Source organism: Pseudomonas sp. R1-6 (assembly GCF_051132115.1).
Taxonomy (GTDB): domain Bacteria; phylum Pseudomonadota; class Gammaproteobacteria; order Pseudomonadales; family Pseudomonadaceae; genus Aquipseudomonas.
In genome coordinates this window covers 2,637,960-2,695,630 of record NZ_CP071662.1, presented here as the reverse complement: position 1 = coordinate 2,695,630, position 57,671 = coordinate 2,637,960, and the positions used below count along the sequence as shown (strand labels likewise).

44 protein-coding genes (1 of these 44 only partly in view) are annotated in these 57,671 nt (G+C 60.3%); 16 read left to right on the top strand and 28 right to left on the bottom strand.

Annotated elements, in window-relative coordinates; translation table 11 throughout:
- Positions 1-100: 100 nt before the first annotated feature.
- Positions 101-1,444 carry a cation:proton antiporter gene (locus J3P81_RS12255; protein WP_434564015.1) on the top strand — a complete coding sequence of 448 codons (1,344 nt, stop codon included), beginning with the start codon at positions 101-103 and terminating at the stop codon, positions 1,442-1,444.
- Here the strand turns inward: J3P81_RS12255 and J3P81_RS12250 are convergent.
- Positions 1,441-1,977, bottom strand: a complete 537-nt coding sequence (locus J3P81_RS12250; protein ID WP_420764000.1) for a hypothetical protein — start codon at positions 1,975-1,977, stop codon at positions 1,441-1,443. The genes J3P81_RS12255 and J3P81_RS12250 overlap by 4 nt on opposite strands.
- 141 nt (positions 1,978-2,118) lie before the next feature.
- On the opposite strand from J3P81_RS12250, the gene J3P81_RS12245 reads away from it, so the two are divergent.
- Positions 2,119-2,349 (top strand): hypothetical protein, encoded by a 231-nt coding sequence (locus J3P81_RS12245; protein WP_434564014.1) that lies wholly within the window; start codon positions 2,119-2,121, stop codon positions 2,347-2,349.
- A 69-nt stretch (positions 2,350-2,418) separates the two neighbouring features.
- Here J3P81_RS12245 and J3P81_RS12240 read toward each other — a convergent pair whose 3' ends face one another.
- The 3 genes from J3P81_RS12240 to J3P81_RS12230 all read right to left on the bottom strand — a co-directional run bounded on the left by J3P81_RS12240 (position 2,419) and on the right by J3P81_RS12230 (position 8,453).
- Positions 2,419-4,353: a PAS domain S-box protein gene (locus J3P81_RS12240; protein ID WP_434564013.1), complete on the bottom strand. Its 1,935-nt coding sequence runs from the start codon at positions 4,351-4,353 to the stop codon at positions 2,419-2,421.
- A gap of 114 nt (positions 4,354-4,467) precedes the next feature.
- Entirely contained in the window at positions 4,468-6,804 is a 2,337-nt protein-coding gene (locus J3P81_RS12235) for an ATP-dependent DNA helicase (RefSeq protein ID WP_434564012.1), read from the bottom strand.
- Positions 6,801-8,453 carry a VRR-NUC domain-containing protein gene (locus J3P81_RS12230; protein ID WP_434564011.1) on the bottom strand — a complete coding sequence of 551 codons (1,653 nt, stop codon included), beginning with the start codon at positions 8,451-8,453 and terminating at the stop codon, positions 6,801-6,803. Before J3P81_RS12230 ends, J3P81_RS12235 begins: the two co-directional genes overlap by 4 nt.
- A 220-nt stretch (positions 8,454-8,673) precedes the next feature.
- Between J3P81_RS12230 and J3P81_RS12225 the strand changes: the two genes are divergently transcribed.
- Positions 8,674-8,898, top strand: a complete 225-nt coding sequence (locus J3P81_RS12225) for a YgdI/YgdR family lipoprotein (RefSeq protein ID WP_434564010.1) — start codon at positions 8,674-8,676, stop codon at positions 8,896-8,898.
- A gap of 96 nt (positions 8,899-8,994) precedes the next feature.
- Here the strand turns inward: J3P81_RS12225 and J3P81_RS12220 are convergent, their stop codons facing one another.
- Entirely contained in the window at positions 8,995-9,897 is a 903-nt protein-coding gene (locus J3P81_RS12220) for a LysR family transcriptional regulator (RefSeq protein ID WP_434564009.1), read from the bottom strand.
- A gap of 123 nt (positions 9,898-10,020) precedes the next feature.
- Here J3P81_RS12220 and J3P81_RS12215 point away from each other — a divergent pair, with 123 nt between their 5' ends.
- On the top strand, positions 10,021-11,484 hold the full coding sequence (locus J3P81_RS12215; RefSeq protein ID WP_434564008.1) for an MFS transporter: 1,464 nt from the start codon (positions 10,021-10,023) through the stop codon (positions 11,482-11,484).
- Positions 11,485-11,676: 192 nt separating this feature from the next.
- A complete protein-coding gene (locus J3P81_RS12210; RefSeq protein WP_003201764.1) occupies positions 11,677-11,955 on the top strand; it encodes a DUF1652 domain-containing protein in 279 nt (92 codons plus the stop codon).
- Between the two features lie 60 nt (positions 11,956-12,015).
- Here the strand turns inward: J3P81_RS12210 and J3P81_RS12205 are convergent, their stop codons facing one another.
- From J3P81_RS12205 to J3P81_RS12185, 5 genes are all read right to left on the bottom strand, one after another.
- Entirely contained in the window at positions 12,016-14,484 is a 2,469-nt protein-coding gene (locus tag J3P81_RS12205; protein ID WP_434564007.1) for a UvrD-helicase domain-containing protein, read from the bottom strand.
- Positions 14,485-14,703: 219 nt separating this feature from the next.
- Positions 14,704-16,350: a phosphoglucomutase (alpha-D-glucose-1,6-bisphosphate-dependent) gene (gene pgm / locus J3P81_RS12200; RefSeq protein ID WP_434564006.1), complete on the bottom strand. Its 1,647-nt coding sequence runs from the start codon at positions 16,348-16,350 to the stop codon at positions 14,704-14,706.
- A gap of 90 nt (positions 16,351-16,440) precedes the next feature.
- Positions 16,441-17,838 carry an aminotransferase class I/II-fold pyridoxal phosphate-dependent enzyme gene (locus J3P81_RS12195; RefSeq protein WP_434564005.1) on the bottom strand — a complete coding sequence of 466 codons (1,398 nt, stop codon included), beginning with the start codon at positions 17,836-17,838 and terminating at the stop codon, positions 16,441-16,443.
- A gap of 75 nt (positions 17,839-17,913) precedes the next feature.
- Positions 17,914-19,401 carry a hypothetical protein gene (locus J3P81_RS12190; RefSeq protein WP_420764011.1) on the bottom strand — a complete coding sequence of 496 codons (1,488 nt, stop codon included), beginning with the start codon at positions 19,399-19,401 and terminating at the stop codon, positions 17,914-17,916.
- A 670-nt stretch (positions 19,402-20,071) separates the two neighbouring features.
- Positions 20,072-21,097, bottom strand: coding sequence for a zinc-dependent alcohol dehydrogenase family protein (locus tag J3P81_RS12185; protein WP_420764012.1), 1,026 nt, complete (start codon positions 21,095-21,097; stop codon positions 20,072-20,074).
- A gap of 258 nt (positions 21,098-21,355) precedes the next feature.
- Here J3P81_RS12185 and J3P81_RS12180 point away from each other — a divergent pair, with 258 nt between their 5' ends.
- Entirely contained in the window at positions 21,356-22,270 is a 915-nt protein-coding gene (locus tag J3P81_RS12180) for a LysR family transcriptional regulator (protein ID WP_434564004.1), read from the top strand.
- Positions 22,271-22,542: 272 nt separating this feature from the next.
- Here J3P81_RS12180 and J3P81_RS12175 read toward each other — a convergent pair whose 3' ends face one another.
- The 5 genes from J3P81_RS12175 to J3P81_RS12155 form a co-directional block, all read right to left on the bottom strand.
- Entirely contained in the window at positions 22,543-24,150 is a 1,608-nt protein-coding gene (locus tag J3P81_RS12175; protein ID WP_434564003.1) for a GMC family oxidoreductase, read from the bottom strand.
- A gap of 68 nt (positions 24,151-24,218) precedes the next feature.
- Positions 24,219-25,436: a mandelate racemase/muconate lactonizing enzyme family protein gene (locus J3P81_RS12170; protein ID WP_434564002.1), complete on the bottom strand. Its 1,218-nt coding sequence runs from the start codon at positions 25,434-25,436 to the stop codon at positions 24,219-24,221.
- A 1-nt stretch (position 25,437) separates the two neighbouring features.
- Positions 25,438-26,757: an MFS transporter gene (locus tag J3P81_RS12165; RefSeq protein WP_434564001.1), complete on the bottom strand. Its 1,320-nt coding sequence runs from the start codon at positions 26,755-26,757 to the stop codon at positions 25,438-25,440.
- Positions 26,758-26,905: 148 nt separating this feature from the next.
- Positions 26,906-28,330, bottom strand: a complete 1,425-nt coding sequence (gene aldA, locus J3P81_RS12160; protein ID WP_434564000.1) for an aldehyde dehydrogenase — start codon at positions 28,328-28,330, stop codon at positions 26,906-26,908.
- Between the two features lie 144 nt (positions 28,331-28,474).
- Positions 28,475-29,407, bottom strand: coding sequence for a LysR substrate-binding domain-containing protein (locus J3P81_RS12155; RefSeq protein ID WP_434563999.1), 933 nt, complete (start codon positions 29,405-29,407; stop codon positions 28,475-28,477).
- 344 nt (positions 29,408-29,751) lie between these two features.
- Here J3P81_RS12155 and J3P81_RS12150 point away from each other — a divergent pair, with 344 nt between their 5' ends.
- Positions 29,752-30,987 (top strand): MFS transporter, encoded by a 1,236-nt coding sequence (locus J3P81_RS12150; RefSeq protein ID WP_434563998.1) that lies wholly within the window; start codon positions 29,752-29,754, stop codon positions 30,985-30,987.
- On the opposite strand, the gene J3P81_RS12145 is transcribed toward J3P81_RS12150, so the two are convergent.
- A complete protein-coding gene (locus J3P81_RS12145; RefSeq protein ID WP_034135588.1) occupies positions 30,925-31,839 on the bottom strand; it encodes a LysR family transcriptional regulator in 915 nt (304 codons plus the stop codon). The genes J3P81_RS12150 and J3P81_RS12145 overlap by 63 nt on opposite strands.
- 116 nt (positions 31,840-31,955) lie before the next feature.
- Here J3P81_RS12145 and J3P81_RS12140 point away from each other — a divergent pair, with 116 nt between their 5' ends.
- From J3P81_RS12140 to J3P81_RS12105, 8 genes are all read left to right on the top strand, one after another.
- The gene (locus J3P81_RS12140; protein ID WP_122804138.1) at positions 31,956-32,837 is read left to right on the top strand and encodes a HalD/BesD family halogenase; all 882 of its coding nucleotides are present in this window, start codon (positions 31,956-31,958) and stop codon (positions 32,835-32,837) included.
- Positions 32,838-32,893: 56 nt separating this feature from the next.
- Complete coding sequence (locus J3P81_RS12135) at positions 32,894-34,123, top strand: M24 family metallopeptidase (RefSeq protein WP_434563997.1); 1,230 nt, start codon at positions 32,894-32,896, stop codon at positions 34,121-34,123.
- Between the two features lie 458 nt (positions 34,124-34,581).
- Positions 34,582-36,216, top strand: a complete 1,635-nt coding sequence (locus J3P81_RS12130) for an ABC transporter substrate-binding protein (protein WP_434563996.1) — start codon at positions 34,582-34,584, stop codon at positions 36,214-36,216.
- A 75-nt stretch (positions 36,217-36,291) separates the two neighbouring features.
- Positions 36,292-37,245 carry an ABC transporter permease gene (locus J3P81_RS12125; RefSeq protein ID WP_434563995.1) on the top strand — a complete coding sequence of 318 codons (954 nt, stop codon included), beginning with the start codon at positions 36,292-36,294 and terminating at the stop codon, positions 37,243-37,245.
- Positions 37,242-38,078 carry an ABC transporter permease gene (locus J3P81_RS12120; RefSeq protein WP_017845684.1) on the top strand — a complete coding sequence of 279 codons (837 nt, stop codon included), beginning with the start codon at positions 37,242-37,244 and terminating at the stop codon, positions 38,076-38,078. Before J3P81_RS12125 ends, J3P81_RS12120 begins: the two co-directional genes overlap by 4 nt.
- 2 nt (positions 38,079-38,080) lie before the next feature.
- Positions 38,081-39,727 (top strand): dipeptide ABC transporter ATP-binding protein, encoded by a 1,647-nt coding sequence (locus J3P81_RS12115; RefSeq protein WP_434563994.1) that lies wholly within the window; start codon positions 38,081-38,083, stop codon positions 39,725-39,727.
- Between the two features lie 161 nt (positions 39,728-39,888).
- Positions 39,889-40,995 carry a hypothetical protein gene (locus J3P81_RS12110; RefSeq protein ID WP_224793967.1) on the top strand — a complete coding sequence of 369 codons (1,107 nt, stop codon included), beginning with the start codon at positions 39,889-39,891 and terminating at the stop codon, positions 40,993-40,995.
- A 226-nt stretch (positions 40,996-41,221) separates the two neighbouring features.
- Entirely contained in the window at positions 41,222-42,097 is an 876-nt protein-coding gene (locus J3P81_RS12105; protein WP_434563993.1) for a LysR substrate-binding domain-containing protein, read from the top strand.
- A gap of 62 nt (positions 42,098-42,159) precedes the next feature.
- Here the strand turns inward: J3P81_RS12105 and J3P81_RS12100 are convergent, their stop codons facing one another.
- The 6 genes from J3P81_RS12100 to J3P81_RS12075 all read right to left on the bottom strand — a co-directional run bounded on the left by J3P81_RS12100 (position 42,160) and on the right by J3P81_RS12075 (position 48,509).
- Complete coding sequence (locus J3P81_RS12100; RefSeq protein ID WP_434563992.1) at positions 42,160-43,524, bottom strand: MFS transporter; 1,365 nt, start codon at positions 43,522-43,524, stop codon at positions 42,160-42,162.
- A gap of 99 nt (positions 43,525-43,623) precedes the next feature.
- Positions 43,624-45,057: an NAD-dependent succinate-semialdehyde dehydrogenase gene (locus J3P81_RS12095; RefSeq protein ID WP_434563991.1), complete on the bottom strand. Its 1,434-nt coding sequence runs from the start codon at positions 45,055-45,057 to the stop codon at positions 43,624-43,626.
- Entirely contained in the window at positions 45,054-46,088 is a 1,035-nt protein-coding gene (locus J3P81_RS12090) for an aldo/keto reductase (RefSeq protein WP_034135577.1), read from the bottom strand. Before J3P81_RS12090 ends, J3P81_RS12095 begins: the two co-directional genes overlap by 4 nt.
- A gap of 10 nt (positions 46,089-46,098) precedes the next feature.
- Positions 46,099-46,611, bottom strand: coding sequence for a formaldehyde-activating enzyme (fae, locus tag J3P81_RS12085; RefSeq protein ID WP_434563990.1), 513 nt, complete (start codon positions 46,609-46,611; stop codon positions 46,099-46,101).
- Positions 46,612-47,164: 553 nt separating this feature from the next.
- Entirely contained in the window at positions 47,165-47,671 is a 507-nt protein-coding gene (locus tag J3P81_RS12080; protein WP_434563989.1) for a nuclear transport factor 2 family protein, read from the bottom strand.
- Positions 47,672-47,750: 79 nt separating this feature from the next.
- Complete coding sequence (locus tag J3P81_RS12075) at positions 47,751-48,509, bottom strand: SDR family oxidoreductase (protein WP_434563988.1); 759 nt, start codon at positions 48,507-48,509, stop codon at positions 47,751-47,753.
- A gap of 221 nt (positions 48,510-48,730) precedes the next feature.
- On the opposite strand from J3P81_RS12075, the gene J3P81_RS12070 reads away from it, so the two are divergent.
- A complete protein-coding gene (locus J3P81_RS12070; protein ID WP_434563986.1) occupies positions 48,731-50,188 on the top strand; it encodes an MFS transporter in 1,458 nt (485 codons plus the stop codon).
- Between the two features lies 1 nt (position 50,189).
- Here J3P81_RS12070 and J3P81_RS12065 read toward each other — a convergent pair whose 3' ends face one another.
- From J3P81_RS12065 to acuI, 6 genes are all read right to left on the bottom strand, one after another.
- Positions 50,190-51,050 (bottom strand): LysR family transcriptional regulator, encoded by an 861-nt coding sequence (locus J3P81_RS12065; protein WP_434563984.1) that lies wholly within the window; start codon positions 51,048-51,050, stop codon positions 50,190-50,192.
- A gap of 128 nt (positions 51,051-51,178) precedes the next feature.
- Positions 51,179-52,189, bottom strand: coding sequence for a cytochrome d ubiquinol oxidase subunit II (cydB, locus tag J3P81_RS12060; RefSeq protein WP_434563982.1), 1,011 nt, complete (start codon positions 52,187-52,189; stop codon positions 51,179-51,181).
- Entirely contained in the window at positions 52,189-53,562 is a 1,374-nt protein-coding gene (locus J3P81_RS12055; protein WP_434563980.1) for a cytochrome ubiquinol oxidase subunit I, read from the bottom strand. The genes cydB and J3P81_RS12055 overlap by 1 nt, the downstream gene beginning before the upstream one ends.
- A 13-nt stretch (positions 53,563-53,575) precedes the next feature.
- Positions 53,576-54,058 carry a DUF1641 domain-containing protein gene (locus J3P81_RS12050; RefSeq protein WP_434563978.1) on the bottom strand — a complete coding sequence of 161 codons (483 nt, stop codon included), beginning with the start codon at positions 54,056-54,058 and terminating at the stop codon, positions 53,576-53,578.
- Positions 54,058-57,033: a formate dehydrogenase subunit alpha gene (gene fdhF, locus J3P81_RS12045; protein ID WP_434563976.1), complete on the bottom strand. Its 2,976-nt coding sequence runs from the start codon at positions 57,031-57,033 to the stop codon at positions 54,058-54,060. Before fdhF ends, J3P81_RS12050 begins: the two co-directional genes overlap by 1 nt.
- Positions 57,034-57,236: 203 nt before the next feature.
- A protein-coding gene (gene acuI, locus J3P81_RS12040; RefSeq protein WP_434563974.1) for an acrylyl-CoA reductase (NADPH) crosses the window boundary here: on the bottom strand, positions 57,237-57,671 show its 3' portion. The gene runs 552 nt beyond the window's last position; the window shows 435 of its 987 coding nt (coding positions 553-987); its start codon lies off the right edge, out of view; the stop codon is at positions 57,237-57,239.

The window sequence follows — 57,671 nt, the reverse complement described above, 5'->3', positions numbered from 1 at the left end:
GCCCGGATAAACGGAATCGCCCTGATATGCGGCGGAACCCTCGCTTCGCTATCGCCCTCGAACGTTGGACAGGCGCCTTTTCATTACCCAAGGAGCAATCATGATCTTTACCGTGTGGGTAGCCGTACTCGGCGCTGTCTTGCTGACCTTGGCCCTGACCTCCTCCTACCTGCGCTGGATGCCCGTCACCACCTCCGCCGTGTGCCTGGCGCTGGGCGTCGCCATCGGGCCGGCTGGGCTGGGGCTGCTAAGGCTCGATGTCAATGACTCGTCCGGGTGGATGGAGCACCTGACCGAAGTCGCCGTCGTGTTTTCGCTGTTCGTCAGCGGTCTCAAGCTGCGCCTGCCCCTCAAGAACCGCAGCTGGCGCGTGGCTTACGGACTCGCCGGGCCGGTGATGATCCTGACGATCGTCGGGCTTTGCCTGGCGCTGCATTACCTGCTTGGCCTCGGTTGGGGCATGTCGATGCTGATCGGCGCGATACTGGCGCCGACCGACCCGGTGCTCGCGGCCCTGGTGCAGGTCAACGATGCCCGCGACGACGACCGGGTGCGGTTCGGGCTGTCCGGTGAAGCCGGGCTGAACGATGGCACGGCGTTTCCCTTCGTCATCCTTGGCTTGCTCATGCTGAGCGAGGAAGGCAGCGGATTCCTCGGCGAATGGGCGTTGCGGGACGTCCTGTGGGCGGTGCCGGCGGGTTTGCTGGTGGGCTACTGGCTGGGGCGCGGCATCGGCGGGCTGACGTTGTCGATGCGTATCAAGAATGCCGACAGCACCTTGTCACCCAACGACTATCTGGCCCTGGCCCTGATCGCCCTCGCCTACGTGGCGGCAGAAGCGATCCACGGCTACGGTTTCCTGTCGGTGTTCGCCGCTGGCCTGGGGCTGCGCCAGGCCGAGGTCGAGTCCACCGACGAACACTCGCCACCGGCAGAACACCTGGTACAGCCGGTGGTGGGCCACGAAACGGTCGAGCCTCAGCAGGCGGTGGTCGGCGACACCCAGGCCTTGGACGACGGCCAAGTGGCGGCCGGCGTGATGATGAGCGACATGCTGGCGTTCGGCAGCCTGGTGGAGCGCTCCATGGAGGTTTTCCTGGTGACACTGCTGGGCGTCGTCCTTGCCACTCATTGGGATTGGCGGGCCCTCGCCGTCGGCGCCCTGTTATTCGCGGTCATTCGCCCGTTGAGTGTGTGGGTGATGCCCTGGGGGCGGTTGCTGGACCATCCGCAACGGCTGTTGATCGGCTGGTTCGGTATCCGCGGGATCGGCAGCCTGTTTTATCTGTTCTACGCCTTGAATCACGACGTGCAATCGGAAGTGGCGCAGCAGTGCATCAACCTCACGCTGTCGGTGGTGGCGCTGAGCATCCTTGTCCACGGTGTCACCACCCAACCCGCCCTGGCGTGGTATGAGCGCCGCAAAGGCGGTCGCGCGGGCTAGCCGCCCGGATCGGTCACTTGGATAAACACCGAGTAAATGCCCAACAGCACCCAGAACGCTGCGAATATCCACGGCGTGCGCACCGAAAACAGCAGCGATTTACGGTAGCCCTTATGGGTCGACTCTCGCTCGCTGAACAGCGGCGATTCGTCGTAGGCCAGCCCCATCAGCGGCTCGCTGCGCAGCAATTCGCTTTGTTTGAAATGCCAGTGGTCGATGATGTCGTAGGCGGCCCGAATGCCCGGCCATGCATTGAGGGAACTCAAGACGCCGAGCAACGCCAAAAATGGCGGCACGATCAGTGTGAAGAGCTTGCCCCACTCCGGGTTCAGATTGGCCATGCAGGATGCAAACGCGATCACCAGGAATGACTGGGCGGTCAGGTAGGCGTCGGTGCGATTGGCCAGAATGCTGGTTTCGTACTGGATTTCCCGACGATAAAAGTCCAGCCGCTCCTTGGGCGAGCCGAACATTTTGGCGTTGTGTTCGGTCAGTTCTTCTTCAGGGGTCAGGCGGGTGAGGATTCTGGGCATTGCTCAGGTTTTCCCTCGGTTTGATTGGGGTACATCTAGAAGGATGAGGGCCGGGCAAGTTCAAGCCGATGGACCAAAGGTCAACGAAACGCTGCTGCACCGCCGGGGTCTTTAAAGGATTGAAGGCAAGAGGAAAAAGGCGTGGATTATCTTGGATGGGTGCAATGGCCAGCAATGGCGATCACGGTATTGGCGGCATGGTTGATCGGATCGCGCCAGCCCCGTCGGCGAGTGGCGGGCTTTAGTTGTTTTATTCTCAGCAATATCCTGTGGGTCATTTGGGGCTTGCACACGGATGCCTACGCGCTGATCGTCTTGCAGTTCTGCCTGTGCGCGATGAACCTGCGGGGCTTCAAGAAAAATACCCAATGACACACCATCTGATCGTGGCGAGGGGTTTGATCCCCTCGCCACAGCGGTCGCACATGACGACTTGGCGGTTTAACCCATCGTCTGCCCGATGATCTGCACCAGGTCGATCTGCTTGAATGGCTTGGTCAAACGCGGCAATTGCGTTGCAAACCCTTCCAGGCGCTCGGCGTAACCAGTGGCGAGGATAACCGGCAGGGTCGGTTGGCGCTCGCGCAGCAATCTGGCCAGCTGCGCGCCATCCATCTGGGGCATGGCCATGTCAGTGATCACCAGGTCGATACCTTCATTGCGCTCGAACAGCTCCAGCGCTTGGGCGCCAGACAACGCGCAGAGGACCCGATGCCCCAAGTCTTCGATCAGCAAACGGGTGCTGGTCAGCACCAGGCTGTCATCGTCCACCACGAGCACCGTCAGTTTCTGGACGTGTTGCGTTGGTATCTCGGTGGCGGGTGGCTTGTCCCTGACCGAATCGTCGGCCACTGGCAACCACAGCTCGGCACTGGTGCCGACGCCTTTCTCGCTCTTTAGAATCAGCCGGCCGCCCAGCTGCTCGGCCAGGCCATGCACCATGGACAGACCCAGGCCAGTGCCTTTGCCGACGCCCTTGGTGGTGAAAAAAGGATCCACCGCCGAAGCCAGCGTCTCCTCGTCCATGCCCTCGCCTTCATCGCTGATGGTCAGGCAGATGTAGCGTCCGGTCGCCAGCGGCTTGCTTGCCGTCGGAGCATCGCTCCCCTGTCGCTCCTGTGCCTGGATCAAGATCCGGCCGCCCTGGGGCATCGCGTCCCGGGCATTCGTCGCCAGGTTTAGGATCGCCAGTTCCAGTTGGTTGACGTCGGCCAGCACCGGCGACAACGCCTCGTCAAACTGGGTCTGGATGTGTATCGAAGGGCCCATGGAGCTTTGCAGCAAACCGCTGATGCCGTCCACCAGCGCCGACAATTCGACCGGTTCGGCGCTGAGTTTCTGCCGCCGGGCAAACGCGAGCATGCGCTGGGTCAGCGATACGCCGCGCAGCGCGCCCTGGGTGGCGTTGTCCAGCAGTTGGGTCAGCTTCGGCTCGCTGGGCATACGCTTGCGCACGATCTCCAGGTTGCCAAGGATCACCGTCAGCAGATTGTTGAAATCATGGGCGATGCCGCCGGTGAGCTGGCCGATGGCTTGCAATTTCTGGGATTGGAACAACGCCTCGCGAGCCTGTTCAAGGGCCTGCTGCGCTTGGGTGGCATCGGTGATGTCCCGGGTGATCTTGGCAAACCCCAGCAACGTACCGGTATCGCTGCGAATCGCATCGATAACCACGTGGGCCATGAATCGCGTGCCATCCCTGCGCACGCGCCAGCCCTTCTTTTCGAAACGCCCCTCCGTGGCGGCGATGCTCAGAGCGCGCTGCGGCTCCCCGGCTTCGCGGTCTTCAGGGGTGTAGAACATGGAAAAATGCTGGCCGATGGCTTGAGCCGGCAGATAGCCCTTGATGCGCTGGGCACCCTGGTTCCAGTTGGTGACTTGTCCATCCGGATCGAGCATGTAGATGGCATAGTCGGTGACGCTTTGCACCAGCAGGCGAAATTGCTGTTCGCTTTGCTTGAGGGTTTCCTCGGCCATCTTGCGATCGGTCAGGTCACGGGTGATCTTGGCGAAACCGAGCAACTCGCCGCTCTGGGCGTCGATGATCGGGTCGATCACCACGTGGGACCAGAACAGCGTGCCATCCTTTCGCACTCGCCAGCCTTCGCCTTCGAAGCGTCCTTCGCGCACGGCGGTGTCCAGCGCCCGCTGCGGCAGGCCGGCGGCGCGGTCCTGGTCGGTGTAGAAACGGGAAAAATGCTGGCCCAGGATTTCCGATTCTTCATAACCTTTGAAGCGCCGGGCACCGGAGTTCCAACTGATGATAATGCCCGACGGATCGGTCATATAGATGGCATAGTCCACCACCGCATCGATCAACAGTCTAAAGCGCTGATCTTCATCGATACGGGCGGTCTTTGGGTTCTTCTCAAGCATGTGGCCGAGGCATCCAAGGGAATTTGGGTGGAGTATGGAACAACTGACGCGCCGGGAAAAACCTGATTTTCGTGGGGCTATAGGCTGTTGGGCTTGTGACAGCGGTGCATCCGCCTAAGAAGAGGCAGGATATGCAGGCGCCATCGCGATCAAGCTCGCTCCCGCAGGTGCCTTGGGATGCTCAGGATTGATTGACCACCACCGTGGCAGCAACTGCTGCACCTTGGCCTCGCCGAAGCGATCGTCGATCAGCATCACCACTCCGCGATCCTGCTGGGTACGGATGACGCGCCCAGCCGCTTGCACGACCTTCTGCAGGCCGGGGTACAAATAAGTGTAGTCGTATCCATCGCCGAAGATCGCCGCCATTCGCTGCTTGATCTGTTCATTGACCGGGTTGAACTGCGCCAGTCCCAAGGTGGCGACGAAGGCGCCGATCAGGCGCGAGCCCGGCAGGTCGATGCCTTCCCCGAACGCCCCGCCCAGCACGGCGAAGCCGATGCCCTGGCCCTGCTCCGTGAATCGCTCGATAAACGCCTGTCGTGGGGCCTCGCCCATGCCGCGCGATTGCGCCCAGGTCTCGACGTGCGGATATCGCTCGGCGAACAGCCCGGCCACCTGCTGTAAATAATCGAAACTGCTGAAGAACGCCAGGTAGTTGCCAGGGCGCTCATCGAACTGGCGGCCCATCAACTCGACGATCGGCTCAAGGGAAGCCTGGCGACGGGCGAACCGGGTGGAAATGCGACTGACCACCTGTACGTCCAATTGTTGGGCCTGGAACGGTGACTCAACATCGATCGATACCGTGTCCGCCGGCGTACCCAGCAAGTCAGCGTAGTAGCGCCGTGGACTCAGGGTCGCGGAGAACAGCACGCTGCTGCGTGACGCCGTGAACCGGGGCCGCAGGAAACCGGCCGGGACCACGTTGCGCAGGCACAGCGTGGACAGGCTGCGCTGGCGACCGGTTTCGCGCTTATGGATATCGAACAGGAAGTGCTCGTCGAACGACTCCGCCACGCGCCCGAACTGCAAGATGTCGAAATAGAAGGCCTGCAGGCCGCTGTCCAGGCCTTGGGGGTGGTCGTTGAGGTAATCGCCCATGGCCGTGGCGCAGGACCCCAGCGCAAGGAGCAGCTTTTCCGGGGGGCGGCCATAAGCCTGGTAAGCCGCTACCTGTGGTGCGTGCAAGGCATTCCACTGGCGATTGAGCTTTTGCAGGGGTTTCTTCAGGGGCTCGGGCGCGGTTTTGAGCACCGCCGACAAGGTGGCCTGATCCAGGGTCGCGCTGTACATCTGCCGCCCTCGCTCCACCAGGTTGTGGGCTTCGTCCACCAGGGTCGCGACCGCCCAGCCATTGGCCTGGGCAAGGCCGAAAAGCAAGGCGCTGAAATCGAAATAATAGTTGTAATCTGCCACCACCACGTCGGCCCAGCGGGCCATTTCCTGGCTCAGGTAATACGGGCAGACCTCGTGGTGCAGGGCGATGTCACGCAACGCGGCTTGATCGAGGAGCGTTACCTGGCTCGCCGCTGCCCGGGCCTGGGGCAGGCGGTCATAGAATCCACGGGCCAGCGGGCAGGATTCGCCATGGCAGGCTTTATCCGGATGTTCACAAGCCTTGTCCCGGGCGATCATTTCCAGCACCCGCAGCGGCATCGCCGTCGTGCTGATGGTGAGCAGCCGGGCGGCGTCCAATGCCAGTTTGCGTCCTGGGGTTTTCGCCGTGAGAAAAAACACCTTGTCCAGGCGCTGCGGCGCCAAGGCCTTGAGCATGGGGAACAAGGTGCCAACCGTCTTGCCGATGCCAGTGGGCGCCTGGGCCATCAGGCAACGACCGGTGCTGACGGCCTTGAAAACCGACTCGGCCAGGTGGCGCTGCCCCGGCCTGAAGGTCGCGTGGGGGAAAAGCAGGGCCTGTGCGCCCTGGTTGCGTGCCTGGCGATGGCGCATTTCCTGCTCTGCCCAGGCCAGGAACCGTGCGCATTGCTGCTCGAAAAACGTCTGGAGTTGCGACGCTTCGAAACGCTGGTCCAGGCAGGTTTCCTTCTCGCTGACGATATCGAAATACACCAAGGCAACGTCAATGCGCGGCAGCTCCAATTTCTGGCACATCAGCCAGGCGTAGATCTTCGCCTGGGCCCAGTGCAGCTGCCGATGGTTGTCCGGTTGCTTGCTGAGGTCGCCGCGGTAGGTCTTCACTTCTTCGAGGCGGTTGGTCGCAGGATCGTAGCCATCGGCCCGCCCCTTGACCTTCAGGCTCTGGTAGGTGCCTTCCAGGCTGACCTCGGCCTGGTAGCCCTCGCTGCGCCGTGATGCCACGGTCCGGTGGCCGACAATCCCTTCCAGCGCGGTGGGTGACGGAGTAAAGCGCAAATCGAGGTCGCCGACCTTGGCGGTGAAGTCACACAATGCCCGCACGGCGATGCTGTAGCCCGGCGCCTCGGTCATGCGCCCTGCTCCGCCCATTGCACGTAACAGACAGCCACCGGCATACGGTGCTCATGGCAGAAGTCCAGCCATCGCAGCTGGTTGTCCTGCAGGCGATCGCCAGGGCCTTTGACTTCGATCATGCGGTAGGTCTTGTGCTGCGGCCAGAACTGGATCAGGTCCGGCATGCCCGCGCGGTTGGCCTTGATGTCCAATAGCAAACGACTGAACCAGTGCTTGAGGTGCTCTGCCGGCAGACAGTCGAGCGCCTGGTCCAACAGCGCTTCGGACAGCGCCCCCCAGAACACGAAAGGTGATTGCACGCCACATTTTTCTGAATAACGACGGCGGATGGTTTCACGGTAGCGCCCGTCATCCAGCTCGGCGAAGCACGCCGCGAACAGCTCGGCGCGACGGTCGTGAAAGTCCTCGTTGAGCAGGTCCACCGGGCCGCGCTGGAACGGGTGGAAGAACGACCCTGGCAACGGCGCGAAAATCGCCGGCCAGCACAGCAGGCCGAACAGGGAATTGACCAAGCTGTTCTCGACGTAGTGCACCGGCGCGGCGTCGTCATGCAAATGGGCCTGGACGCAATATTCCACCGACAATGCCGGATCGACCCGGGGCAAGTGCAAATCCAGCCGCTCGACGCTCCGGGCCATCGGGCGCGGCACGGGTGGCCCGCCCAATTTGCGCCGCAGCCGCGGCACGATCCGCAACAGGGCTTGTTGTTCGGCGGCGCTTTGCGGCGACTGCGTCGCGGCTTCGCCCAGGTCAAGGGCCAAGGCATATTCACCCACGCGTTCAAGCACCCGGATCATGCGCAACCGCGCGCCGGGATAGGTGCAATCGCGATAGATGCACAGGGCCGTGGCAAAGTCGCCGATACGTTCAGCGTGCTGGCCGATCTGGAACAACAGCTTGCCCCGACGCCGCTCCAGCCAAGGATTATCCAATTCCAGGGTATTGATCCGGGCGACGATCGCCTCAAACGCTTCACCGGCTTCGAAGCACTGCTGGCATTCATGCAGGAAAAGACAGGCATCGATGTCCTGCCGGCTGCGCAGCCCCCGGGACTCGACACTGAACTCAACGGCCTCGTAGGTAAAAATACCCAGATCCGCCAGCACGAACTCCGACCAATCCTGGTAGAGATTGCCGAAGAACATCAAACGCAAGCGGTCGCACAGCGCCATGACCGTCAGACTGAACAACCGGTCCTGGAGCTGAGGGCACCAGGCGCGAAATGGCTGGGGTTGGCTGAACCCCTCGCTCAACGCCAATAGCCAGTCAGCCTTCTTTGCCTTGGGCTGCTCGATACCATGGCCCAGGCAGAACAGGATTTCAGGCTTGAGCAGCACTTCGAACAATTCTTCCAGGCTCAGCTCAGCCTCTTCCTCCACCCAGCCCAAGGCGATCAGGGGTTGCACCGCCGTGCCGATGTCGCCGATCTCGGGGTAATGCAATTTGCCGTGGCGAAAGTGCCGCCCCTTGCGCATCACCATCCGCACCAGCAGGCCTTGGGCGGCACGCGGCAGTGCGGCGAAATCCTCGATGAAACGTTGCTCCTCGACGCTGAGTACATCGGCGTAGCGTTGCGCCAGCCAGGCGAGCACCCGCTGGAAATTGTTCAGGTAGTAAAAGGGATCGTCGAGGGGGTTGGCTGTCACGGAAAATAGCGCCACGGTGCTTGAAGTACTGGTTATGCGTACAGATAACAGCTAGTCGCAGCCCAGGCAACTGCAAAAGATGAGCGGTCTCCTATATTTAAAGGGGAAACCTTCAAGCGGCGATGAACTTTCCTACAACAAGCGGGACCAATGGCGGTTAACTCAGTGATGGCCCGGTCGAATCAGCTGGGCTTCACCCCTATGCATAGAGGTTATGGATATGAACATCAGGTTTCTGGGCCTGCCCTGGGTCGCCGTGACATTCCTGGCGCTGGCCGGCTGTGCATCACCAACCGTGGTGACGTTGCAGAACGGTACCCAATACTTGACCGAGGACACCCCCAATACCCGCACGGCGGATGGCTTCTACGAATTCGAAGACATTTCAGGCAAGAAAGTCCGGGTTCGTGCCGATGAAGTCGCCACGATTCGCAAGGAAGACTGAACGGATCCCGGGCCCTCCCCTTGGAGGGCCGGCCGGTCTGTCCACCTGTAGCGGACCGACCCTCGCCAGTCCATGGCCCTAGCCTCGCTGGCTTCGCTATATCGGCTTTTTCCCCGAACATATTTCCCGCAGACAGCCCCTCAACCAACGGTGCACGGGGTCAGCATCCATTCGCGGATGCCAGAGCATTGCGACAGTGAATTCAGGAATCGGGACTGGCAGCGCGAAGCTGTGCATGCCGTGGCGCAGGCGCGTGGTGTAGCGCTCCGGCACGCTGGCAATCAAATCGCTGGACCGCGCGAGCCCCAGGGCAGTGGAAAAACCCGGGACGCAAGTCACGATGTCGCGGGATAGATTCAACGCCCCCAAGGCCTCATCGATCGGGCCATGCTCGATTCCGCGCAGGGAAACGCCGACATGCCTGCCGGCCGCGTAACCGGCTACATCCACCTCGGCCCGACTCAGCGGATGCCCCGCACGCACCACGCCTATGATGCGGTCGACGAACAACGCCTGGGTGCGCAGTTCCGGGCGCGTGTCCTCATCGACGACGGCGGTCTCCAGGTCCACGCTGCCCTCGCGCAGCGCCGTGCCGTCCCGGTCGGTCTTCTCGACAAAACGCAACCGTATTCCGGGGGCGTTCTCGCGTAGGTATGCGATCAGGTCGATCGCGAAGTTCTCCACGAATCCTTGGCGGGTGCGCAACGTAAATGTCCGGTTGATACGGCGCAAGTCCGGAGCCTGCACCGGACGCAAGGCGGCCTGGGCGCCGTGCACCAACTGGCTGACTTGCTCGCGCAGTTCCATGGCCCGGGGCGTTGGAACCAGGCCGCGCCCCGCCCGGACCAGCAACGGGTCCCCCGTCGCCTGCCGCAACCGCGCCAACGCTCGGCTCATGGCCGAGGCACTTAGCCCCAGCCGCCGGGCCGCACCGGCCACGCTGCCTTCGGACAACAACGCATCCAGGGTGACGAGTAGATTCAGGTCGATTGCAGACATTGGCGGGCCTTTGGCTGGGTTGGATGGCGTCACATGCAGCTATAACCTGCAACTCATGCGTCTTCCGCCATGTTAAGCCTCGACGTACCGTTGTAACAGCAGGTTGCAAACAACGGAGACATGATGAAGCCAGCCAATGCAGAACAAAGCTTGCCAACGACAGCGGCTCACTCGCCGAGTACCCCGGTGCGCTGGGCCCTGACCAGCCTCGCACTCTCGACACTGCTGGCGTCACTGGGTGCCAGCGTAGCCACCGTCGCCTTGCCGGTGCTCGCCGAGGCGTTCGAGGCCTCGTTCGCGCAAGTCCAATGGGTCGTGCTGGCCTACCTGCTCGCGATTACCACGCTGATCGTGAGCGTGGGCAGGCTCGGCGACTTGCTGGGCCGGCGCAAGCTGCTGCTGGCAGGCATTGCGCTGTTTACCCTTGCGTCGGCGCTGTGCGCCCTGGCGCCGTCGCTCTGGTGGTTGGTCGCGGCCCGGGCCCTGCAAGGCCTGGGGGCGGCGATCATGATGACCCTGACGCTGGCCCTGGTCGGCGAAACGGTGGAAAAGAGCAGGACTGGCAGCGCCATGGGGCTGCTTGCCACGCTGTCGGCGGTGGGCACCGCCTTGGGCCCGTCCCTGGGCGGCCTGCTGATCACAGGGTTCGGCTGGCACGCACTGTTCTTGATCAACGTGCCCCTGGGCCTGCTGACGCTGCTGTTGGCTTGGCGATTCCTGCCTGTAGTGCCCAGGCCGATTGCCATCGGGCGCTTGCGCTTCGACGGCCTGGGCACGCTGTTGCTCGCCACCGGGCTGGGCGCCTATACCTTGGCGATGACCGTCGGACGCACAAGCTTCGGCTGGCTGAACAGCGGGCTGTTACTGGTAGCGGTTATCAGCGGCGGGCTGTTCGTCCAGGTGCAACGTAGGCTCGACTCGCCACTGATTCCCCTGGCGATGTTCCGCGACCGCCCTTTGGTGTCAGGCCTGGCGGCCAGTGCATTGGTCGCGGCGGTCATGATGGCGACTTTGCTGGTCGGTCCGTTCTACTTGTCCATCACCCTCGGTCTGCCTCCGGCAATCGTCGGCCTGGTACTGGCGGCGGGCCCCTGCGTGGCCGCGCTCGCCGGTGTGCCCGCCGGACGCCTGGCTGATCGATTCGGGGTACGTCCAATGCGGCTAGCCGGGCTGGCAACGATGGTCCTCGGCACCCTGCTCTTGTCGCGGATTCCCCCCACGCAGGGCATTACGGGCTATGTTCTTGCCATTGCGGTGACAACCCTTGGCTACGCGCTGTTTCAACCCGCGAACAACGCGGCGGTGATGGCGCCGGTCCCCGATGACAAGCGTGGCGTGGTTGCCGGCCTGCTCAATTTATCGCGCAATCTTGGCTTCCTTTCTGGCGCGTCAGTGCTCGGTGCGGTTTTTGCCGCGGTTTTGCCGACCAACGGTATCTCTGTCGCAAGTCCGGAAGACGTAACGAACGGCATGCATCTCACGTTTGCCGCCGGCCTGGCCCTGACCGCCCTGGCGTGGTTGATAAGCGCCGCAACCCGCGTGCCAGAGCGGTTGAAGCAAGGCGCGGAGCGCACCAGCAAACGGTGATGGCGTTCTGAACATTTAGCGTTAGGTCATGACGCAGATCAAAAAAACTGAACCAATCGCCAAACGGACTGAAAAAATCCACGTGCCGTTCATTTTCAAATGCTATTTTTAGTACTCACTGGTAGAGCCAAGATGGCTCTTCCTTCCTGACATGAGCAAAAGGAAGCGCTTGATGAAGAAGGCGGGCTACAGATGAATAAAGGATCTTTCAGCAAGGTAACGTTCCCCAACGCCTGCCAGTTGATGCGCTGGCACTTCCATCCCATGGGCTTCGAAGCCAGCATGGACGCCCCGGGCAGTATGGTTGCCCGGTTATTTGACCGCGCGAGCGGCGAAACCATGATCGCGATTGCAGGCATTCCCTGCGCGACCGTGATGAACGCCCCCGACGTCGAGCGAATTATCGAAGCGGTGGAAGCCGAGCTAGAAGCCTTCGTCCCCCCGGTTGGTTTGCGACGATTCGCCTCGTGACGAAAAAAGCCCACATTTTCATGTGGGCTTTTTTGTCGTTAAGAGTTTTGCCAAGGCAGCTCAGCCGCGCGCACGGCGGTGATCAGCGAAAAACGGTTTGCCTACCCCGACCCGGTCCGAGGCCTTCGGTGCGTTAGCCGCCTGGCTGTCCTGACCATCCACATACCAGTAGCAATGCTGCACCGCCCGTGTAATGCCCACATACGCCAAGCGCAGGATCTCATCGCGCTGCGCCGAGTCGTAAGGTTCGGCGTCGCCTTCCTGGCCCAACCCAGCCATTCGATACACCTGGTTCTTGTAGGGCGAACGGGTCAAATGTTGGCAGTCGCCTATCAAGAACACCGCATCCGCCTGGAGACCCTTGGCGCTATGGTAGGTCATCTGCCTGAGGCGCCTTTGGGAATACGGCAAGCTAGAATCCACATTAACTGTTGGCTCAATATACTTTTGTATCAATAGCTTATCGCTGCTTTTTCGATACAACATCAAGATCGAATCGCCGTTGCGGTAGTGCTCGCCGAGCCGCCTCGCCAAGCCTTCGTCGTCCCGCTCCAGCACATTGACCGGGCTCGGCGAACGAGGCTCTCCACTGGCCTTGGCTTTTTTGCCGGGAATGGAAGGCGTCGTACCGACGATATGTTCGGCCGCGTCGATGATGTATTGGTGGCTGCGGTAATTCTCGGTGAGCATGACCCGCGTATTCGCCGGTGACGGAAATTGCTTGTTGAATCCCACGAAAAAACTCGGCGAACTGCCACGCCACCCGTAGATCGACTGCCAGTCGTCACCCACGCACAGCAACGACGACCGCTGGGCGCCCCGCCCCACATGCATGGCGGGCCCGCGCTTGCGCACCTCACTTAGGGTCGCCCGCAGCCAGGAGACGATCTGTGGCGAAACGTCCTGGAACTCATCGATCATCAAATGTGACATCGACCTCAGCAGCGCGTCATCGAGCAGCTTGAAGTTCTCCGGCGAATGCTCGCTGTACAGCGAGAACATCCGGTTGTAGGTCATGACCGGAGGGGACTGGTCGAGCAAATGGTCTTCGAAAGCCCGCCAGAAACGGCTCAGCGCTTCGAAAAAATACCGATCCGGGTCGTCCTTGGAGAAACACAGCCTGCCCACGGCGTCCGGGACATCCAGGCCGAGGTTTTCGATGAAGCCCGCCGCCGAAACGAAACAATCCAGCAACGGTGCCGAAGCCAACTCGCCCTTTATCTTGTAATCAAAGCCGGGGCCCGCCGTGGCGTTGCCCGCCAGCGAGGCGAGGACCCGCCTGGCCTCTTCATAGCTTTCGAGCCAAATCAACGGCTTACGGCAGAAAGCTTGAAACAGGGTTCGCTTAACTGCCCATTCGGCGCGCAGGCTGAGCTTGGCGCCGGGCCGACTCAGTTGAGTATTTTCTCGCGGATCGAACCCTAGCATCACCCAGGCATCGAGGGTCGGTATATAGCCGTGGCAATGAAACCTCGACCCATTGATCTCAAACGTTTCGCGCTTGGGCTCAACCCCTTTGATCGGCCAGGCGCCCGCGCGAAACCAGAGGTCTTCGATCGCATCGCACAACGCTTCGTCGCGCTGGGCCGCCAGCTCGGTCACAGCGATGCGCTTTTGCACATCCGGGTGGTCGCGCTCCAGTTCCTTGAGCCGCAAGGCGTGACGGGAAAGTGCCATCATCAGCTCACGGAACCGCTCGTCACGCTGGTAAAGCCCGTGGTAGCAGGCGTTGAGCTGCTGGCGCTGGGCATCGTTGATGCGCAGATCGAACGGATTGCCTTGGCCGTCCTCATCATCAGGCCCGGTTCGATGGCTCAGGGTCTCGAACGCCTGGAGCCGCTCGAATCCCGGCAAACTGCGGACCATGGGCAGGATACGAGAATGGAAGGTGCGCACCAGTTCGCGCGCCTCCTTCAACCCGATCGCCCGCCCCCAAAGCGCAAAGACCGAGATGAGCTTCTCGATGAAATCCTTGCGCGACTCCCGGGTAAATGTCACCACGGTCATCGAGCCCAGCTCGAAGCCCAGGTACTGTGAGAGCAGCACGATGCGCAGCACCAAGGTGGTGGACTTGCCCGCGCCCGCGCCCGCAACGACCGACGTCGCCGGCGTATCGCTGAAGATCATTTTCCATTGGGCGCTGCTGGGTTGCGCCTGCGCCGGCAACAACCGGGCAACGTCAGCCTTCATGCGTTTTTTCAGCTCGGCCGTCAGGGGGAAGCGCCAGTCATCGAACAGCAGGTCATCGACTTGGGGAGCGGGATGTTCAGTGCTTCGCGAATCCCGGATCAACAGGACCTGGCGACCCTCTTCCAACCCCTCGGCCTTGCCTTCGCTGAAACCATAGTCAAACCCGGCGGTGTGGCCGCTTCGAAAGCCATCGGCCTGACCGTGCAGCCAGGACGCCCGGTGTTGGGCGCGCAAGCGTGTCAGGCCGTGGCCGAATAAACGCGCGGCCAGGCGCTTGAACCAGGGCATCTGGGCCAGGGGCAAGAGGTCGGAGGGAAGATCGGGACGGTGTTGCGGCACGCTGGGGACTCCGGTGTTCAGAACCATGGCGACTATGGTGTCTGGATTTACCGGCGGATTCCAGCCAAAAGCTTTTAAGTCATGGATTTAGGCGATGAAATGAAAGTGCCATGGCAGGTTGGTATCGCAAGGTTTGCTGGCATGGCAATGCTTCGCGAGCAGGGTCACCCACCCCTGTATTGGCATCGCTGCAAATACAGGGGGGAGCGTAACGTTCGGTTACTGCCCGGAAATGGCCCCGTCCACCAGCGCCTGGGCTTCGACCACCAGTTGTTTAAGGTGCTCGTCGCTCACGAAGCTCTCCGCATAGATCTTGTAGATGTCTTCAGTGCCCGACGGACGCGCTGCGAACCAGCCGTTCTCGGTCATCACTTTCAGGCCGCCGATGGCCTGGTCGTTGCCTGGCGCATGGCTGAGGATGTTCTGGATCGCCTCCCCGGCCAGTTCGGTGGACTGGACCTGGTCCGGCGACAACTTGCTCAGCAGTGCTTTTTGCTGCTGGCTGGCCTTGGCGTCGACCCGCACCGAGAACGGTTCACCCAACTCGTCTGTCAGGGCGCGATAGGCCTGGCTTGGATCACGACCCGTGCGAGCGGTCATCTCCGCAGCCAGCAACGCCGGAATCAGACCGTCCTTGTCGGTACTCCAGACGCCACCGTCCTTGCGCAGGAACGAGGCGCCGGCGCTTTCTTCGCCGCCGAAACCGAGGGAACCGTCGAACAGTCCATCGGCAAACCACTTGAAGCCCACCGGGACTTCATAGAGGCGTCGTCCCAGACGGTTGGCCACGCGATCGATCAGGCCACTGCTGACGACAGTCTTGCCGACAGCGGCATCGGCACGCCATTGCGGGCGGTTCTGGAACAGGTAGTCGATCGACACTGCCAGGTAGTTGTTCGGCGCCAGCAGGCCGCCGCTCGGAGTCACGATACCGTGGCGGTCATGATCCGGGTCACAGGCGAACGCCACGTCAAACCGTTCTTTCAGGCCGATCAGGCCTTGCATGGCGTGGCTGGAGGATGGGTCCATGCGGATTTGTCCATCCCAGTCGACCGTCATGAAGCGGAAGGTCGAATCGACGTGAGTATTGACCACGTCCAGATCCAGTCGATAGTGCTCGGCGATGGCCGGCCAGTAGCGCACGCCCGCGCCACCCAGCGGGTCGACGCCCAAGCGCAACCCGGCATTGCGAATGGCATCAAAATCGATGACGTTGACCAGATCTGCCACGTAGGTATTGAGGAAATCATGGCGGTGGGTGGTGTCGGCCTTGAGCGCCTGTTCGTAGCTGATGCGCTTGACGCCGGCCAGCTGGTTGGCGAGCAGCTCATTGGCCTTGGCTTCGATCCATTTGGTGATATGGGTATCCGCCGGGCCACCGTTGGTGGGGTTGTACTTGTAGCCACCGCTTTGCGGCGGATTATGGGACGGCGTGATGACGATGCCATCGGCCAGGCCAGTGGTGCGGCCTCGGTTGTAGCAGAGGATGGCGTGGGAAACGGCCGGCGTAGGGGTGTATTCATCGCCTTCGGCAATCATCACGGTGACACCGTTGGCGGCCAGCACTTCCAGGGCGCTGGCAGCCGCGGGGGTCGACAACGCATGGGTGTCGATGCCGACGAACAGCGGCCCATCGATACCTTGGGCTTCGCGGTAAAGGCAAATCGCCTGGCTGATGGCCAGCACATGCCATTCATTGAAGCCCAGGTCGAAAGAACTGCCGCGGTGCCCCGAGGTGCCGAAAGCGACGCGCTGGGTCGCAACCGAGGCATCGGGTCGGCCCGTGTAATAGGCCGTAACCAGTCGCGGGATATCGATCAACAACTCTGCCGGTGCCGGCTTGCCCGCAAATGGACTGACTGTCATGCAAAACCTCGGAATGGAGTGGCTCGAAAATGGATGCAGTTTACTGACAGTTCGACCATCACGCGATGGGTTCGATCCCTGGCCCAGCGATCAAGATTGCTCGAGCTTCAAAGCGTCGGCCAATGCAGATAGGGCGGCCTGCCGATCGTCCACTGAGCTGAATGCGTGGGTCAGGCGCAGATGCTGGCCGTACATCCCCTGGATGCTGAACAATTCTCCCGGCGCGATGACGATTCGACGGGCCAGCAGGCGCTGAAAGACCCGGCGCATGTCAGCTGGGCGCGAAGTTCGCGCCCAGACCGTCGCCCCTCCTTCGGGCTCCACCCATTGCAGGCAATCACTCACCCGCTCGCGCAACAATTGCGAGGTCGACGCGGCGCTTTCCCGCAGCAAGCGGCGCAAGACCAGGAGGTGCTGGTCGATCCTTCCATTGCTGTACAGGCGTGCAATCGCCTTCTGGCGAATCGGCGACAGGCGAAATGCGCGCAGCAGGAAGTGCCGTTGCAAGGTCAACGTCAGTTGCCTGGACAGCACGTAACCGTAGGGCGCCTCGGCACCGATGGTTTTCTCGAACGTGGAGTAGACAATCAGGCGATCCGGGTCCAGCAGATCCCGAAATGGCGTGCTCCCTGGCTCGAATACCAAGTCGGTGTAGCTATCGTTCTCCAGCACCCAGGTACCGTATCGTTCGAGCAACCGCGCCACGGCGCGGCGATTACCCTCGCTCGCGCGCGTCCCCCTGGGCATGCTCAAGACCGAGGACAGCACCACCAGGCTCACCGTTTCGCTCGCAAGCAATCGCTCCAGTTGCTCGACGTCCATGTCCCCGCCCGCCGGTGATGGCAGCTCGATCACTTGCACATCGGCCGCTTGCAGCAGGCGCAGGACAGTCCAGTCGCCGGGCGACTCCATCAGCACCGTCGCCCCCTTGAGGGCCAATACCGCGATGAGGATCTCCAGGACACCTCGCAGGTCGGCACCGATATAAACGTCGTCGGCATTCCAGCATCGGGCCGGCGAAGACGTATAGCGAGCCGCAAGGGCCGTTCGCAGCTCCTGTTCGCCCCAGGGTTGTGAGGGCAATTGTGAAGCGCGCGGGTATTGGCGGAGCAACTCGCGCTCAAGCAAAAGCAGCGGGCTGTCCAGCGGCTGCAGGGAAGCCGGCTCATCATCGCTGAGCACCAGCATGCCAGGCCTGCGGGCGTTAACATACAAGGTTTCGAGCAAATCCTCACCGTCGCCCAGGTCGGCAACGCAGGGCACCGGCGACGCGTAGTAACCGGACTTGGCGATTGAATACACGCGCCCTTCCTTCTCCAGTAGGGAGTAGGCGTACTGGATCGTCGAGATGGATACGCTCAGGCGCTCGGACAACTGCCGCAACGATGGCAATCGCACCTTGGCGTCTGCGCCAAGCTCATTGATGAGGTTCGTCAGGTATCGGTAGACCGCCTGGTAGGCGAAATCTGTTTCCCGGCCTACCTTCATGAGCCCGCGCCAACGATACGAGCCATGGCCAGCCGTGCCGGGACGAGAAAAGCCAACCCCTTCAAACCCCGTTCCTCAGCGTCGCGCCGAGCGTTCGCGCAATCCATCGGTACCCTGCTCATCTTCATCCGTATCGAAGCCTTGCTCGACTGATTGCGGGCCGACCACCGAAACCGCCCCCCGTTCCGCGGGGACGAGTCGGACGCGGTACAACTTGCCAAGCATCGGGATAGACAGGCCGCTGACATCCACCATCCATTGCGCAACCTGATCGGCGACGGTCCCTCCCTGCAAGGCTTTGTGCAGGTCCGGCATCGCCACCAGCATGCCCGGATGGCTACAGCGCAGGAAATGCTCCAGCCCCGCTCCATTGTCCACGAAGGGCGCAAACAGCATGCACACCAGTTGGGTTTCATTGAGCCTCAGGGTGTTTTGCACCTCGTTGGCTGCCTGGGCGCGACGCTCGGGGATGGCCGCCGGCGAGCCGAACAGTTCCTGGACCTGTTGGCAGACATGGAGGGGTAATTGCTTGCGATGCATGAGCATGACAGTGCGCTGCACATAGTCGCCATAGCCGGTTTCATAGCTGCGGCCTTGCAGATAGCAGGCCTGCAAGCCGTACAGGTGAGCGGACAGGAACGGACTGAGGAACTCATGCTCGATCGTTGGCGCAACCAGCCCATCGGGACGTACCCGCAGAAATTCACTGAACAGAGGCCAGTTGTTTTCCTCCAGGCGATCGACGATCAGGTCGTCGATGCTGATATGCCCTATCCGCCGACAGGCCTCGAACTGACCTTCGGGCCGCCACGGCCCCAGGCGGGCCCGGCCATAGAACTGTTGGAAGAAATCGCCGCCTATCGTGTCGAGCTGCATGAAGAGGCCGTCGAAGCCACAACTCGGATCGACCGGCTGGCCAACCTTGCGGGTCGCACGATGAAGGCCCGCCATGAATTGCTTCTGCTGGCGTGGCGTGTCGCTGCTGACCCATGAATCGACGCCCGACTCCCAGCGCGCCACATGCCTGTAGAATTCCGCCATTGCCAGGTAGCCCTCATCCCCCAGGCCCAAGAGGCTGTCGGACGGACGCAGGTGGCCCAGCATCAGCATGTGGGTCCGATTGGACTCATACCACGCCTCCGAAGGTGCCTTGCGATGGTCGAATGGCACCACCTCACGGTTGTCGGCCATGAGCAGCTCCACCCTGGGGTCGTCGTAGAGGAACAGCGCGCTGTAGCAGCGATGAATATTCTCCAGGCTGGCCTGGGTCGTCTCCCCCAGGCGAGGCGTGGCGACGCGAAGATCGAACGTCGCCGGGTGCCGACCGGCGATGCTCAATTGCGCCGCTCGCAAGGCTGTCAGGACGTAGAACCCCTCCCGGCTCCCGTTCTGCACCGACAGCACCCGGTAATCGCCGATTCGCTCGATGCCCCCAGCGGCAACGATCAAGCGTTGGATCAGGAGCTGCAGTGCAGTCCGTTCCGCTCGGGAATAAAAATCCAGCAAGCGTTGCAATACTTGCTGATAAACGTAAGTCATTGCCTGTTCATGAATTGCACTCATAACCATTTACCTGGAAATTCGATTATCGGCGTCGCGCCCGCACCAATCCGATTGCGCGACGCAGTGTTCTGAATATTGCTTTGTTATTGCCAACAGTATTGGCAATACGCTCCATATTTGCCTTGGGTAATCATTTGACACATACGAGGCACCTTGACCCCGCCGCCTCATCAGAACCCAGGAAAACCCCGCAATCATTGCCCCTCGCTGAACAATCGTTACGTCCTAGGAGAATTCTTACAACTTCCCACAGACTAGAGAGACAACAGATAAAGAACATGCCGAAAAGCAACTCTCCTGTTGACCAACTCGATTTTCCCCATGATCGACGGGCAGGACCAAAGCAACTACCATCCGGGCCATTTTGAATATTCGCTGAAGGGTCGAAACCTGAGTAAAGTCTGTATTGCGCCACGACTTCTTCCTTGAGTTGGAAACAAGCGTTCAATTATCAGCACTTAAATAATGATTAGAAGATACAGATTGGCGCCAAAAACCAGTTCAGTTGCGCGACTTCGGTTTTCAACGCGGGGAAAAGCGGCATAGGTAACGCGCACAAGCAGGCGCAGGGCCGCCTTGGATAAGGCAAGACGCAATGAAAAGGCGCGTGGCCAGGCAGGCAAGGACCGCGCAAGAGCCGAAACCGCTGGCTCTTGCGCAAGGAGGGGAATCAGGCGGGGTCGACCACCTGAAGGGCAACACGTTCGCGGCAAGGGCATTCGCCCATGTAGCGGTGGGCCTCGACGAACTCGGAGAAGGGAAAGACCCGAGTCTTGAGTGGCAACACGACACGATCGGCGGTGAGCTGGTTGATATCACGCAATGCGCGCTGCAAGGCCACTTGGTCCTGGACAATCCCCAGTTCCGGCTTGCCGGTGAAATTGCCGATGCAGTGCACGAAGAACTGGATGTTCTTCTGGAAGGCCGCGCAAGCCGGAAATGGCGTCTGGTTGCCACCCTGCAAGCCATACAGCACCAGGCTGCCACGAGGTGCCAGCACGTCACCCAGGAGCGACATCTGCGGACCGCCAAGGCCGTCGAACACGACGTCGACGCCACGATTGTCCGTCAGCTTGTTGATTTGCATCAGCAAGTCCTGCTCTTCGGTAACGATCACCTTTTCGGCGCCCAGCGACAGCAGATATTCGCGCTCGTCGGCAGTCTTGGTCGCTGCGATCACCCGCACACCCAAGGCCTTGCCCAGCTGCACGAACGACGGACCGGCGCAATGGCTGGCATCGGTGACCAGGGCAAACTGCCCAGGCTTGACCCGTGCCAGGTCCATGTAGGCGAAGTAGGCGATCAACAGCGGCGTGTAATGCACCGCGGCCTCGATTGGGCTGAGCACATCGGGATAGCGAGTCAGCGCGGTGCGTGGCAGCACGATGACCTCGCCATACACCGGATAATCGTTCGGACTCTCTGCGGGGAAGCTGGCGACCTTGTCGCCGACGGCCAGATCGTCGACACCGTCGCCGATGGCGGTGACCACGCCAGCCATTTCATGGCCAAGCCCCGAAGGCAGGCGCGCCTGGGACGACGCCAGGTTCTGGCGCCACAGGGTGTCATACCAGCTGATGCCGATCGCTTCGACGCGGACCTGCACTTCTCCCGGCGCAGGAAGAGCCGCCGCATGCTCTTCGCATTTGAGCACCTCGGCACCACCAAACTTGTGAAAACGGATCGTGCGGGACATCGCAAACCTCGTCAAAGTAACCTCTAATGCCATGAACTCTATCCGGGCTTTGTAGCCAAGACCATCAGTGGCTATTAATAGTCGACATGCCTGTCATTGATTCCGCAGCAAGAAAACCGAACCAGTCCTGTAGGACTTATCCCTAAGAAAATGCATTTACCCGATGCAGAGTACCAGCCTTTCCCCGTAAGATTCATGCCGGTCATTGTTCCCATATGGCCGCCCACGTCAAGCTTGCCGAATCTGCCAGGACCCCAGATGAATCGTAATGACCTGCGTCGTGTCGACCTGAACCTGTTGATCGTGTTCGAAACATTGATGCATGAACGCAGTGTGACCCGCGCCGCCGAGAAGCTGTTTCTCGGCCAGCCGGCCATCAGCGCCGCGCTGTCGCGCCTGCGCAGCCTATTCGATGACCCCTTGTTCGTGCGCACCGGGCGCAGCATGGAACCCACCGCCCGAGCGGTGGAAATCTTCGCCCTGCTCTCTCCGGCCCTGGATTCAATCTCAACCGCGGTCAGCCGGGCGGCGGAATTCGACCCGGCCACCAGCACTTCGGTGTTTCGCATCGGCCTGTCGGACGATGCCGAATTCGCCCTCCTGCCCATGCTGCTCAAGCGCCTGCGAGCCGAAGCACCGGGCATTGTGCTGGTGGTGCGCCGGGTCAATTACATCCTGATGCCGGGCTTGCTGGCCTCGGGGGAAATCTCCATCGGCGTCAGCTATACCGACGACTTGCCGGCCAATGCCAAACGCAAGGTATTGCGTCGCAGTTCGCCGAAAGTGCTACGGGCCGACACCGCGCCGGGACGGCTGACCCTGGACGAATTCTGCGCCCGGCCCCACGCCCTGGTGTCATTCGCCGGGGATTTGAGCGGCTTTATCGATGAAGAACTGGAAAAACTCGACCGCAAGCGCCATGTGGTACTGGCGGTTCCGCAATTCAACGGCCTGAGCACACTGTTATCGGGCACCGACATCATCGCCACCGTACCCGATTACACCGCCGACGCATTGACCGCCGCCGGCGGCGTGCGCGCCGAAGACCCACCCATCCCGGTGCGAAGCTTCGAACTGCACATGGCTTGGCGGGGATCACAGGATAATGACCCGGGAGAACGCTGGTTGCGGTCGCGGATCCAGATGTTTTTTGGGGATCCTGACAGTCTGTAGATGTCGCCGGATAGGGTGTTTGTCTGATCATTTTTGCCTTTCCATAGGCCATGGAGATCCACTCACTTCCATATGATTGCTACATTGGGGGCACATCCGAGGGCATGCTTTGGCCGGATTGAAAAGGATGCCCCCAATCTAAGGCTAAGCTCCCTTCCCTCTTGGTCAGTTGGATCAAGAGTTCGACAACCATCGACCCCTGCTTTCGTATTATCGACTACTCAGGTTAAACAAAAACAAATCGGCAGACGTTCAGTCACTATGGCAACGAATCAGGCGTCCTGCAAAATCAGGTCGGCGCCCTTCTCCGCTACCATCAGCACTGCGGCGTGGGTATTGCCGCTCGTCACATTGGGAAAAATCGACGCATCGACAATGCGCAGACCATCGAGACCATGGACTTTAAGCCGTTTATCGACCACTGACTTCTGTACATCCGCCCCCATCGCGCACGAACCGCACAGGTGATAGATCGAACCGCTGTTTTCGCGAAAGTACTGCAACATCTGTTCATCGCTTTCGACCACTGGCCCCGGCAGTACTTCTGCAACCGTGATGCTTTTCAAGGCCGGCGCCTGCATGATTTTGCGCATCAGCCGACTGCCCTGGATCACTTCGTCGATGTCCTTTTGTGTGCTCAGGTAATTGGGATCGATCAGCGCAGCGTCGCGGGGGTTATTCGACTGGATCTCGATATGCCCACGACTCGTCGGACGGCAGGGATTGAAACACAACAGGAAGCCGGAATACGGCTCGGGCTTGAGGCTGGCCTTGTTGTTTTTCGGGATCTGGTACGACAGCGGATTGAAGTACAGTTGCAGGTTAGGGTCGGCCTGCGACTCGTTGCCACGGAAGAAACCACCGGCCTGGTTGACGCTCATCGCCAAGGCACCTTTGCGGGTCAGCAGGTATTTAAGGCCGAGCTTGAACTGCCCGAACAGCGAGCTGAGCTGGTCATTAAGCGTCGGAATGTTGGCCTTGTAGTAGTAGCTGACGCACAAGTGATCCTGAAGGTTCTGCCCCACCGCCGGCAGGTGTTTGACCAGCGGGATCTGGTGCCTGGCCAGCAACGCCTGATCGGCGACACCGGATAGTTGCAGAATCTTCGGTGTGTCGATGGCACCGGCGCAGAGGATCACCTCCTTGCGCGCCTGGAAGGTGCGGACCACGCCGTGTTGGGTCACGGAAATACCGCTGGCCCGCTCGTTCTCGAACAACACCCGATCCACCAGTGCGTAATGTTCGACCGTCAGATTCGGGCGGCCGAGTGCGGGATGCAGATGCGCAAAACTACTGGAGCTGCGTTGGCCGTTCTTGGTGTTGACATCGTAGATACCCGAGCCTTCGAATTTCGGCCCGTTGAAGTCGTCACTCTGCGGGTAACCGAGTTCATCGCACCCCTTGAGGAATACATCGCAGATCGGATGGGTCTCTCCTTTCATCGGAGTGATGCTGATCGGGCCATTGCCGCCGTGATATTCACTTTCGCCCAACGGGTGGTTTTCCAGTTTGCGAAAATACGGCAACACGTCCTTGAAACCCCAGCCGTCGTTGCCGTTGGCGGCCCAGTCGTCGAAGTCGTGGGCCTGGCCACGGACGTAGATCATCGCATTGATCGAGCCCGAACCGCCCTGGACCTTGCCGCGCGGGGCATAAATCTCACGGTTGTTGAGCTGCTTTTGCGGCTGGCTGTAGTACATCCAGTTGAAGGTCGGGTTGTAATACATCTTGGCGAAGCCGACCGGGATCTTGAACCACAGCGAACTGTCCTTGCCGCCCGCTTCCAGCAGCAGCACCGTGTATTTGCCGCAGGCCGATAGCCGGTTGGCGAGGATACAGCCGGCCGCGCCGGCGCCAGCGATGATGTAGTCGTATGTCATGCACGGTTACCGCGTAAGTCGTTATTTAAAAAACACCCATTCCCGCAACTGAACGACGGGAAATCCCGTCAGCCTCTGGCCGGCGATGTGTCCTTGACGTCTGCCGGGGCCGGTGCCATTTGCAGGTGCAAACGCTCACCGGTATAGGGCGAATGCCTGCGCACCACGTCCATGTTCAGTTCCACCCCAAGGCCCGGCTCGGTGGACGGGATGATGTAGCCGTCCTCCCACTGCAGCGGCTTGGTCAGGACTTCGGCGTGGAAATCGCCCCAGGTCATGATGCTTTCCTGGATGAGGAAATTCGGGGTACAGGTTGCCAACTGGAAACTCGCCGCCGCGCCAATCGGCCCGTTATAAAGATGCGGTGCGATCTGCGCGTAATAGGCCTCGGCCATGCTCGCGATCTTCTTGGCTTCCAGCAGCCCGCCGCAGCGGGCCACGTTCATTTGCAGAATCGACGCACCGCCGGCCTGCAACAGCTTGAAGAATTCGTACTTGGTGGTCAGCCGCTCGCCCGTAGCAATCGGAATGGTGGTCTTGGCCGCGACTTGCGCCATCGCCTCCTCCTGACCCGGTGGCACTGGCTCTTCAAACCATAACGGGTCGTACTTCTCCAGGCGCTTGGCCAGGCGAATCGCCGAGGACGGGACCATTTGCCCATGGGTGCCGAACAACAGGTCGCACTTGTCGCCCACCGCTTCGCGGATCTTTCGGCAGAAGGTTTCGCAGCGCTCCAGCACTTCCAGCGAAATCTGGTGACCGGAGTACGCGGTGTACGGCCCGGCCGGGTCGAACTTCACGGCGGTGAAGCCTTTATTCATGTTCTCGATAGCGCATTCGGCAGCCAGGTCCGGGTCGTCGTAGTCGTACTCACCCTGGCTGTTGACCGGGTACAGGTAGGTGTAGGAACGCAGACGTTCATTGACCTTGCCGCCAAGCAATTCATAGACCGGCTTGTTCGCCGCTTTGCCGATGATGTCCCAGCAGGCCATCTCCAGGCCGCTGACCACGCCCATCATGGTCAGGTCGGGACGCTGGGTGAAACCGCTCGAATAAGCCTGACGGAAAAAGCGTTCGATGTGATGCGGGTCGTGGTTGAGCAAGTAGCGTTCAAACACGTCTTCAATGATCGGCAGCATGGCTTTGGGGCCGAAGGTAGCAGCGTAGATTTCGCCGACACCTTCAATGCCGCAATCGGTCTTGAGCTTGACGAACAGCCAATACATGCCGCCGATGTGCGGTGGCGGTACGGCAACGATATGGGTTTCAAGGGCGATGATTTTCATCTCAGGCACCTGTTTTATTAGAAGATTGACGATTGATACGCGCGCGCAAGGTCAGGGCCGCGACGGTCCCGATCAGGCCGACGGAGGCGATGTAGCCGAAATACAGCTTGTAACCAAGGGCGCCGGGGAAGTGTTCGGTGAGGTAACCGTTGATCAATGGAATGAAGGCGTCCGGCAGGTAACCGACCACCGATACAATGCCGATGGCCAGGCCGGTAATGCGCAGCGGAATGTTGCAGGTGTCGAGGATCGCCCAGTACAAACCGCGAATCGCATACGTCATAAGGCCGATGAAGATCACCGTACCAATCAGCAGGCCCATGCTGTTGAGCGCCGGGAACACGATCAGGCCGACCATCGCCAACGTCGCCAGAAACAGCGCCACGATCAGCACCGGAATATTCGAGAACTTGTCACCGAGCCAGCCGCCACCGATACCGCCAATCGGGCGCATCCACAGCTTAATGGTGGTGATAGTGCCGGCCATGACGGCGGTCATGCCGCCGCCCTGCAAATAATCGGAGAAGCTGTAGGTCGCCCAGAAGATGTGGTAACCGCAGAACACGATGGCCGTCACCAACCACAGCTCCGGGATTTTCATCAGTGTGGTCAGGTCGCTGAGCAGGTTGTATTTACCCTTTTCCACTGGCGCGGTGTCCTCCATCGACTTCGGGTCCTTGATCAGCACCAGCACACAGCCGATGGCGATACAGGTGAAGGCGTAGAGGTAGACCACGTGCTTGAAACCTTCAGCGGCGGACTCGCCACGGGTTTCAGTGGAGAACGCGAACAGCCCCAGGGCGACCGTTGCGAGCAACGCTTCGACCAGGCCGCGACCGCCGTCGAGGATGCCGAAGAACCGGCCCTGTTCAGTGTGATGAGCAATCATCTTCACCCGCTTGAGCACCGAGGCCCAGAACGTCAGGCCGGTGGTCAGGCCCCAGCAACCGAAGATGATCATCAAACCGGTCATCGACGGTGCCGTGGAGTACCAAAGCCCCAAGGCTCCGGTGGCCACCAGCGAAAAGAAAATCAAAAACCGCGGCGCGATCCGATCGGCCAACCAACCGCTCGGCAAATAGCTAAGCAGGAAAATTGTCCCGAGCATCGAGTACAGATAACCCAGCTCGCTGTGGTTGATCTGGAACACCTCGATCATGGTGGTTTGGTAAACCTGCCGCAGGTACAGGATCGGGTAGATCGCCCCGGCGGCCAGCACCAACAGCATTAACTGGATGTAGCGACTTCTCTTGTCACTGCGGCTTTTTGCAGCCGCGTTCGAACCCTGAACAGCGGCAACAGTGGTTGCAGGCTTGGACATCTATGAGACCTCGGGCAGCCCGGTGGTCCGGGAGCCCCAATAATTGTTTTTATAGGTTTGGAGCAGTAACAAGCGCAAAGCTACAAGCGGCAAGTCAGAGTCCGCTGCCGTTCGCTTTCACTTATCGCTTGAAGCTTGCAGCTACCGTCTAGTACTTCATCACCACAAGTCGGGTCTGGGTGAATTCGAGCATGCCATGCTTGCCGTCATCACCGCCCAGGCCCGAACGTTTCCACCCGGCGTGGAAGCCCTGGTAAGGGTCGGCCGGTGTCCGGTTGATGTACAACTCACCGGCCTCGATGGTGTTGGCGACTTTCAGGGTGGTGCGATAGTTCTCGGTGTACAGCACCGATGACAGGCCGAACTGGTGGTCGTTGGCCATGGCCAGCGCTTCGTCGATGTCGTGGTACTTGAGCACTGGCAGCACCGGGCCGAAGATTTCTTCCTGGATGATTTCCATCTCCTGGCGACAATTGCTCAACAGCGTCGGGGGGTAGAAATGGCCGTTGCCCTCAGGAATGAAACCGCCTGTTTCCAGTACAGCACCGTCGACGACGGCGCGCTCGACCATGGCGTGGATGTTTTTCCGCGAGCTTGCGTTGACCAACGGGCCCATCAGGCTGGCGTCGGTGGCGCGGTCGCCAAACTTCACGGCGCTGATTTTGGCTTTGAGCAACGCGAGGAATTGTTCGTAAACACTTTCCTGCACGTAAACCCGCTCCACCGCCGTGCACAACTGGCCGCAGTGAGTGGTCTTGGACGCGACGATAGCGCTGGCGGCGGCTTCAAGGTCAGCGTCGGCTTCAATGACTGCCGGGGTTTTGCCGCCCAGTTCCAGGGACGGCTTGGCGATGTTGGTCTTGCAATAATCGAGCACGATGCGCCCGGCGTTGACGCTGCCGGTCAGGGTGATCAAGCCGACGGCTTTATGGGTGCAGACCGTTGCGGCGGTGGCATGGTCCATGGTCAATATGTTGACCACGCCAGCCGGTAAACCGGATTGCTGCACAGCCTTGGCGATTTCAAACGCCGAGGTCGGGGTGTTGTTACTCGGGCGCACCACCACGGTATTACCGGCAATAAGCGCCGGGGCGATTTTGCGCAGCAAGGTGTAGACCGGGTAGTTGAACGGAATCAGGCAGGCGACCACACCAATCGGTTCGCGGTGCAGGAAGAGGTTTTCGTTCGGGGTGTCACTGGGAATGATCTCGCCTTCGATCCGCCGTGCCCACTCGGCGTGGTAACGGGTGATTTGCGCTGCGTAACGAGCTTCGTTGCTGGCGTCGCTGACACTTTTGCCGGACTCGGCGGCCAGGGCGGCACCGATGCTCTCGGCGCAGGCCTCCAAGGCGTCGGCGAATGAGCGCAAGTGCTCGGCGCGTTCGATGCTGGTGAGCTTGCCCCAGCGCTTCTGGGCGGCGGCTGCAGCCTCGACGGCGGCGGTTGCTTCAGCGTTGGTGGCGGCCGAGACCTGACCGACCAAGGTTTCGGTGGCCGGGTTGTAGACCGCAATCAGCGCATCGCTGGCAGGCTCAATGAAGTGACCGTTTACAAAATTTCGCTCAAGTCGCATGTGAATCGCCCATCGTTGTTTTTATCCAGTCCCCGCAGTCTTGGCATCCTGAGGGGGTTGAACAAACGATTTATTGAGCGGCGTAACATTCAAAAAATGCAGGTTACCCGGGAAGGAATCAAATTTCCCGTGAGGATTGGGGGGTCAGTTGGCGGCGGTGGAGGGTTCGAGCTGCCTTTGCGCCAACCAGATTTCCTCCTGCAACCACTGGCTGAACACCTGCAATTGCGGCATCAACGTCTGCTCCGGCCGAGTCACCAACCAGTAGGATTGATGCCCCTCCACATGCACGTTCAGTACCTGGGTCAACTGCCCGCTGGCCAGCTCCGGGGCAACCATGTGCCAGTCGGCAATGGTGATGCCCAAGCCGTCAGTGGCCGCACGAATCGCCAGGTCCAGCAGGTCGAATTCATAGCCGCCCTGGGTATCCACGCCGCTGATTTTCGCCGCATCGAGCCAGTGTTTCCAGGTCAGGTAACGCTGGTCTTCCCTGGCCAACACATGCAGCAAGGTCAGGCGATTGAGGTCGATTCCGCCCTCGCTCGCCTCCCGCGTATACAGGGACGACGCGCACACCGCAATGTGCCGTTCCTGGAGCAGCAGCGAGCTGTCCAGCCCATCCCATTCGCCATCACCAAAGCGGATCGCGCAGTCCAGGGTGCTGGTTTCCGCCAGGCTGTCCTGCAAACGCGTAGTGATGCTCAGCTCCAATTCGGGGTGCTTCTCACGCAGCCTTCCCAGGCGCGGCATCAACCAGCGGCTGGTGAAGGTTGGCGGTGCGTTGATGTGCAGGCGATTGGCGTGGGACTTCTGCTGGATGCTACGCACCGTCAGCTCGATTTTGTCGAAGGATTGATGCAACGCCCGCAGCAACATCCGGCCGGCGCTGGTCAGTTCAAGGTGGTGATGCCGGCGCTCCAACAGATTCTCGCCGAGCTGTTCTTCGAGCTGGCGCACCTGGCGGCTGACGGCACTTTGCGTGACGTTGAGCAGCTCTGCCGCCCGGGTAAAACTGCCCGTACTACCGGCCACTTCGAAGGCTTTGAGCGCATTGAGCGCGGGCATTTTGCGTTTCATAAACAGTACTCGCGCTGGGGCTGACGAGCCATAAGCATCCCACGGCTTGCGGGAAATTTCCCGAGTAACATGAATTTTTGTGTTGTGCAGGCCGATTCCCTAGCTCCCTCGCCACAGGTAATCGGCAATATTCAATGACGTCGGTTTTAGCCCCGCCACTGTCGCTGACGTATAAATAGCATGAGTATTTCGCAGCACACTCACGACTATTAAGCACTGGCTGTTTTATTTATATAGGCGCTAGTCTTACTCAATTAAATACCCGTCTAAGTTAACGCACTTACATAGGACAGTTCTTGCACCTACGCCCCATTCCATGCAATTAAACTGACCGAGCTAACCCCATGCCAATCAACACACACTCACCCACAAAACGTATTGTTTTATTGGCGCTTATCTTTACAGCGTGTAACGCCACCACCCACGGCTTCAGTATCTTCCTTTATTCCGCCTTATTACCCCAGATCCGCCAGGTGTTCGAGCTGAGCTACAGCCAGGCCGCGTTCGTCGCGGCGCTGCTGCAACTGTTCTACATGGGGGCGTCCATTGTCAGCGGCATCGCCGCGGTGTGGATCAGCCCGCGCAACATGGTAAAGCTGACGATGGCCTTGAGCCCGGCGCTGCTGGCCTTGGCGGTCGCCACCCCGTGGGTGCTGCCGTTCGCGCTATGCCTGGCACTGGTCTCGGCCTGCGCCGTGTCGAACTGGAACGCCATCGCCGCACTGGTCGGCGAAGTGATCCCCGCCTCCCATCGCAGCCGCGTGCTGGGCCTGGCGTCGTCGGGGGCGGCGTTCGCGATCTGCCTTAACGGTGTGCTGATCGCCCTGTTGCAGGGCATCTCGTTGCGGTACTTCTGGCTGATGTGCGCCGGGCTGACCTTGATTGTCACGCTGCTGACCTTTTGGGCCCTGGCGCCGTTGGCAACAGGCCAACACATCAAGCAAAGCAGCGCGCCGTCGCTACGCCGGGTACTCAGACACTGGGTGAACCTGTGCCTGGAATACCCGGTAGCGTTGCACATACTGTTGCTCAGCGCTTTCATAGGCGGGATCAGCGGTCCCTTCCTGAATTTCCTCTCGGCGTTTGCCAGCGAACGGCTGGGCGCCAACGCGCAGATCACCGGGTCACTGTGGACACTGATCGGAATCGGCGGGGTCGTTGGCGGTTTGTTGCTGGGCGCGTTGGCGGATCGCTGGGGGGCATTGAGGGTGATGGCGTTGAGCATCAGCGCCTTCGGCCTGGCAATGCTCGCCCTGCTCTGGCAACCGAGCCTGAACTTGACCTGGCTGGCGGCCGGGCTGTTCGCGCTGTTCTATTTCCCTGTCTGGGGCTTGATGGCCGCCTACCTCAGCGCACGCTTGAGCCCCGTGCAAAGCCTGCAAGTGGTTAGCCTGAGCATGGTCGGTTATGGCTTGGGCAGCGCCACCGCGAACTGGCTGTGCGGCTGGCTGCTGCAGGCCACCGGGCAGTTTGGCCTGGTGCACGGCTGGATCGTCTGCTGGGTCACCGCCAGCCTGTTATTGCTGAGGCTGATGGCCCGCCGTCAACGCTGTGAGCCGGCGCTCGGCCAGCCACTCTGAACGGCCCAAGCGACGCGACAGAATGTCCACCAAGGCCTCCACGGCCAGCGCCTCGCACTGAGTGGAGCGCCAAAACATCAACCGCGCCGGTTCTATCGGTGGAAAGCCCTGAGCCGCGTCCAGCACCTTCCAACCCGGCGGCACCAGGCGCCGCGCCGTGACACCGACCGACTGGCCCTGTTCGATGGCAATCCCTATCCCTCGCGGGCTCTGGCTGGTGTAAACCACATGCCACGCCCGCCCGGCCTCGGCCAGCGCCCGCACGGCATTGGCTCGAAAGGCGCAGCCCTCGGCATACACTGCCAGAGGCACCGAGACATCCGCCCCGGCGCTCCAGCCCTCAGCCGCCACCCACACCAGCGGCTCGTCGCACAGATATTCGCCCAGTTGCAGATTGGCGTGTTGCACACCGAGCACCAGGTCCAGCTCACCGCGTTGCAAACGACTGACCAGCGCCGTCGACATCTCGCAACAAATGTCGGGCCGCACCTGGGGAAACTGCACCTGAAAGTCGCGCAACACCTCGGCCAGGCAAAACTGGGCGTAGTCCTCGGGCATGCCGACGTGAATACACATCTGCTCATCGGGCAGTTGCACGGCGTTGATCGCATCGGCATGCAGTTTGAGGATCTGCCGCGCATAGATCAGAAACGTCTCGCCACCGGGTGTAAGGCTCACCGAGCGACTGGTGCGCTGGACCAACGGCGTGCCGACGATTTCTTCCAGGCGCTGCAAACTTTGGCTAATGGTCGATTGGGTTTTGTGCAGACGCTCGGCCGCCGCAGAAAATCCGTGGCACTCGATAATCGCAACAAACACTTTAAGTAAGGTCCCATCCAGTTCGCCTGACATAACTATCGCCCCTGCCGATGGATTCGATCACAACTTGTAATTTCCACTTCGCACCTCTTTAAGCAACTATCGATTCAACGCCAAACACTGTTAATTGATAGTTCCAGGAGACTTGCATGAGCCTTCAACTTGCCGACGCCGAAGTGGGCGATATCAGCGATATCATAAATACCGAGTTGTACCCCATACATGATTCGGGCCATGTCCGGTTGCAGGCGCTGATCGAACACGCCCGCGCAGAACTGGCCGAAGACGGTTGCTGCCTGCTGAAAGATTTCTTGCGGCCCGAGGCGCTGGAACGGGCCCGTGCCGAAGGTCAGGCACTGTCGGGCAAGACCTTTTACTCGGTGCGCAAGGTCAATGCCTATTTCACAGAAGACGACCCTACCCTGCCCCAAGATGACCCGCGCCGCACATTCATGGAGCGCACCAGCGGTTTTGTCACGCGGGACATGATTGCCCCGGACGCGATCATTCATCGCCTCTACGTCTCGCCGATGATGAAGCGATTCATCGGTGCCTGCCTCGACGAGCCGGAGATTTTCGAATACGCCGACCCGTTCGCCGGGTTGGTGATCAATGTGATGCCCGAAGGCACCGAGCAACCCTGGCACTTCGATACCAACGAATTCATCGTCAGCATGATGACCCAGAAGCCCGAGGCTGGCGGCCTGTTCGAGTACGCGCCGATGATCCGCACGCGCACTCAGGAAAATCTAGGTGCTGTCGGCAATGTGGTGCGCGGGAACGACCGCAGCCGCGTGCAGGAACTGGAGCTCAACCCCGGCGATTTGCAGATTTTCAAGGGTCGCTTTTCAGTGCACCGGGTAACCCGCGTCGAAGGCGCTACTGAACGTAATACGGCGATCTTCGCCTACTCCGAAAAGCCTGGAATCATCGGCCGTGCCCAGCGCACCAAACAGCTTTACGGACGCCTGTCCGAAGCCCATCTGCAAGCCGAACGCAACCTGGTACGCAGCGACCAGTTGCTCGACTGAACCATTCCAAAAAAATCTTAAAAAAACCAACCGTATTTGCCTGCGAGGAACACCCCATGAGTCTGTCCGGCCCCAACCGCAACCCCGCCGACTGCGAACCGACCTACGCCGAGATCCAGCAGATCCAGATGGACCGTTTGCAACGGGTGCGCAACGAACTGAAAAAACGCGACTACGCTGCGTGCGTGCTGTTCGATCCGACCCACATACGCTACGCCACCGGCTCGCGCAACATGCAGGTGTACTCGGCGCGCAACCCGGCACGTTACGCTTTCATCCCGGCAGAAGGCCCGGTGGTGGTCTTCGAATTTGGCGGCTGCCTGCACCTGGCCGAACAGCTCAACACCGTCGATGAAGTGCGCCCGGCCAAGGCCATCTCCTATTACTTCTGCGACAGCTTCCTGAATAACGTAACCGCCGAATGGGCCGCTGAAATCGGTGAATTGGTACGCAAGCACGGCGGCGGTAACAAACGCATCGCCATCGAAAGCGCGACCTCGGCCGCTGCGTTCGAACTGCAAAAACTCGGCTACCAGATATTCGATGCCCAGGAACCGCTGGAGCGCGCGCGCTGCATCAAGGTGCCGAACGAGCTGAAGATGATCCGCGCCAGCCTGCGTGCCACCGAGGCCGGCGTGCGCTTGATGGAAAGCAAACTGGTGCCGGGCATAAGCGAAAACGAACTGTGGTCGCACTTGCACCAGCACGTGATCGCTACCGACGGCGACTACGTCGAAACCCGCCTGCTGTCCTCCGGCCCGCGCACCAATCCGTGGTTCCAGGAGTGCAGCACCCGGCCCATCGAAGCCGGTGACCTGGTAGCGCTGGACACCGATGTGGTTGGGCGTTTCGGCTACTACGCGGACTTTTCACGGACCTTCCTCTGCGGCGAGCAAGCCGCCACCGCCAAGCAACAGGAGCTGTACAAACTGGCCTACGAACAGGTGCAAACCAACATGGAAATGCTCAAGGCCGGCCGCAGCTTCAAGGAATACGCCGAGCTGGCCTGGAGAATCCCGGACAACTACAAGGCCAACCGCTATTTCGCCCTGGCCCACGGCGTTGGCATGACCGGTGAATACCCGTACGTGGTGCACCGCGAAGACATCGATGCACTGGGTTACGACGGGGTGTTCGAAGCCGGCATGACCATCTGCGTGGAGAGCTATATCGGCCACGATGCGGGCGGCGAAGGGGTCAAGCTCGAAGAGCAGATTTATATCCACGAAAACGGCATCGAGTTGCTCTCGGACTATCCGTTCGATCCGCGCCTGATGCCACGCTGAGTTGCCCCGGACGGCGCCGTAACCTCCTTCGACATCGTCCGGTTTTCCCCTTGTTCCCACCCGGAACAAGGGGCGTTTGCGGCCACCGCGCAGTGTTTCGTACCCGCGCCTTCCTCCGTCCGGCCTGTCTAGCTCAAGCGGCAGCCTTCCTTACGGTCAGTAACATGCATTTATCGAACGTTTCAGCGTTGAATTTATCGTTTGTCGATCGTTGCCCAGATGACAAAACTGCGGGCATCTCTAATAAAAACAACATGAGAGCAGCCCTATGTCATACCCAGCCTCCGTCCTTCTGATCTCGTTGCGCCTTGCTCTACTGCCGGCTTTACGCCTGTCACGCCTGCGCCTTCGCGCTGCCGGCCACTGACAGTCTCGGTTCTTCGAACCGACCGCGTCTGCCGCTCGCCCCATGTGCGGCCAGTCGAAAAACGCACTTTTGCACGTTATCGGAGAGGCATATGAAAGACTTAATGACACTGGACGGCACTCTGCCGCATCCAGCGGTGAACGACCTGTGCACCCAAGTCAAAAGTGGCGAGATCAATCGTCGCCAATTCCTGCGCACCGCCGCACTGCTGGGCATCTCCGCCGCCAGCGCGAGCACTTTCCTCGGTTCCGCGCTGCTCGGTAATTCGGCTCATGCCGCTGCCGCGGTAACGCCGCGTCAGGGCGGCAGTCTGAGGTTTGCCTGTGCTATCCAGGAAATCCAGGACCCGATGCTGATCACCTGGATCGAAGCCTCGAACCTGCTGCGCAACAGCCTCGAATTCCTGACCTGGGTCGATGCCGACAACATCACTCACCCGTACCTGGCCGAGAGCTGGAGCCCGTCCGAGGACCTGAAAACCTGGACCTTCAACCTGCGCCAGGACGTGAAGTGGAGCAACGGCGACACCTTCAACGTCGAGGACGTACAGCACAATATCGGGCGCTGGATTGCCGCCGATTCCAAGTCGGTCAACCGCACCGCGTTCCAGGACATTACCGCGTTCGAGAAAGTCAGTGACTTCCAGTTCCGCCTGGTGCTCAAGCGCCCGATGCTGGCGATCCCGGAAATGCTCAATGCCTTCACCTGCGCCATCGTGCACCGCAGCTTCAAGGCCGGTGACAACTGGGCGAAAAACCCTCTGGGTACCGGGCCGTTCAAACTGGTGTCATTCGCGGTCAACAAGCAGGCGACCTTCGCCAAGCGTGCTGATTACTGGCGCAAACCGGCAAACCTCGACGAGTTGCGCTACGTCGACATGGGCACCGATATTTCCACCCACCTCGCGGCGTTGCAGGCCGGGCAAGTGGACGTGTTGTACCGGGTCACCGTGGCCGAACTCGACCTGGCCAAACGCTTGCCCGGTGCCCAATTACTCACCTGCAAGTCGGCACAAACCATCGTCATGCGCATGGCCTGCGACCAGAAGCCGTTCGACGACCTGCGCATCCGCAAAGCAGTAGCGCTCTGCGCCGACAACGCGCAGATGCTGAAAATCGCTTATCGCGGCATGGGCACCCTGGGCGAAGATCATCACGTCGCGCCGTCCCACCCGGAATACTTCCCGCTGCCCAAACGTGCGCGGGACGTGGCGGGTGCGAAGAAACTGCTCGCCGAAGCCGGCCACCCGAACGGCATAGACATCGACCTGATCGTCGGCAACACCCAGGGCCGCTACGAACAGGACTGCGCGCAGATCCTCCAGCAGAACTGCGCCGAGGCCGGCATTCGTATCAACCTCAAAGTGATCCCGGCCACGCAATACTGGCCGATCTGGGACAAGGCCGCCTTCAGCCTCACCTACTGGGCGCACCGCCCGCTTGGTGTGATGTCGCTGGAACTGGCCTACCGCAGCGGCGCGGCCTGGAATGAAAGCCACTACAGCGACCCGGCGTTCGACGCAGCGCTGGACAACGCAATGGGCGTCGTCGACCCGAAACAACGGGCCGCAGCGATGCAAAGCGTCGAGCAGATCCTGCAAGACGCCTGCGTCATGGTCCAGCCGTTCTGGGGCGATAAATTCACCGCCGCGAGCAAGAAGGTCCAGGGGTTCCAGGTTCACCCCTCGGACTTCTACCCAATGGATCAAGTCTGGTTGAGCGCCTGACTCAAGCGCCCCGAACGAGCCCGCCCACTCAGCTGCGGCGGGCCGCCATCCCTTGATTAGCCGGAGCGTGCGAGCATGGCTGAATTTCTATTGCGCAAGTTGTTGGCGCTGGCGGCAACCTTGCTGTCGGTGTCAGTGATCGTGTTCCTGGCGTTGGAACTGAATATCGAAGACGTCGCAATCAACGTCCTCGGCCCCTACTCCGCCGCCGACCAGCGCGCTGCATGGCTGGTGGAACATGGTTACAACCAACCCTTCGTCTGGCGCTACCTGGTGTGGCTGAAGGACTTTCTCAGCGGCGACTGGGGCACCTCAGTGCATTTTCGCGAGCCGGTGATTGATCTGCTGCTGCCGAACCTCGGGCAAACGCTGATCCTAGCCGGGTTGGCGTTGGCGGTCATAGTGCCGGTGGCGTTGACCCTCGGCATTCTGGCCGGGATTCGCCAGGGCTCAGCGGTGGATCGGCTGGTGTCATTCCTGTCGATTGTCACCACGTCGATTCCAGACTTCGCCAGTGCGGTGTTTGTCTCGGCGATCTTCGTGTTCTGGCTTAATTGGCTGCCGGGCGTGAGCAGCATGAGCGACGGCTTCAACCCAGTGGAACTGGCGCTGCCACTGATGGTGCTGTGCCTGTTCGGCATCGGCTATCTGGCGCGGATAACCCGGGCCTCGATGGTCGAGGTGATGCAGGCCCCGTACATCCGCACCGCCCGCCTCAAAGGCGCGTCGACCTCACGCATCGTGTTGCGCCATGCGCTGCGTAACGTGCTGATCGCACCAATCACCGTGATCATGTTGTACATCCCGTGGCTGCTGTCGAACGTGATCGTGGTCGAGGTGTTCTTCGCCTACAAAGGCTTCGGCTCGCTGCTCTACACCGCGTCGCTGAACCATGACGTCTACCTGATCGAGGCCTGCGCAATGATCAGCGGCATCGTAGTCGGCGCAACCAAAATCTTCTCGGACCTTGCCTACACCTGGCTCAACCCGCGCATAACGTTGCGCAGTCTTGGCGGAGGTGGCCAATGAACTTCCTCAACTCGTTCAAACATCCCCTTGCGTTACTCGGTTTGCTGCTGGTAGGCGGCTGGGCGTTGATGGCGCTGTTCGCGCCGTGGCTGGCGCCCCACGACCCGTTGGAAAGCTTCACCCCGCTGCTGACGCCAATGACGCCGGATGGCAACGGGATGCACTTTCTACTCGGCACCGACATGATCGGTCGCGACATTCTCTCGCGGCTGATCTGGGGCACGCGCACCGTGTTGTTCTGGTCGATTCTGGCGACGCTGACCGCATTCGCCGTGGGCATCGCCATGGGCCTGTGCGCCGGCTACTTCAATGGTTGGGTCGATGCGCTGCTGTCCTATGTCGCCGACACCGTGCTGTCGTTCCCGGTACTGGTGTTGTACATCGTGATCATCATCGCCCTCGGCGCTTCGGCGCTGAACATTCTGATTGCGGTGACCTTCACCAGTGCCCCGGCGATCTTCCGGATCATGCGCGCACTGACCATCGACATCCGTTCCCGGGATTACGTGCTCAGTGCCATCACTCAGGGCGAAGGGTCGTTGCGGATCATGCTGGTGGAAATCCTGCCCAATTGTGGCGGCCCGTTGATCGTCGATTTCTGCCTGCGCATCGGCTACACCGCGATCATGATCGGCGCCCTTGGCTTCCTAGGACTCGGCCTGCCACCGCCGACGCCGGATTGGGGCGGCATGATCAACGAAGGCCGTAGCATGGCCATCGTCTTCCCCCACTTGGTGATCTTCCCGTGCATTGCCATCTCCACCCTGATGCTGGGCCTGAGCCTGCTGGCGGACGGTCTGGACGAACACGCCCAAAAAGGCGCAAGGAGCTGAGCATGAGTCATCAACAAGTATTGAGAGTGGAAAACCTCTCCATCGAACTGCCCGCCGGCGCCGATCGTAGCCACGCCGTCAAGGGCATCAGCCTGGATGTACGCAAGGGCGAAATTCTCTGCGTGATCGGCGAGTCCGGCTCCGGCAAATCGGTGCTCTCGGCCGCAATCATGGGCGATTACGCCAAAGGCCTGCGCCACACTGAAGGCGTGATTGATTTCCGCGGCGACGATATTTGCCGCATGGACGAAAACGCTCTGCGCAAGCTGCGCGGCAACCGCATTGCGATGATTTTCCAGGAGCCCATGGCGGCGCTGAATCCGGCGATTCGTATTGGTCAGCAGGTCGAGGAAATCTTTGACATTCACGCGCCGCAGATGCCCGCCACGGAGCGCCGCGAACGCATGCTAGCCCTCCTGGATTCGACCCAATTGCCCGATCCGCCACGGATTGCCAACAGCTTCCCGCATCAACTCTCGGGCGGCCAATGCCAACGGGTGGTGATAGCCATGGCGCTGGCGATGAACCCGGATTTGCTGATTGCCGACGAACCGACGACTGCGCTGGATGTGACCACACAGGCCCAAGTGCTGAAACTGGTCCGCGACCTGCGCGGTCGTGGTCAGCACGGCATCCTGTTCATCACCCACGACTTCGGCGTGGTGGCAGAAATCGCTGACCGCATCGCGGTGATGGAGGGCGGCGTGCTGGTGGAAATCGGTGAGCGCGATCAAGTCCTCAATTCGCCAAGACACCCGTACACCCGCAAATTGATCGCCGCTGTGCCGGCCCTGCACCCAGAGCTGCACGCGCAGTGCGCCGATGGTGAGTTGGCGTTGCGCATCGAGCACTTGACCAAGACCTACAACGTCAGCGGCCGCTTGGTCCCGGCGCTCAAGGATGTCTCGCTGCAACTGCCACGGGGCAAGACGCTGGCGATTGTGGGTGAGTCAGGCTCGGGCAAAAGCACCTTGGTCAAAGCCGCAATTCGGCTGGTGGAAAGCGACAGCGGCCATGTCTGGGTGGGTGACACGGATTTCCTGGCATTGCGCGGTTCCGCGCTGGCGGCCAATCGGCGGCGGATTCAGATGATTTTCCAGGACCCGTACGGCTCGCTCAATCCACGGCACCGGGTCGGCGATATCATCGCCCGCGCCGCGCAATTGCGCGGGTTGTCGGCCAAGGATGCGTGGACCGAGGCCGGTGATCTGCTGGAACAGGTCGGGCTCAAGCGTGACGCCCTCAAGCGCAAGCCCCGGCAGTTCTCCGGTGGCCAGCGTCAGCGCATCGGCATAGCCCGGGCCCTCGCGATGCGCCCGGAAGTGCTGATTGCGGATGAAAGCGTATCGGCGCTGGATGTTTCGGTGCAAAAACAGGTACTGGAGCTGCTCGCTGAGCTGCAACAGCGCCTCAACCTGAGCATCTTGTTCATCACCCACGACCTGCGCGTGGCGGCGCAAATCAGTGACTACATCGCGGTGATGCGCCAGGGCGAAGTGGTGGAGTACGGCACGGTGGAACAGGTGCTGATACGGCCGCAAAACGCCTACACCCAGACCTTGCTGGCTGCAGCCCCCGGCGCTTCGGCGATTCCGGTGGTGCCTGTTGCCGAACCCGCGCTGAGGTTGATCCGACCGCAAGCCAACTGAGTTAACAAGCCTTTTCCCCAGGTAGCAGCGTTCGCTGCGCCATGGGCCGCTGTTGCCAACGATAACTAAAAAACCAGGAGTACACTGTGCGCACAACTACCCGGATTGCGGTCCGTTCCATCGCTCTCATTCCGCTGCTCGGCGCCTTCGCGGCCCCGGCCATGGCAGTGCAGGTTACCGACAACCTTGACCTCGGCGGTGCCATTCGGGCGCGCTGGGACTATGACCCGGACCGCGACATTCAGAAGTTCGGCCTGGACACGGTGTTCCTCAGCGCCAAGTACAACTCCGATACCTGGATCGGCGAGGCCCAGTACCGCTTCTACGGACGTTCCTATCCTTACCAGTACACCAAGAACTACGGCGATATCCAGTTCGCCAAGTTCGCCTGGGTCGGTTACAAGTTCAATCCTGACCAACAAGTGCAGGTAGGCCTGAATACCGTGCCGTTCGGTTTGCAGCCGTACTTCGGCAGCACCTTTTACGAAACCCTGGGCAACGTCATCGGCCTGGAAGATGTGCAACAAGTCGGCGCCAAGTACATCCAGCAAAGTGGCGACTGGAATATACAGGCCGGCTACTACCTGCGCCCGGCGTGGCAAGGCAAAGGCACGAGCAAAGGGGTGACGTATTCCAGCGTGGTGTCGGGGGCCGACAGCTACGTGGGCGACGGGAGCGACAACCAGGAACGCAATACCGTGGTGCTGCGCGTGGCCAAGGCCCTGGACCTGGGCGCGTGGAAATCCGAAATCGGCCTCTCCGGCCTGACCTCTACCCTGGAAAACAAGGACACCGATAACGATGGCCGTCGCAACGCGGTGGCCGTGCACTACCTCGGCAAGAACGGCCCATGGGGCGTGCAACTGCAAGCGGCGAGGCAACAGATGTCGCCGCGCAACCGTGGCAGTGATGAAGTGGTCACGCTCGGCGGGTACGACGGCACCTACAACGTCGCCAGTCGCGGAAACTTGTATGTCGCCGACCTGAGCTACGACGTCGCCGGCAAATACCTGTTCGACCAGATCAGCGGTGTGAAGCTGTACGCCAACTATAGCGCCTTCGACAAATCCGCCGACGCGTTCAAGACCTCGCAACGGCTGATCCTGGGGACCTCGTTTTCCTTCAGCAAACTGTGGATCGCGACGGAATGGCTCTACGGAAAAAATGACCCGTACATTGGTGGCAGCAGCTACACCCAAAGCCTGGCGGCGGGTGGGAGTAACCAGTGGGAGAATCAACTGTACATGAACATTGGATACTACTTCTGATCCGGATTGTTTGGCGTTTCTGAAGGCCTCTCCGCGAGCAAGCCCGCGCCCACAGGTTTAGCGCATAACCTGTGGGCGCGGGCTTGCTGGCGAAGAGTTTTACCCAAACACCACTTGCATCAGCCTCTCAGAAAGGAGTCAGATACGTCGTACAGAATATTCACCAAAAACAATAAACCTGCCCGCGTACTACTGCGTCGAAGGCCGGTATGGAGTCATCCTTTTCATGCGTCAACTGCCCTCGCTCAACATGCTGCGCATTTTTGAAGAAGTCGCGCGGCATCGCAGTTTCAGCCAGGCGGCTTTGGGTCTGAACGTCACCCAAGGCGCGGTCAGCCGTCAGATCAAGCAGCTTGAAGATTATCTCGGCGTGGCGCTGTTTATCCGCACACCCCAAGGCCTGTCGCTGACCCAAACCGGCCTTGCCCTCTCCCCCCAATTGAGCGATGCCTTCGACCACGTCGAACGTGCCCTGCAAGCGGTGCGTGTGCCGAACCTGCGCCAACGCCTACGCATCGTCGCGCCACCCACCTGGGCCACGCGCTGGTTATCAGCGCATTTGCGCGCGTTCTGCCAGCGCTACCCGGACATTGGCCTCAGCGTGACCCACCAGAACGGCAACGACAGCCTCCCGGAAATCGATTGCCACATCCGCTTCGGCCTCGAAGCGGCCAACCATTGCAGCAGTCAGTTGCTGGTCATGGAGCGGCACATGGCAGTGGCCAGCCCCGAGTTGTTCGTCAATGGCCAGCCGCCGGATCTGCGGCAGCTTCCGCTATTGCACATACTGCATGACGGCAAACGCTTGAAGGTGTGGGAGAACTGGTTGGCCGCGATGGGCCGCGAGGATGTCGATGCCGCGCAAGGGCTGGAGTTCAGCACGCTGGACCAGGTGATCCACACGGCACTGGCCGGTGGTGGGCTGGCGGTGATTGACCGACAGATGATTGAAAAGGAACTGGCGAATGGCAGCCTGTTGCCGATCACTGCGGTGGAAGTGGTCGGGCCTTACGGATATTGGCTGGACGTGGCGAATGAGAAACGGGGGCTGTCGAAAGTGCAGTTGTTCACTGATTGGTTGGGATTGGTCAGCAATCCCTGAAACACCGAGATTCCAATGTGAGAGCGGGCTTGCTCGCTCCCACATTGGGCTTGTGGTGAATTTTAGATTGGGGCTGCGACCTTTGTGGCAGCGGGTGCCGCGCTCTCCATCGGACCCTGCGCCTTGCACGCCTGGCTCAGTGTCAGGGATTTGGTTTCCGGTGCCCAGGCCCAGGAAATGATCGCGCCCAGTGCGAGAATCGACGCCAGGATGCCCATCGTTGGGCTCAAGCCGATACCCGCCACACTCACCGGCAACAGGAAAGTGCTCACCGCCGAGCCCAAGCGACTGACCGCCGTTGCCAGGCCAATCCCGCTGGCCCGCACTTCGGTCGGAAAGCTCTCGGCCGGGAACACGCCCACCAGATTGCTCACCGCTGACAACACCAGCGTGAACACGCCGAACACCAGCACCATCAGGAACGCCGCACTGCCCGGCAGAGCTGCCAGCAGGAACAAGGCCACCGCCAGGATGATGAATGAATTGATCAGAAAGCCTCGGCGCGAGAATTTCACCGTGCACCAGATGCCGATCAATGCGCCGAGAATCAGCAGCATGTTGAGCATCAATTCGGTGCCAAAGCCCTCCGCCAGGCCCATCTTCTGCAGGATCGACGGCAGGAAGGTATAGATAGCGAAGTACGGCATGACGATGCAGACAAAGAACAGGCAGTTGAACGCAGTACGCTTTCGGTATTCGAGGCTGAAGAGCACCGCGTAGCCGGAACGGGTTTCGGTGGAGCGGGTTTCATCGAGTTCAACATTATCACCCAGGTGTTTTTTGACAATCGCCCGTGCTTCGGCGATCCGCCCTTGATTGACCAACCAGCGCGGTGATTCCGGGGTGCCGATCCGCGCGATCAGGATCAACGCTGCCGGGATCGCCGACGAGGCCAGCATCCAGCGCCAGGCGTCATCCCCCAGACTGAGCATCGCCGTGCCGACGAAGGTCGCGGCGACGTAGCCGAAGGTCCAGATGACACTAAACGAACCGAGCAATACGCCGCGATGTTTTTTCGGTGAGAACTCGGCGAGCATCGCGTGGCCGACGCTGAAGTCGCCGCCCAGGCCGATGCCGATTATGACCCTACAGAGCAATAGCTGCATCGCAGTTTCGGCGTAGAACTGCATGACCGAAGCCATGGTAATCAGAACAAAACTGACCAGGAAAATTTTCTGCCGCCCGACCTTATCGGAAATCCGGCCGAAGAACAGGCTTCCAAGAAACAGGCCAATCAGTGCCGAAGCGCCGATCAGGCCTTGCCAGAAGGCATCGAGGTGCATCTGCGGGCTGAGCAACGTGAAAGCGATACCGATCAGGCCGAGGATGTAGCCGTCGGTGAAGTGCGCGCCGAACGTGAGACCGGCAATTTTGATATGGAAGCGCCCAATGGGCAGGTCATCGATCTTTATCGATTGAGCGGACATGTTCGTCTCCAGTTGTTGTTATTGAAGGAGAAATGAAACCGATGGCGCTTGTACCTGTGGGAGCTGGCTTGTTCGCTCCCACAGGATTTGGGGTTGGGGCTAGAGGCCGCCCATCAACAGGTATTTGATTTCCAGGTAGTCTTCCAGACCGTACCTGGAGCCTTCGCGCCCCAGGCCCGATTCCTTGATGCCGCCAAACGGCGCGACTTCCGTGGAGATGATGCCTTCGTTGATCCCGACCATGCCGGCTTCCAGGCCTTCGGCCATGCGCCAGACGCGGCCGATGTCGCGGCTGTAGAAGTACGCCGACAATCCGTAGGGCGTGTCATTTGCCCGTTGCAATACGTCGGCTTCGTCCTTGAAGCGGAAGCACGCGGCTACGGGGCCGAACGTTTCGTCCTGGGCGATCAGCATGTCGCTGGTGGCATCGGTGAGAATGGTCGGCTGGTAGAACGTGCCGCCAAGCGCATGCCTACGACCGCCGCACAACAGCGTGGCGCCCTTCTCCAAGGCGTCACTCACGTGCAACTCAACCTTGGCCAACGCCGCTGCGTTGATCAACGGACCTTGCTCGGTTTCACCGTCCAGAGCACTGCCGACGCGCATCGCAGCGACCGCTTCGGCGAGTTTGCCGGTGAACGCTTCGTAAACGCCGTCCTGGATGAAGAAACGATTCACGCAGACGCAGGTCTGCCCTGTATTGCGGAATTTCGAGGCCATCGCGCCTTTGACCGCGGCGTCCAGATCAGCATCGTCAAACACAATGAACGGCGCGTTGCCGCCCAATTCCAGCGAGACTTTTTTCAGCGTATCTGCCGCTTGGCGCATCAGCAGCTTGCCGGTGCGCGTCGAGCCGGTAAACGACAGTTTGCGGACGATGCCGCTCGCTTGCAGTGCACCGCCAATCGCTGCGGCGTCACCTGAAATGACGTTGAACACGCCGGCCGGAATGCCCGCCTGCTCGGCCAGCACCGCCAAGGCGAAGGCTGACAAAGGTGTCTCCTCCGACGGTTTGAGAATCATTGTGCAACCCGCCGCCAGCGCCGGACCGACCTTGCGCGTGACCATTGCCAGCGGGAAGTTCCAAGGGGTGATCGCCGCAACCACGCCGACAGCCTCCTTGACCACAATGATTCGCGCATCAGCCTTATGGCTCGGGATTACGTCGCCGTAAGCGCGCTTGGCTTCTTCGGCGAACCATTCCAGAAAGCTTGCGGCATAGACCACTTCGCCCATTGCTTCGGCGAGCGGTTTGCCCTGTTCGCAACTGAGCAAAGTGGCCAGGTCTTTCTGGTTGCTCAGCATCAGTTCGCTCCAACGCTTGAGGCGCTGGCTGCGTTCTTTGGCTGTCAATTTTCGCCAGGCTGGCAAAGCGCGGTTCGCCGCGGCGATAGCGAGGTTGGTTTCTTCGGCGCCGGCCTTTTGCACGTCGGCGATCACTTCGCCATTGGCCGGGTTCAACACCGGATAGGTCGCACCGCCGCTCGACCATTGGCCGTCGATGAAGTTGCCGTTACGAATCAGCGAGCTCATGCCACAGCCTCAGTCAGAGTAAAGCGTTCCAGACCCGGGCGGGCTGAGCGCAGGATGCGTTTGCCGGCGGTGTAATCGTTGATCACGTCGCACGGGGTGTAGTTGCGTTCCAACTCATGCAGTTCTTCGGCGTCGAGCCTGGTTTCCAAGGCTGCCAAGGCACTGTCGAACTGCGCGGTGGTGTCGGCGCCGACCAGCATGCAATCGACGCCCGGATGATTGGCAACCCAGGCTTGAGCGATTTGCGCGTTCGATACCCCACGGGCGCGGGCCACGCGCTGCACCGAATGAGCGATCTCGAACGATGCCTCGTCGCTGTACATCTGCTGAGTGAAGAAGTCGGTCTGGTTGCGGGTCGATTGAACGTCGCCGGTGAGCAAACCGCGAGCCAGCGGGCTGAACACCGAGACACCCAGGCCCTGATCACGACAGAACGGAATCATCTCGCGCTCTTCTTCGCGGTAGGCGCAGTTCAGTTGCAGCTGCATGTTGATCGGCTTGACCCAGCCGTTGCGTTCGCAAGCCATGAGGATCTTCGCCAGCTGCCCGGTGAGCATGGTCGACACACCGATGTAGCGAGCCTTGCCGGAGCGCACAATGTCGTTCATCGCACTCATGGTTTCTTCAACCGGGGTATTCAGGTCGAAGTAATGCAGCATGAACACATCGACGTAATCCATGTTCAAGCGCTTCAGCGAGGCGTCGATGCTGTCCATGATGTGCTTGCGCGAATGACCGCTGGCGTTGATGCCGTTGCGGGTGCCGTAGCCAACCTTGGTGGTGATGACCAAGTCTTCACGACGGGCCAGACGCTTAACGATGCGCCCGACCACTTCTTCACCGACACCTGCGGAATAGAAGTCTGCCAGGTCAATGAAATTCACCCCGTTATCGAGGGCATGGGCGACGATCGGCTCGCTCTGCTTTTCATCGAAGATCCACGGTTTCCAGTCCGGGGTGCCCATGTTCATGGTGCCCAGGCACAGGCGGGAGACTTGCAGGCCGGAGTTGCCCAAACGGATGTATTGCATGGCTCAGACCTCAGGCTTTCGGGGTGTAGAAAGGGTTGCTGATGTGAGCGACCACATCCGCCAGTTGTGCGGTTTCCGGCTTGCCGGTCAGGGCGGCGCGGATCGCGGTACGGCAGGCGTTGTAGTTATTCAGGTACACCGCATCCAGATCATCGCAGGCCGGGTTGACCCAGTTGGCCGTCACAATCGCCCACTCGTCTTCAGCTTCCGGCGGCAAGGTGCCGTCCAGCAGCGCTTCCAGTACAGCCTTGGCGATCCCGGCCTGGGACGCGCCCCAGGTGGCGTTGCCGTGCAAGTCGCTGCTGATCGCGGCCTTGTTGACGTAGAGCGTCATCGGCTTGGCCGGAATGTTCGGTTGGGCGATCACCATAAAAGGGCAATGCCCTTGGCTCGGCGACGCCAAGCTGTTGGCAAACGCCTGCCCCGCCGGCCCGTTGCGCGGGCCGATCAGGATGTTGATGTGTGCGGCATTCACACCAGGACCTTCGAAACCTTCACCGATATACAGATCGAGTTCTTTCATGAGTCGTTACTCTTTTTGGATTTATTTTGGGTGATCAGAAGCGCACGCGGATCTTGAAGATCGCGTGGCAAACATGAGGGTATGAAGAGCGCAACACGAGGCTGGCGGAGACGCGGCAGAGGGGCTTAGTCATGATTGCAAACGCTCTTTTTGTTATTGATGAGCTGTGTTTGCGTTTTTTAACATCGGGGCCCGGAGGGGCTGTAACCATTAAAAGTCATGGGGGCATGAGTTCTCCTCATACCCAGCAAATCCCGCGCGGAACTGGAAGACAAATTGTTCGCCTACCAGCCCTGCAGGGTAGAGCGCGATTTCGCATTATCCTGCGCTTCAAGGGGCAAAATTGGGGCAAATCTCAATTTGGCCGATCTTGAATCACTGCGCTAGAGCCCAGTCAAAATGTTTTTTGGCGACCCTGAGAGTCTTTAGATTTCGCCCGGCAGGCTGTTTAGCTGATCATTTCTGACTCTTCACCGGTCGTGGCGATCCATTCACACCGGGCAGCGCTCGTCGTTCGCGCCACTCATTACTCACTGGACGTCATGCAAGCACGTCATTTCTGTGAAAGCATGTTCAGGCGCTGATGTTGATCCACTGTGTACTTTTCATCGCCCGCTACAGGTACCCAATCCTTTAAAGGTGTCAGAAAGTGCAGTTCAAAACGACGTGACAGGAACGCCCATTTTCCGTCGCGACGTTCAAACCTGTCGTGGTACAGCCCACTGGCTTGAACCGGACCTTTTTCAATGTCATGGAACAGGCAATACGCGGCCACCGTACCCGCCGCGCTGTCACCCTTGATTTCGATCAGTGGGTTGGCCATCCAGTGGTGCATATAAGGCATCTGGTGCCAGCTGTTTTGCGCCATCGCCAGGATTTCGTCACGGTTTCCGGCCTTGCCGAAACCCGGTAGGTCCAGTGTCGATTCTTCGTGCCAGATTGCGCTCAGGAGCAACACGTCAACGCGATCGAAGGCATTGGCGTAGGCGCTGATCAGCGACTCGATTGCGGCGCGACTTTCCAGGGCGTCCAGTCGGGTGCTCAGTTCTTCAATGTTCATGATGGGGTTTCCTGCTGAGACTTCGCAAAAGCGAAAAAGGCAACCCTCTGCGAGGGCTGCGCTGCGGTTAAGCAAGTGTTCAGATCTGCGACAGGCCGCCGTCGACCATCAGCTCCACACCGTTGACGTATTTCGCATCGGCGGATGCAAGGAACAGCGCCGACGAGGCGATTTCTTCAGGTTGGGCCATATACCCCAGCGGAGTGATCTGCTCGACATGTTGTCGCAGCGCGGCGATGTCGCGTTCGCTCATCTTCAAGCCGTTATCCATCAGAGGCGTGCGGGTGAAGCCAGGGCTCAGGACATTCGCTCGAATCCTGCGACCTTTGAGTTCGTTGGCCCAAGTCCTTGCGAAGGACCGCACCGCGGCCTTGGATGCGTTGTAAAGGCTCAGCCCTTCCATCCCGTTGCTGGAACAGATAGAGGCCGTCAACACGATCGAAGCGCCATCTTTCAACAATGGCATTAACGTCTGAACGGTAAAAAAAACGCCCTTTACGTTAATGTCGAACATATTGAAATAAGCCGCCTCCGTGGTCTCGCCCACCGGGTTTTTTTCACAAATGCCCGCGTTGGCAAACACTGCGTCCAATTGATCGTCACGGGCCACAATGGTCGCCTTGAGCTTATCGAGATCAGCCTGGCGCGCGACATCCGAAATGACCGCGACGGCTCTGTCGCCCAGCTTTGCCACCGCAGCTTCCAGCGTGGCTGCAGAGCGACCCGTGATGTAAACACGCTTGGCTCCCTCTGCAATCAAACCCTGCGCAATCGCAAATCCGATCCCGGTGGATGCGCCGGTGACAACTGCAATCTGATTGGCGAATTTACCTGACATATCTGACTCCTCAGCCTCGGTTGTGTGGCTCGATTGAAACCACAGTACGGCCATTTTGAGAGGAGTCAGGGGCTGAGCGGCACTGCCAAAAATGAACATTGGCCGTTCAGTTATGTGAGGCGTCAGCGAAGGTTTGATCGTTTAGATTCGAGTCAGCTGATTCAGAGCATGACCCGCAATCGAGAATATCTGGAACCGAAGTGTTCCAGGAAGGAGACCTTATGCCTCAAACTAAAATCGCCCCCCCGGAACCGCGGCGCTGGTTGATGTTCGCCATCTTGTTGGTCGGTGCGTTTTTACCGCCGCTGGATTTTTTCATCGTCAACGTAGCACTGCCCTCGATTCAACAATCGCTGGGCACGGCCTCCTCCGCCGAACAGTTGATCATCTCGTCATATGCGGCTCTTTATGCCGTGACATTGATCACCGGGGGTCGGCTCGGCGATATCTACGGCCGCATGAGAATGTTCTTCGTTGGCCTGGTTGGCTTTGCAATCGCCTCATTGATCTGCGGTGTCGCCGAGTCACCTTGGATGTTGATCGCCGGACGTTCGCTGCAAGGCGTGACGGCAGCGGTCATGGCGCCCCAGGCACTCGCTTCAGTGCAGGCCATATTCCCTGAGTCCGAAAAATCTTTGGCGTTGAGCCTCTATGGCGCAGTCTTTGGTCTGGCGTCGGTAGTCGGCCAGGCCCTTGGCGGAATATTGATATCGCTCAACTTGATGGGCTTGGGGTGGCGGGCGATATTTCTTGTGAATTTACCGATTGCGTTACTGGTGATTCTGATCGCCATTGCGGTGGTCAAGGAAACCCGCGCACCACATACAAGCAAGCTTGATCTGGGCGGAACGGTACTGTCCATGGTGACGCTGGGAGCGCTGATCGTGCCGCTGATCGAGGGGCGTGAAGCGGGCTGGCCTTTGTGGGCCTGGCTGTCGCTTGCGGCGGTGCCGCTGCTGGCCTGGCTGTTCTGGCGCTACGAAGCGCGTTTGCACCAAGCGCAAGGCGCGCCGTTGCTGAATCCTGCCGTACTGCGCGCGCCTGGGTTGGGCCGGGCACTGTTCGTCGCTCTGACCTTTTACGCGATCGGCGTGTTTTTTCTGCTGTTTTCTATTTATTTACAGGGAGCGCTGCATACGAGCCCACTCAATGCAGGCCTCGTCTTCCTTCCTTTCGGCGCGGGCTTTTTGCTGGGACCGCTCTCCACTCCTCACTTCAAACATTTGCTGGGGGCGTACGTCAATCCGGTCGGGATGGGACTTGAAGTGTTGGGGCTCATGCTCCTGGCCTGGCTCGTGGCGCACACGCCGATGTCCGTCAGCCCCGCTGCGCTGCCCCTTGCCGTCATTCTGTTTCTGATCGGCTTCGGACAAGGACTGGCCCTTCCGACATTGATGCGCATGATCACAGGGCGCGTGGCGCCAGCGTACTCCGGCATGATTGCGGGCATTACCAGCTCTACTCTGCAAATCAGCACATCACTGAGTGTCGCGATAATAGGCGGAGTTTTTTACACCCTTCTAGGCACGGACACAGACGCGGCTGCCATCACCCACGCCTTCACCGTCTCAATACTCTGTATCGCGGCATGCCTGGTCGTAGGCACGGGACTCAGCCTTACCCTGGCGCGCCAACCTGCTGCGCAACTGCAAACGACAGCCATGCACCCAGCGGAGTGAGTCAACCGCCTGCCTGGTTGCCGATCATGATGGAAGCAAGGTCGGCAAGAGCACGCAAGCTGTCCATCTGCCGCATGTCCTGGTGGTAGCCCATCCATATGTCGCGGCCCGGTGGCGCCTCATGCGGATCAATCAGGCGCAGCGCCGTTAACCGGTCGCCCAGGGCGCGGGGCAGCACAGCGATGCCCTGCCCTTGCGCGCACATCTGCGCCTGGACGGTGCGACTACTACTGGTGAACACCGTACGGGCCAGAGGGTAACGCTGCCGCAGCCACTGCACATCGGGATAATGTGATTGGGCGACACTCATGGTAATCAAGCCAACCCCCTCGCCCTGCGGCTCGAGGTCAGGAGATCCGACGGCGGTGTACAGCCCATAGCTCAGGGAAGTGAGTTTGCGGTGAACAATATCGGGTTCGGTGAAAGGAACGATCCGAAACGCGATGTCGGCGTCGCGACGGGCCAGGTCGAACAATCGATGCCCGGCGATGACCTCGGGCACGATCAGCGGATAACGTCGCCCCAGTTCGCTCAGAACCGGGGCCAGCACGTAACAGGCAAACCAGTCAGCGCAGGAGATGCGCAACACACCTTCTGGCTGCGCGCTGTCGCCCGCAAGGCGCCGCTCGATGGCCAACGCACTTTGCTCCATTTGCTGCGCCAGGCTGAGTAGCTTCTCTCCGCTCTCGGTCAGTATCAGACCTTGGGTGGTACGCAGGAAAATGGGCTGGCCGCTGGACTGTTCAAGCACCTGCAAGCGCCGCCCCACGGTCGGATGGCTAACACCCAACAGCTTGGCAGCAGCGCCCAATGACCCACTGCGGGCAATCGCGAGAAAGACCCGCACATCACTCCAATCCATGCTCCGCCCCGATGCAAAAATGAAGAGTGAGAGTGCAGCAATGGCAATGCCGTAGCAATCCCGCGCTCGACAGGCATGTCTACAAACTAGTCGACACACCATTCGGAGACGGGAAATGAAGACAGGCTTTATCGATCTGGGAAGTACTGCGCCTTGACCTTACCGCGAAACACCCAGAACCCCCACGTGTTGTAGGCCAGCGTGACCGGCACCAGCACCGCGAATCCCACGAGCATGAACCCTTGGCTCGAAGCTGGAGCAGACGCTTGGCTGATCGCCAGCGACGGCGGCAGGATTAACGGATAGAGGGTAATGATCGCGGCAGCGAACGCCGTGCCAAACCATCCCAATACCGCAAACAACGGAAGGAAATGGTATCGGCTGGAAAAAGCCCGGTAAAACCCGACCAGCAACGCGCACTGAACAAGCAGAAGCGCCGGGCTCAGGTTCGATTCAAGAAGATGGTCTCGATAGGACGGCGTCAACTCGCTGGTCCACACCACAATGATTGCAATGCCTGCCAGTGTCAGCCACCCCAGCCATCGCGCCTGCCTTCTCGCCGCCGCTTGCAGCGCGCCTTCGGTTCGCCAGAACAGCCAGCAACTGCCAAGCAGTGCGTAGCCAATCACCAGCACCACGCCACACGCCAGCGCAAATGCACTCAACCACTCCCAACCGTTTCCGGCGAACCGGCCCTCGTGGTGATCGATTCCCTGTACCACGCTGCCCATGATGACACCCTGGCAAAGCGTTGCGATCAACGAGCCGGTCACGAGGCTGACGTCGAGCCAGCGCTTCATTCGTGCAGGCGCGTCGGCCCGGAACTCCAACGCGACGGCCCGGACAATCAATGCCAGCAGCATCGCGATCACCGGGATATAGAGGGCGGAAAACAAGACGCTGTAAGCCACGGGAAAAAGCGCGAGCAAACCGCCGCCACCGAGCACCAGCCAGGTTTCGTTCCCGTCCCAGATCGGCAGGATGGAATTGACCATGATCTGCTTATCGTCGGGGTTGTGGCGGGTCGCGAAGAGGATGCCGACGCCCAGGTCGGTGCCGTCCAGAATCACGTAGGTGATGATGGTAAAGGCAATTGCGGCGGCCGACAGATTGGGTAACAGCGCTTCAGAGATGAACATCACGATTTCCCCCGCGTTGCGCTGGCTTGATCGTCGGCATCCGTTGAGGTTGCCGGCAGTCGGTTGATGGCGCGTATCAGGTAAAACAGCCCCAGGCCGAAAACCAGCAGGTACAGGATCACCAGGGCGAGTGTGCTGCCCAGGACGAATGAGAGCGGTTGCTGCGAGCTGCTGTGAACGGTGCGCATCAAGCCATAGACCGTGAATGGCTGGCGCCCGACTTCGGTAACCACCCATCCGCAAACCATCGCTACGAACCCGGCCGGGGCCATGAACACCGCACAGCGCATCAGCCATCGACACTCGAACAGACCGCCGCGCCAACGCAAGAAGAGACTGGCGATACCCATGGCCACGATCAGCAAGCCGATGCCCACCATGATACGAAACGCGAAAAAGACCACGGCCACGGGCGGGATGTCTTCGGGCGCGAACTCATCAAGGCTCTGTATGGTGCCGGTCCAGTCGTGGCGCAGATAAAGCGAGCCGAGATGGGGTATCGCCAGTTCGAAATCATTCCTGCGGTTGGCCTGGTCCGGTATCGCAAACAACCTGAGCGGCTCGCCCTGGCCGGCTTCCGGGCGTCGCCAGGAACCTTCCATCGCGGCCAGCTTCTGCGGCTGGTGATCTCGGGTATTTTCGCCGTGCAGGTCCCCCGCGACGAGCTGGATAGGCCCGACCACGGCCGCCATCCACAGTGCCATTGAGAACATCACTCGCGCAGGCGCGTGGGTATTGTCGCGCAGCAGGTGCCACGCGCCCGCGCCGCCCACGAGGGTGGCCGTGCCGAGAAAGGCGGCGATGCTCATGTGCACCATACGGTAGGGGAACGAGGGGTTGAATATGATCTGCAGCCAGTCTTCGGGCACGAACCGGCCATCGCCGGCAATGCTGAAGCCCGCCGGTGTGTGCATCCAGGAATTGGCTGACAGTATCCAGAACGCACTGAACAACGAGCCGACGGCCACCGCGCATGTAGACAGGAAGTGCAGGCGCGGCCCGACTTTATTCATGCCAAACAGCATGACCCCGATGAAGCCTGCTTCCAGGAAAAACGCGACCATGACTTCATAGAACATCAGAGGCCCGAGGATGCCCCCCGCCCGGCTGGCCAGCGCGCTCCAGTTGGTCCCGAACTCGAACTCCATGACCAGCCCCGATGCCGTGCCCACGGCGACTGTCAAGGCGAATATCTTCAGCCAGAATCGGTAGACGTCCATATAGACCTGACGCTTTCGCCACAGCCAGAGGGCTTCCAGCACCATCAGGTAATTGGCCAGGCCGATGGAAAATGCGGCAACCACGATGTGGAAGCTAATGGTGAACGCAAACTGGTAGCGCGCTAGCATCAACGCCGAATCCATCGATTCCATGGGCAGGCCCCGCTCAAGCGCCGCTGGGTTTGCCGCAGAATTGGCTGATCGGTTTATCGATCGGCCTCTTCATGCCCTCACCCATCGCTTTCAAGCCCTCCAGGAGCGGCAAGATCGCGCGCCAAAGCGATTCGTCATGCAGCAAACGGTATGAGCCCCGCACGCCTGGCGCGACGTCGTCGTTGTTGGGCGCGGTCCATTGACTGACCGCAGCGCCGGCATCCTTCAGCGCGAAGACCAGCCGGTAGAATTCATCGGGCGGCACGCGGGACAGTGCCATCGCCAGGATCGACAGGTTCTGAATGACGTTGAGCGTGCCTTCCTTGTTCAGGCCATCAACCAGCACTTTGGCAATCGCCGTGTTGGCACAGACCAGGTCATTGGCCATGCGCAGCACGCCGTGTTCATGGAGGCTCTGGACCAGACGATCGAGTTCATCCTGCGCGTCAGGCTCGGTCTTGCTTGGTTTTACGTCGTAATCAATAGGTTCGGCCATCAAAACCTCTCCGGATGGGGCGCCGGTGCGTCGATCGGCGCGTAGTCGTCTCTGGCCCACTTCACCTCAACAGCCACGCCATTGTTCGGTGTCCTGTGGCCGTTTCGGAAATTGCCGCGCGGCAATGCCGATTGCGGAGGGGGATCCCTCAGGATCGTCATCTTCACAGCGGTTTCCTTGTAGGCCGGCGTGTTGACGTCTGGATCATGATGTTCCCCGGTGAGTTCATTAATGCCGGGCTTGCCCTGGTGAATCGGCATGAACAGCACCTTGCCGCGCACTCGATCGGTGATCAGAACCAGCACCGTGACCGAACCACGGCGAGAAGTGATCCGCACCTGGGTCCCATCCTGGATACCCCGCTCGGCTGCAAGCTCGGGACTGATTTCGACGTACCAATGCGGTGACAACGAATCGACACGGTCGCCACGTCCCGTCTGGTTGTTGCCCTGGAAATGCTCCAGCATGCGTCCGTTGTCCAGCAGCAGGTCGAATTCGCTGTCGGGCGCTTCCGCCGGAGGTTTCCACTCCAGCGGGTACAACACGGCTTTGCCGTCGTCGGTGTGGAACCGGTCGGTATAGAGCAACGGGGTATCGGTGCCATCCGGCTTTACTGGCCAGAGGAGAGATTTCCATCCGTCCAGGCGCTCATAGCTGGCGCCAGCGAACAGGGTGGCGATACCGGCCACCTCCGCGAAGATCTGCGAGGGATGCTCGTATCCCCAGTCATGGCCCATTCGCTTGGCCAGATCGGTCAGGATGCGCCAGTCCGGCAGGCTGTTGCCCAGCGGCGGAAAAACCTCATGAAAACGTTGAATCCGCCGCTCGGTGTTGACGAAGGTGCCCTCCTTCTCAACGCTTGGGCAACCTGGCAGCACGACGTCGGCGAACTGCGCGGTGCGGCTGAAGAAAATGTCCTGCACGACCATGAAATCGAGTTTTCTGAAAGCCTCATGCACGTTTTCAGTGTCGGCGTCGGAAAACGCCGTCTCTTCACCGATCACATACATGGCTTTTATCTTCTGCTCGGCGGCATGCTGAACCATCAGGAAGTTGTCTTCACCGACCTTGTTGGACAGTCGTTCCGGCGCCACACCCCAGGCCTTCGCCCACTTGGCTCGAACCGCTTCGTCAGTGACTTTTTCATAACCGGGATAGACGTTCTTCAAGCACCCGAAGTCGCTGGCCCCCTGGACGTTGTTGTGGCCGCGCATCGGATAACCGCCGGTTCCGGGGCGGCCATAGTTGCCGGTAACCAACAAGAGATTGGACAGTGCGGTGCTCGTGTCGGCCCCGTGGCTATGCTGGGTAATGCCCATTGCCCAGAGCAGGCAGACCCGTTTGGCCTTGCCGATCATGTTCGCGGCGCTGACCAGATCCGCCTCCGACAACCCGGTGACCTGCGACGCGAATGGCAGGGTAAAGGGTTCCAGGGAGCGTCGGTACTCGTCCACCTGATTCACCCGCGCTTCCAGGAATGCCGCGTCCGCCATGCCATGATCGAACAGGTAACGCGACATGGCGCTGGCCCAGACTATGTCGGTGCTCGACCTGATCTGCAGGAACAGGTCGGCGCGCTCCGCCATTTCATGCTTGCGTGGATCGACCACCAGCAGTTTTTGCCCTCGATGCTTGCGCGCGGCCTTGATTTTCGAAGCGATAACCGGATGGTTCTCCGCCAGGTTGCTGCCCACCAGGACGATGAGGTCCGCCTGCTCAAGATCGGTGATCGTGCCGGCGTCGCCGCCGTAACCGACCGTGCGGAACAACCCCTGTGTCGCGGGGTTCTGGCAGTAGCGTGAGGAGTTGTCGACGCTATTGGTGCCGATGATCAGGCGAGCGATTTTCTGCGTCAGGTAAGCTTCTTCATTGCTGGCCTTGCTGGAGCCAATGAAGCCGATGGCATCGGCGCCATGCTCACGTTTTATGGCCAGAAGACGGCCTGCGACCAAGGTCAGCGCCTCGTCCCAGCTTGCTTCACGAAACCGGCCGTTTTCCCGGATCAGCGGCGTCGTCAGGCGTTTCTCGCTGTTCACGAAATCCCAGGCGAACTTGCCCTTGATACACGTGGAAATGCCGTTCGCCGGTGCGTTCACCACTGGCTGCACCTTGAGCAGCGTGCGGTCGCGAGTCCACATTTCGAACGAGCAGCCCACGCCACAATAGGTGCACACGGTCTTGGTGCGTTTGATTTCAGGCTGGCGCCAGTGCATGTCCATGACGGAAATAGCGGTAATGGGCGGCGCACCGATCGTATTCTCGATCGTCTTCACCGCGTCGATGAGCGGCCGCTTGATGTCCTCGGGCATCGACGTCAACGGTCCGGCATCCGGCTGCATGGTTTTTTCGAGCAACGCGTTGCAGGGGCAAACCGTGACGCAATGACCGCAGCTCACACAACTGGAACCCTCTATCTTGGTTTCGCCATCCCACAACACCCTTGGATGCTCCTGGGTGAAATCGATGCTCAGCGTTTCATTGACCTCGACGTTCTGGCACGCTTCCACGCAACGCCCGCACAGGATGCATTGATCGGGATCGTAGGTATAAAACGGGTTCGAGTGGTCCTTGCTGTAGGGCTTGCGCTGGTATTTGTAGCGCTGGATCACGGGGTTCATGTCGGCGACGGTATTGTGCAGCGTGCAGTCACCGGTGTTGTGCTCGCAGACCGTGCAATAAAGCTCGTGCTTGGCAAGGATCCGGTCCATGCCTTCTTCCTGCGCCGCCTTCACGCGAGGCGTTTCGCTCACCAGCTTCATGCCGTCGGCGGAACGCAGCGCGCACCCGCGGACCAACTCGCCATCATGCTCGATCCAACAGACATCGCAGGTCTGGATCGGCCCGAGGGCGCGGTGATAGCAGACGTGAGGCAGGTCGATGCCCTGCTCTGCCAAGAAATCGATCAGCGGCTGGTCAGCGTCACCCCTGAGGGTGCGACCGTTGTACTCGACGCTGCACTGGTATCTGCCATTCATGGAAACTCGCCCCGTTGGCCGACTGACCGCCCGGACAGCGGCCCAACGAAGCTAGAGACCGAATGCCCACACGGAAATGTTCAGTTACAGAATCGATATCCCAGTGCTGCAAATGTTCATTAATTTTTGCGCGAAGCCGCTACAGCGTGTGGCATCCGAATGCTTGTAACGCTCCGCTAATAAATGCTGGCTTGTCCTTTCGCTCAAGCATTCACATCCACGACCGTGCGCCCGCGAACCTGCCCTTGCAGCACCCGAGCCGCGACTTCCGGCACTTGCGCCAGGCCGACAAGCTGCGTGGTGCGAGCAAGCTTGTCCACATCCAGATCCCGGGCCAGACGCGACCATGCCTGCAAACGGACAGCCTGCGGCGCATTCACGGAGTCGATACCGGCCAGGGTCACGTTGCGCAGGATGAAAGGCAGCACCGACCCCGGCAGATCCGCGCCCTGGGCGAGGCCGAAAGCGGCGACGACCCCGCGGTATCGGGTCTGGGCCAGGGCATTGGCCAAGGTATGGCTACCGACCGAGTCGATGACGCCCGCCCAACGCTCCTTGGCAATCGGTGCGCCCGGCTCCGACAGGGTGCGCCGATCAATCACCTCTGCAGCGCCCAGGTCACGCAGATAGTCGGCTTC

What these genes read in the sequence shown, in the direction of transcription:
- J3P81_RS12250 (WP_420764000.1), bottom strand. Translation starts at nt 1,977, where the DNA reads ATGCCCAGAATCCTCACCCGCCTGACCCCTGAAGAAGAACTGACCGAA.
- J3P81_RS12110 (WP_224793967.1), top strand. Translation starts at nt 39,889, where the DNA reads ATGGCAGTGCAGGTTACCGACAACCTTGACCTCGGCGGTGCCATTCGG.
- fdhF (WP_434563976.1), bottom strand. Translation starts at nt 57,033, where the DNA reads ATGAATGGCAGATACCAGTGCAGCGTCGAGTACAACGGTCGCACCCTC.
- J3P81_RS12090 (WP_034135577.1), bottom strand. Translation starts at nt 46,088, where the DNA reads ATGCAATACATCCGTTTGGGCAACTCCGGCCTGCAAGTCTCCCGCCTG.
- J3P81_RS12195 (WP_434564005.1), bottom strand. Translation starts at nt 17,838, where the DNA reads ATGAAGGTAGGCCGGGAAACAGATTTCGCCTACCAGGCGGTCTACCGA.
- J3P81_RS12095 (WP_434563991.1), bottom strand. Translation starts at nt 45,057, where the DNA reads ATGAGCTCGCTGATTCGTAACGGCAACTTCATCGACGGCCAATGGTCG.
- J3P81_RS12055 (WP_434563980.1), bottom strand. Translation starts at nt 53,562, where the DNA reads ATGGAATCGATGGATTCGGCGTTGATGCTAGCGCGCTACCAGTTTGCG.
- fae (WP_434563990.1), bottom strand. Translation starts at nt 46,611, where the DNA reads ATGAAAGAACTCGATCTGTATATCGGTGAAGGTTTCGAAGGTCCTGGT.
- pgm (WP_434564006.1), bottom strand. Translation starts at nt 16,350, where the DNA reads ATGACAGTCAGTCCATTTGCGGGCAAGCCGGCACCGGCAGAGTTGTTG.
- J3P81_RS12140 (WP_122804138.1), top strand. Translation starts at nt 31,956, where the DNA reads ATGAGCCTTCAACTTGCCGACGCCGAAGTGGGCGATATCAGCGATATC.
- J3P81_RS12180 (WP_434564004.1), top strand. Translation starts at nt 21,356, where the DNA reads ATGAATCGTAATGACCTGCGTCGTGTCGACCTGAACCTGTTGATCGTG.
- J3P81_RS12130 (WP_434563996.1), top strand. Translation starts at nt 34,582, where the DNA reads ATGAAAGACTTAATGACACTGGACGGCACTCTGCCGCATCCAGCGGTG.
- J3P81_RS12235 (WP_434564012.1), bottom strand. Translation starts at nt 6,804, where the DNA reads ATGACCGAGGCGCCGGGCTACAGCATCGCCGTGCGGGCATTGTGTGAC.
- J3P81_RS12125 (WP_434563995.1), top strand. Translation starts at nt 36,292, where the DNA reads ATGGCTGAATTTCTATTGCGCAAGTTGTTGGCGCTGGCGGCAACCTTG.
- J3P81_RS12135 (WP_434563997.1), top strand. Translation starts at nt 32,894, where the DNA reads ATGAGTCTGTCCGGCCCCAACCGCAACCCCGCCGACTGCGAACCGACC.
- J3P81_RS12220 (WP_434564009.1), bottom strand. Translation starts at nt 9,897, where the DNA reads ATGTCTGCAATCGACCTGAATCTACTCGTCACCCTGGATGCGTTGTTG.
- J3P81_RS12150 (WP_434563998.1), top strand. Translation starts at nt 29,752, where the DNA reads ATGCCAATCAACACACACTCACCCACAAAACGTATTGTTTTATTGGCG.
- J3P81_RS12065 (WP_434563984.1), bottom strand. Translation starts at nt 51,050, where the DNA reads ATGGATTGGAGTGATGTGCGGGTCTTTCTCGCGATTGCCCGCAGTGGG.
- cydB (WP_434563982.1), bottom strand. Translation starts at nt 52,189, where the DNA reads ATGTTCATCTCTGAAGCGCTGTTACCCAATCTGTCGGCCGCCGCAATT.
- J3P81_RS12115 (WP_434563994.1), top strand. Translation starts at nt 38,081, where the DNA reads ATGAGTCATCAACAAGTATTGAGAGTGGAAAACCTCTCCATCGAACTG.
- J3P81_RS12105 (WP_434563993.1), top strand. Translation starts at nt 41,222, where the DNA reads ATGCGTCAACTGCCCTCGCTCAACATGCTGCGCATTTTTGAAGAAGTC.
- J3P81_RS12075 (WP_434563988.1), bottom strand. Translation starts at nt 48,509, where the DNA reads ATGTCAGGTAAATTCGCCAATCAGATTGCAGTTGTCACCGGCGCATCC.
- J3P81_RS12145 (WP_034135588.1), bottom strand. Translation starts at nt 31,839, where the DNA reads ATGTCAGGCGAACTGGATGGGACCTTACTTAAAGTGTTTGTTGCGATT.
- J3P81_RS12080 (WP_434563989.1), bottom strand. Translation starts at nt 47,671, where the DNA reads ATGAACATTGAAGAACTGAGCACCCGACTGGACGCCCTGGAAAGTCGC.
- J3P81_RS12050 (WP_434563978.1), bottom strand. Translation starts at nt 54,058, where the DNA reads ATGGCCGAACCTATTGATTACGACGTAAAACCAAGCAAGACCGAGCCT.
- J3P81_RS12190 (WP_420764011.1), bottom strand. Translation starts at nt 19,401, where the DNA reads ATGAGTGCAATTCATGAACAGGCAATGACTTACGTTTATCAGCAAGTA.
- J3P81_RS12170 (WP_434564002.1), bottom strand. Translation starts at nt 25,436, where the DNA reads ATGAAAATCATCGCCCTTGAAACCCATATCGTTGCCGTACCGCCACCG.
- J3P81_RS12225 (WP_434564010.1), top strand. Translation starts at nt 8,674, where the DNA reads ATGAACATCAGGTTTCTGGGCCTGCCCTGGGTCGCCGTGACATTCCTG.
- J3P81_RS12215 (WP_434564008.1), top strand. Translation starts at nt 10,021, where the DNA reads ATGAAGCCAGCCAATGCAGAACAAAGCTTGCCAACGACAGCGGCTCAC.
- J3P81_RS12210 (WP_003201764.1), top strand. Translation starts at nt 11,677, where the DNA reads ATGAATAAAGGATCTTTCAGCAAGGTAACGTTCCCCAACGCCTGCCAG.
- J3P81_RS12185 (WP_420764012.1), bottom strand. Translation starts at nt 21,097, where the DNA reads ATGTCCCGCACGATCCGTTTTCACAAGTTTGGTGGTGCCGAGGTGCTC.
- J3P81_RS12070 (WP_434563986.1), top strand. Translation starts at nt 48,731, where the DNA reads ATGCCTCAAACTAAAATCGCCCCCCCGGAACCGCGGCGCTGGTTGATG.
- J3P81_RS12255 (WP_434564015.1), top strand. Translation starts at nt 101, where the DNA reads ATGATCTTTACCGTGTGGGTAGCCGTACTCGGCGCTGTCTTGCTGACC.
- J3P81_RS12155 (WP_434563999.1), bottom strand. Translation starts at nt 29,407, where the DNA reads ATGAAACGCAAAATGCCCGCGCTCAATGCGCTCAAAGCCTTCGAAGTG.
- aldA (WP_434564000.1), bottom strand. Translation starts at nt 28,330, where the DNA reads ATGCGACTTGAGCGAAATTTTGTAAACGGTCACTTCATTGAGCCTGCC.
- J3P81_RS12165 (WP_434564001.1), bottom strand. Translation starts at nt 26,757, where the DNA reads ATGTCCAAGCCTGCAACCACTGTTGCCGCTGTTCAGGGTTCGAACGCG.
- J3P81_RS12175 (WP_434564003.1), bottom strand. Translation starts at nt 24,150, where the DNA reads ATGACATACGACTACATCATCGCTGGCGCCGGCGCGGCCGGCTGTATC.
- J3P81_RS12120 (WP_017845684.1), top strand. Translation starts at nt 37,242, where the DNA reads ATGAACTTCCTCAACTCGTTCAAACATCCCCTTGCGTTACTCGGTTTG.
- J3P81_RS12240 (WP_434564013.1), bottom strand. Translation starts at nt 4,353, where the DNA reads ATGCTTGAGAAGAACCCAAAGACCGCCCGTATCGATGAAGATCAGCGC.
- J3P81_RS12100 (WP_434563992.1), bottom strand. Translation starts at nt 43,524, where the DNA reads ATGTCCGCTCAATCGATAAAGATCGATGACCTGCCCATTGGGCGCTTC.